We start from the raw sequence: 57,671 nt of genomic DNA on the forward strand, positions 1-57,671 counted from the left end.
GCTGTCCTTTCTCACGGAATACGTTCAATCCCCGCCGGAGCGGCGCGAACAGCTACAAAAGACCTGGGATATGATTCGCCAATTCCCGATATAGTACGCGCGGGGAAACGTCGGACAGGGCTTTCTGTCTACTCAGAGGGAACGCACCTTCCTTAGGCGCGGGGAACGGGACAGATCGGCCGGAGAGGGAAAGCGCACCTCGGGACATAAATCCACACCCACAAAACGATAGGCCTCACACCACAGAGTTGAGCAGATGCGCTTCCGAGGCGGTTCTTGAAATGGTAATATCAGATTAAAAAGATAGCGAATACCCTCCCACGCAATGAGCCAATAGTCGTAATCATAGCCATACTCACGCAGGACGTAGTCGCGGATGCCGGCGCGCTGATGGTCATCCAGCTCATCGCACGTGTACAAATCGGCCTTCCCCGCGTAGGTAGACATCGGCAGGTATCCCACGCGCCGCGACGCCCGCGCCTCCATTAACTGACCGGGAAACACCACACCGGCCACATGGCTGTACGGACTGTGCGTGACCCGTTCAATCACCCTATCGAATAGGTGCACTCCGCGTAAAAAAACAAGGTCCGCGATACGATAATCCAATCCGGCATTCCCCCTCAGCCCGTCCCGCCGGACGGGGATAGAGCTTTCCCTCCCATTTGAACCACTTCACGGACGGAAAGCCGCGCTCAAGGGTTTAGTTTTACCGGGATAAGACCATCCGCATGCAGACCTAGAAGTTATCCGGACGCGACCCTTTTCGGACGCGCATTCTACGCGTGCGGCGTGTGCGCCCCAACGTGAACCGGCTCAATCAACGCGCGCGATTGCGATAAGGAATCGGGTCGGTATAGCCGGCCTCGGCAAAACCTTTCAGGCGCAGTCGACAGCTGTCACACTCCCCACACGCCTCCTCCTGGCCGTTGTAGCAGGAGGTCGTGAGGTGATAGGGAACACCCAGTTTCATGCCAGCCGTAATGATCTCTGCTTTGGTTAGGTGCAGGAGCGGCGTCTCGATACGAATCGGGTGACCTTCGACGCCCGCCTTGGTGCCCACCTTGAGCACCTGCTGAACCGCCTCAACGAACGCGGGACGGCAGTCTGGGTATCCGCTGTAATCCAGCGCATTGACGCCAATATAGATGGCTTTAGCACCCCGTGCCTCGGCGTAGGAGGCAGCGATGGAGAGAAAGAGCAGGTTGCGCCCCGGCACATACGTGACCGGGATTTCCTCCTCCGGCCCCACGCCTCCCGTCGGCACCGCCAGCGAGAGATCGGTCAGAGCGCTGCCGCCAAATTGGCCCAAAAAGTCGAGCCGAATCACGCGATGCTCCACCACACCGTAATAGGCTGCCACCGCCTTGGCCTTTTCCAGTTCAATCCGGTGGCGTTGACCGTAGTCAAACGTGATGGGAAGCAGCTCATAACCGGCCGCTTGCGCCATCCCCATACACGTGGTGCTGTCCAATCCGCCGCTGAGGATGACTACTGCCTGTGCGATGACGAATCCCCCCTTTAAGGTTCTCCGGACTCCCCTTTTCGGACACGCACGTTCAACCCGTCCTCGTTATCCCTGCGCCGAGTTGGTGGTCGAGGTTGTTTCGTTTGCCCCCGCGCTTGTATTCCCCGAAGCGGAGTGGCCGGGGCTGTTTTTCTCGGATTGCCCGGCCGTTCCGCCCTTCACCTGGGGAGACGATCCGCCGGTGGCACCGCCGCCTCCTTCGGTATTCCCCGTCCCCGCCGGTCCGGTCGGGACGGTCTGGTTACCCGTGGCGTTCGTGGGCGGGGCGGTGTTTGTTGTCCCGTTGTTGGCCGGGGTGTTTCCCGTTGTGTTGTTCATGCCATTGTTTGGCGTCCCCGGGGTGACGGGGGGCGTGGAGTTTCCCTGACCAGCCCCGTTCCCCACCGAGTTGTCCGGGTTAGCCGGCGCCGCCACCTGGACCGTCAACGAAGCCGGGGCCCCCACTTTCGATCCGCTCGTCGGATCGACCGCCTGCACGGTATAGGTGTAGGTTTGGCCCGCGCTGACATTGGCGTCGTAGAAGTTTAGGCTCGCGGTTTCGCCAATCTGGGCCGGACTAGGACTGCCGCCGCCTTGGCGCGTGATGACGAAGTTCACCTGCCCGGTGAGGTCGGACTGCCACGCAAGTTCGACACTGCCGCGGTTCGCGTCCCAAGACGCGTGCAGTCCCTTGACGGCCGTCTTGGTCTGAGTTTGTGCGTGCGTTTGCGTCTGGGTCTGAGAACTCGTCTGGGACAGATGGAACTGTTCTGGCGCTCGCCCTTGTTCCGCCAGACGAATCACGTCGCCAAAGATCTCCGAGCACATATATGACGGCTGATCCACACTCAACATGTGGTACTCCGGCCCTTGGCCATCATAGTTCCAACCCATGTAGATGCTACCGACCATATTTGGCGTGTAGCCGTCAAACCAGGCCAAGCGGACCCAGTCTTTGTGCGATCCGTTAAGGGATGTGTCGTACTGTACGGTCCCCGTCTTGCCCGCGACACCCCAGCCCGGAAGCCTGGCGCCTGTGCCGGTACCATAGGCGACCACGTCCGTCATCAGGTCGGTCATCACCTGGGCTGTCTGCGTGCTCATCACCCGCTTGGCCGCCGGAGCAAAATCGTAAATCTCGTCCCCCGACTGGTTGACAATCCGTGTGATGAGGTGCGCTTGTTCCTCCACACCGTCGTTGTCGAAAGCCGTATAAGCCTGCGCCATCTGCAGCGGCGTAACCCCTTTTTGCATACCTCCGATGGCGATGCCAAGATGGGTATGGTCCGTCTTTGTAAACTGCAGCCCCATGTTCTCGGCAAACTCAATGCCGTTGTCGATGCCAATCATCTGCAGCACCGTACAGGCAGCCACGTTGGCCGAGTGTGCCAGCGCCCATCGCACCGTCACCCGCGCCGGCATCGGTTCGTCGTTCTGCGGGTAGAAGCCATTTCCGAAATCGTGCGGCTGGTTATCGAGCACGGTGTTCGGGGTAATCTTGCCTTCCTCGATGGCCGGCGCATAGTCGAGAACCGGCTTGATGGACGAACCCGGCTGACCGTACTCGTAGACGCGGTCGTAACTGTAGATGGAATTCTTCCCGTGCCCCGTGGCCACGCCCAGGATGCCGCCGGTCTTCGGATCGACAAACACGGCTGCCGCCGGAACCGGCTGACCGTTTACCGCTGGTTCAAAGTGGTTGTTGTAGTTAGCGCTCTCGTAGAATACCTGATTGAGAGCCGACTGCACCTGTGGATCGACAGTCGTATAGACCTTTAGTCCCCCTTGCGACAGCAGGTCTTTATCGATGCCGTTTTTGTCGGCATAGTCAAACAGAAACTTGGCCAACATCGGGTTCTGATCCCAAATATCGCCCGGCAAGTTATGGAAGCTGGCCGGAATCTTCTCGGCCTCCACCTGCTTCGCGGTCGCCTCGCTGATATACCCGTACTTGACCATGTTCTCCAGCACCTGATTGCGCCGCTTTACCGCCGCATCCATGTGCAAAATCGGGTCGTAGGCGCTGGGTGCCTGGAGAAGACCAGCTAAGGTCGCCGCTTCGTTAAGGGTTAACTCATTTGGGTGTTTGGCCAGGTCCACCCCGAAGTAGCGGATGGCTGCCTCGCGAATCCCGGTCGCCCCCTCGCCGAAGTACGCCCGGTTTAAGTACATCGCGAGAATTTCCTGCTTGGTGAAGTGCCGGTCTATCTGAACGCCCAAGACAATCTGCTGAAACTTGCGGGAAAACGTCTTTTTATCGGTCAAGTATACAATTTTCGCCAATTGTTCTTCAATCGTACTGCCGCCTTGGGCCATGCTGCCCGACCACAAGTCGACGAACGCAGCACGGAGCAGCCCCTTCACATCGATACTGCCGCTCTTCCAAAAATTATGGTCTTCCGTCGCCACCACCGCGTTCTGCAGGTTTTTTGGGATGTCCTGATAGGAGACATCGTTGCTACCTGGGGCATTGATGGTTGCGATTCGATGACCGTCTCTGTCATAAACCACCGTCGGCCTCGAATTGAGCTCCAACTTCGACGTGTCGAATGGCATCAATTCAAGTAAAGCCACGAACACGCCAGCAAAGATGACAACGACCGCCACGAAGGCGATCAGGCTGCGTGCGATATACTTTCCTTTCACCCGTCCTCCGTCTCCTTCCCAGCCAGGTTTATTCCCCGTGGCGAAGACTCCCTTTCCGAGGTGATCCGAAATCCCACAATCTTACCTAACCCCTTGTCGGACACCCGCTTTCCCTGTCGGACGGCCTAGGGACTCTATGATAGAGTAACGTGGACCGAGAAGAAAAGTCGAGGGTCGCCCACCGGAAAAAGCGACCGTTTATCGACATTTCCGTCTCACCCCCTTGGGCGGATCGCCATCCAATACAACCAGACGGCCAAGAGCAGGTAGAGGACAAAGGCCACCCAGGGGCCAAAATGAGTGGTTTGCGGGAGGGGTACCTTGGCCGTGACCAGCCCGGCAATCAAGATGCCGACCAGGGACTCGCCGGCAATCAGGCCGGACGCGATGAGGATGCCCCGCTCTCCGGCCTCGTCTTGGCCGTTTGCGGTGGCGGCGCGCTGACGATGGCGGGCACTTAGCCAACGCAGGAGCCCGCCGAGGAAAATCGGTATCGAGGTGTGTATCGGCAAGTACACGCCGACCGCAAACGGCAGGGATTCCACCCCCAACAATTCCACAGCCACCGCGGTTGCGGCGCCGATGAACACCAGGTCCCAGGGCATGTTGGCATTCATGATGCCTTCGACAATCAGCTTCATCAAGACCGCCTTGGGGGCAGGCAGGTCTTTCGAGCCAAACCCGTACGCGTTATTGAGGAGTAAAAGCACCCAGCCGATGCACACCCCGGACGCAAGCACGCCGAGCAGCATCGCCAGCTGCTGTTTGCGCGGGGTGGCGCCGACCAGGAAGCCGGTCTTTAGGTCCTGTGAGATGTCTCCGGCAATCGCCAGGGCCGTGCAGATGATGGCGCCGACCACCAAGGAGAGGACCATCCCACCGAGCCCCGTGTGCCCGGTGAGGCGGTACACGGTCGCCACAATCAGAAGCGTCGCAATCGTCATTCCGGAGACCGGATCGGACGATGAACCCACAATGCCGACGATGCGTGACGATACTGTGACAAACAGGAACCCGATGACAAGAATGCCAATGGCGCCGATGAGGGTCACCTGTAGCCCGGGCAGGAACGCGATAACGAGCAGAATCACAATCGCGGCTGGGATGGTCCAATGGCTGGGGAGGTCCTGTTCCGTGCGCAAGCTGCGGTCGACTTCCGCCTCGCCCATTTCGTAGCTCTGCGCGCTCGCCCACATCCCGACGAGTGACCGCCATAAGGTTGGCAGGGTGCGGATTAGGCTGATGATGCCACCGGCCGCCACCGCGCCCGCGCCGATGTAGCGAATGTAGTTGTCCCAAATCGCGAAGGCGTCCATGGTCCCGGGCGAACTACTCGCCGGCGCGATGGCCCCTGCCCCTTGGCCGAAGTAGGCAATCATTGGGATGAAGACCAACCAGCCGAGCACCCCACCCGCCACCATCAGGCCGCCGATGCGCGGCCCGACGATAAAGCCGACCCCGAGCAAGGACGGCAGGGTATCCATCCCGACCAGACCCTGCCGGAGCCCGGCCACAGCCGTCGAGATTTCCGACGGAAACAGTTTGAGGGCGTCCATGACCGCCTTGAACACCCCACCTACGAAGAGGCCCAAGAAGACCAACTTCGCGCGCGATCCGCCCTCTTCCCCGGCCATCAGCACGCGGGCGCACGCGGTGCCTTCCGGGTACGGCAGATTCCCGTGCTCTTTCACGACCAAGATTCGCCGCAACGGAATCATGAACAACACACCCAAGAAACCGCCCGTGAGCACAATCAGGGTGATTTTGTACAGGCTTGGGTTCGCCTTCCACAAAAACAGAGCCGGTAAGGTGAAGATGGCGCCTGACGCCAGCGCCTCGCCGGCGGTTGTCATCGTCTGTACGATGTTGTTTTCGAGAATGGAGTTGCGGCGGAGGATGCCGCGGATGATAGCCATGGAGATGACCGCCGCAGGAATTGAAGCGCTGATGGTCATGCCGATAATCAAACCGAGATACGCATTGGCGGCGCCGAACACAATCGCGAGGATAATCCCGATGACGGCGGCCGTGAAGGTGAACTCAGGCGGCCGCTCGTCCGGGGAAACAAACGGTTTCAAGGAATTCGACGGACGCTCTTGACCCATACACTTCCACTCCTGCCAGTTCATATCTCGAGTTAGCCTACCCGAGTTGAAGGGTGGGTATCCGACAAGAGTGTCCGTCCTTTTTCACAATCCACAGAGGCCCACGTATAGTGGCTCCTTGCAGCGAGTGAAGCAAACCGGTACGAGTCAGGCGGCCGGCGCCTGACGACGCAGACTTTTGTCGCTCGGCAGGAGCGCAAACAGGACCGCTGCCAGGGCGGGCAAAATAACGTACAGGTGGATGATAAACTGCACCCCGTAGCGATCCGCCAGGTTTCCCATCAGAGCTGCCCCGATGCCCGCTGCGCCGATGCCCAGACCGATGATGAGCCCCGACGCTAGACCGATGCGCCCTGGCAGCAGCATCTGTCCGTAGACGACGGTGACCGCGAAGGTTGCCAGCATGCAGAAACCGAGGAGGATGAGGTCAATGGCAGCCCAGATGCCGCGCGTATGCGGCAGCAGCCAGGCAAACGGGACAGCCAACAGCGTCGTTCCGACCATCAGCCACTTGCGGCCAAACCGGTCGGATAACGGACCGCCGAGCAAGGTGGCGACCGCCCCGGCTCCGAGGAACAAGAAGCTGTAGACCTCCCCCTGCTGCAGCGACATGTGCTGTTCCACATAGAAAAACGGTAAAAACGCCGGAATACCGACCTGGGCAAAGCCGCGTGCAATTATCGCGATGGTCAAAAGTCCCATGGCCCACGGCCGATTGCGACCTTCTCGAACCTGGCTTTTCCCCGCCTTGCCGCGAGCGTTTGCCTTGTACCAGGGCACCAGGCGAACGGTTAACAGGAAGGCAATCACGCCCACCAGCAGGAACCACAGCAAACCGTGAATCCCGGTGTGCGAGAGCAAGAGCGGAATCGCTAAGGGGCCAAGCGCCTGCCCGGTGTTGCCGCCAACCTGAAAAATGGACTGGGCGGTCCCTTTCGCGCCGCCGGCAGCCATGTGCGCGCCGCGCGAGGCTTCGGGATGAAATACCCCAGAACCAAGGCCCGATAATGCGACAGCGACCAGCAACCAAGGATACGAGGGGACAATACCGGACAGGGACAGGCCCACGCCGACCAAAAGGAGTCCAAACGGCAAAAGCCACGCCTGCGGCCGACGATCCGATAGGATCCCAAACAACGGCTGCGAAACGGAAGACGTCAGATACGACACCAGAACGACCAGCCCGGCCTGTGTGTACGACAGATGAAAGGCCGATTTATACAAGGGCATCAGGGCCGGCACGATACCGCTCGTCATCAGGTCGTTCAACATATGCGCACCGCTCAGCGTCCATACCCGCCGCTTTTGCAGCGAGCTGGATGACAGCGCGGCCGACGACATCGACATATCAATCCCCCCTCCCGGCCAATGGCTCGTTTGACCTTCCCAAGGCCACTTTTTTGGTATACTTTGATGCAGGTCTCCAGTACGAAACCTATTCTAAGGGGTCTATTCGAGTTGCGAAAGGTTTTCGCGGTAATTTTGGCGTCTGGTACCGGGCAGCGCATGGGTTCCGATGTCCCGAAACAGTTTCTCCGTTTGGGTGGGCGGACGATTCTTGAACACACCTTGCGTGCGTTCGACGACAGTGCCTATGTAGACCACCTGATTCTGGTGGTACACCCGGCAACAAGGCCGCGAGTTCTGGATATATTGGAGGATGGCGGATACCATAAGCCGCTCATCGTGGTCGACGGTGGGGCCACGCGTCAAGAGAGCGCCAAAGCAGGCATTGAGGCCATCCAGGTCAACCCCGAACAAGAACAAGAAACCTGGGTCCTGATTCACGATGCTGCGCGGCCGCTGGTCAGCGAGGCGGTGATTGCCCGCTGCGTTGAAGCGCTGGCTTCCTATAAAGCCGTATCGGCCGCCGTCCCGGCGACCGATACCGTCTTCCAAGTAGATGACGTCGGCCAGATTGAAACGATTCCGAACCGCGCAAAATTGTGGCAGGCGCAAACCCCGCAAGGGTTTCACCTCGAGATTCTGCGCCAGGCTCATCACCTGGCCGAAGCTGCTGCCGACCCTTCCGGTCCAGCGACCGATGATTGCGGACTCGTTCTGCGTTATGGGCTGGCCCCCGTTCACGTGGTGAAAGGGGACGTGTGCAACCTAAAAATCACCTATCCAACCGACCTGGCCATCGCCGAACAGCTGCTCAAGCTGCAGAAAGCCCTGGCCGCTCCGAAACCGGAGACCTGAACCCTCTCGCTGTTGAGCGTCGTCCGTGATGCGGGTCAGGAGGCCATGGCCTCCGACTGGTCCTCATCCGTCGAAGCGGGTGCAATAGCCACACCAATTTTCGAGTCGGCCATACCGTAATAGAGAAACCAGAACCCGTTGTGTTGAACCAGGCCTTCCACAAAGACGACATTGTCAACCTGGCCGATGCACTCCTCCTTCGTGCCCGGCGTCAAGAACGGCGCGTCTGTCCGCTTTAGCACCTGTGTCGGGTCGTCCTTCGCCAAGAGAACCTGTCCACACGAATAATACAACCTGCCGTGGTTGGGACTGGACGGATCGACAGTCCGTCGTGCCGCGTTATAGAGGAGCAAAATTCCCTCGTCGGTCAGCAGCGGCTGTGGGCCCGGTTCAATCAAGGCGCTGTCAAAGGCGCTTGGGTTGGCAGATGGACGGACCACCGGCTCGGGTACGGGCGTCCAGTGAATCAGGTCCTCCGAATAGGCCGCCCAGATGCAGGTATCGCCAAAATACATGACGTAGCGCCCCTGAATCGGCGTCGCCAAGATGGCGCCCGATTTCGACCAGACCTTATCCGAGCCTTCCCGCCAATCCGGGAACAGGATGCCGTGCTTTTCCCAGTTATAAAGGTCCTTCGATGTGGCCAGACACAAATACGCGCTGTTCCCGTCAAAGGCGGTGTAAGTCATATAATACGTATCACCAATCTGAGTCACGCGCGGGTCCTCGCAGCCACCAGGCAGCTCATAGCTCTCTGTTGGCACGAACACCGGCTCCGGATGTCGTTGAAAACGGATACCATCCTCACTGAAAGCAAGACCGATGCGCGAGGTTCCGTTCCAGCTCCCGCTGCCGGTGTGGTCCTCGGCGCGATAGAGAAGATAGACTTTCCCGTCCTTCACGACCGCGGTTGGGTTGAACAGGTCCTTGGCCTCCCATCCATCCCCTTGCGGTCCCAGAATCGGGTTGAGTTCATATTTTATAAACGGTCCCATCGGGAACGTGATTGGCTTGGAAGTCAAGTGATTCAACCTCCCACCACAATGGTGCTTGGTGCTGTCATTGTACTGTGCGGATTTCCGGCGTGCCAGCCCAATTTATGCCGCAACTGGCGAATGAAGCTTTGCTGTAGCATCGATTTATGCTACAATTACGCGTGAATTTCCGGCGTAGCGCGCCGGATAGCCGAATCGCAAAGACGGATGAACAAAGACCGATGAAAAGGATGAGTAACCAGTATTTGGATTCCACAGAGAGTGGGAGACGGTGGGAACCCACGAATCCAGCCTGGCGAATATCCCCTTTGAGGTGCCAGCTGAACTTCACCTGCGCATAGTCGTCCAGCGCGTGAGACCGCGGGGTGAACAGTAAGCTGAGCCGGGTTTCTCCCGTTATCGAGACCAGATGGAGCGGCAGGCTCTGTACACATACGTTTTGTGCAGACCATAAACCGGACAGGCATGTGCATGAAACCAAGCCGCTAACTTGGGTGGTACAGCGGGACAATCTCTCGCCCCAAAAGGGGGCGGGAGTTTTTTGTTATCTGGATCTGGCTAGGAGGTTGAATGATGTATCGCAAGGTAGATGCGAAAGAACCGGCGAAAGCCCGCGAGGAACGGGTGCTCTCCTTTTGGAAGGAAAACGACGTGTTTCTGGAAAGCGAGCGGCAGCGCGAGGGGGGCCCGGAGTTTGTCTTCTATGAGGGGCCGCCGACCGCCAACGGCCGGCCCCACCCTGGGCATGTGCTGACGCGCGTGATGAAAGACGTCTACCCCCGCTACCGGACGATGAAAGGGTACCACGTCACGCGCAAGGCGGGTTGGGACACACACGGACTGCCGGTGGAAATTGAGGTGGAAAAGAAGTTCGGCATCAGCGGTAAAAAGCAGATTCAGGAATTTGGCGTGGAGCGGTTCATCCAGGAGTGTAAGAACAGCGTCTTCACGTATGAACAGACATGGCGCGAACTGTCTGAACGCCTGGGCTACTGGGTAGACCTTGATCACCCATATATGACGCTCAGCGACGACTATATCGAGTCGGTGTGGTACCTACTCCAAACCATCTATAAGAAAGGACTGCTTTATCAGGGCCACCGTGTCAGTCCGTACTGCCCGCACTGCGAAACCACCCTCTCCAGCCACGAGGTGGCCCAGGGCTACAAGGACGTCAAAGACCTGTCGGTGACCGCCAAGTTCCGGCTTATCGACACTTTCGTCTCCACCGACGAACTGGCACAGGCGGGCGTCCCTATCGATACGCCCACGTTCATCCTGGCCTGGACGACCACACCCTGGACGCTGCCGAGTAACGTGGCGCTGGCGGTCAATCCAGACTTCACCTATGTCTTACTGCATGACGAAGCAGCGCGGGAGAACTACTGGGTGGCCGAGGGACTGAAAGACCGCTTCCTGACGGAACAGCGGCGAGTCGTCGCCCGCAAAACCGGTCACGAGCTGGCCGGGTTGCGCTATGAACCGGTGTTCCCCTACGTCACCGTAGAAGGAAAAAAGCACATCGTCGTCACCTCCCAGCACGTAACCGACGAATCGGGTACCGGCATCGTCCACATGGCCCCCGCCTTCGGTGAGGACGACTACCGCGTCTGCCAGGAAAACGGCGTGGTATTCGTGAACTTTGTCGATCTCGGTGGCCACTTTACCGACGCGGTCACGGATTTCGCCGGCCGCTTTGTCAAAGATGAACAGACGAACGTAGACATCGTTAAGAACCTCGCCGCGCGCGGCCTCGTCTTCGACAAAGGCAAACACGAGCACGCCTACCCGCACTGCTGGCGCTGCGATACGCCACTGTTGTACTACGCGATTGACAGCTGGTTCATCCGCATGACCGCCATCAAGGACGAGGTTATCGCCAATTCGCAAGGGGTGAACTGGATTCCGGAACACATCCGTGATGGACGGATGGGCAACTTCCTGGAAAACCTGGTTGATTGGAACCTTTCGCGTAGCCGCTATTGGGGCACCCCCTTGCCCGTCTGGGTTTGCGATGCCTGCGGGGAAACGGAGTGCATCGGATCGAAAGCCGAGCTGTTGGAACGGGCCGGTCGGCTCCCCCAGGAGCTGCACAAACCGTACATCGACGACATCACCTGGACGTGTTCGTGCGGCGGCCGGAAACGGCGGGTTCCCGAGGTCATTGACGTCTGGTTTGACTCGGGCAGCATGCCGTTTGCGCAATGGCACTATCCGTTCGAGAACCAGGAGGTGTTCCATCGGCTCTATCCGGCCGATTACATCTGCGAAGCGATTGACCAGACGCGCGGCTGGTTCTACAGCCTGCTCGCCATCTCGTCGGCCGTCAAGGGCATGGCGCCGTATAAAAACGTGCTCGTGCTCGGCCACGTGGTCGACGAAGACGGGAAGAAGATGTCTAAGTCCAAAGGGAACGTGATCGATCCGTTCGAGGCGTTCGACATGCACGGGGCGGACGCGTTGCGCTTCTACTTTTTGGTCAACACGCAGCCGTGGAACTCGCAGCGATTCTATCACCGGGCGGTGGCCGAGGCAAAGGCGAAGTTTATCGACCTCCTGCAGAACGTGCACGCGTTTTACGCCCTCTACGCAGGCATCGACCAGTTCCGGCCGGATGAGCACCACGTGCCGGTGGCAGAGCGGCCGCTCTTGGACCGCTGGATTTTGGCCCGCCTGCATGACACCATCCGCAAGGTGGACAAGGCGCTCGACGGGTATGACGCGACCACGGCCGCGCGACAGCTGCAAAGTCTCATTACCGACGTCTCGACCTGGTACGTGCGCCGCAATCGCGATCGCTTTTGGGCAGGCGGCATGGAGCAGGACAAGGCGGCCGCCTTCCTCACCCTGTACGAGGTGCTGTCGACGTTTGCCCGCCTGATTGCGCCACTCACGCCGTTTATCGCGGAGGAACTGTACCAAAACGTGGTCCGTACCTGGGATGAGACTGCGCCCGTCAGCGTCCACCTGTGCGATTTTCCGACGGCGGATGAAAGCCTGATTGACGAAGGCCTCCTGCGGGAGATGGATTTGGTGCTCTGGGCTGTGGAGACCGCACGCCACCTGCGCAACGAGAGCAAACGCAAGACGCGCCAGCCCCTCTCCACCCTCTACCTGCCGCGAGCACTGGAGGACGTGCTGGGCAAGTTCACCGATGTGCTGGCAGATGAGTTGAACGTCAAGGAGATTGTCTTCACGGAGCTGGCCGACATTGCGCGCCCGGAACTGTTCCTTAACCTCAAGGAGGTCGGCAAGGCGTACGGCAAGCAGGTGCCCGCCATTAACCAGGCGGCCAAGGCGGCAACCCAGGAGCAGATTTCCACCTTTGCAGAAGCAGGTCAAGTCGAACTGGCTGGAGCGACCATCACCCGTGAGATGGCGGAGATTCGCTATCACGCCAGCTTTCCTGGGCTCATCGAGGTGTCGGCGCAAGGATTCGTGGGACTGAACACCGAGCTGACCCCCGAACTGATTGAGGAAGGGCTGGTCCGCGAAATCATCTCCAAGATGCAGATGATGCGCAAGGAAGTGGACTACGGGGTCACAGAGAAGGTCACGTTTGCAGCCAGCGGCGACGATGAAGTCTTACGCGTGCTGCGAGACCATCAAGCGCGCATCGCCGACACGGTGCTCATCCGAGAACTGCACTTTGGCTCGATGGAAGGCGACCTGACGAAGGATTGGGACATCAACGGAAAGCCGCTCACGCTCACGGTGAAAGGCTGAAAGACCCCGATTGTGTTTCCCCGTCTGGCTTCACCGGGCGGGGTTTTTTGTTTTCCCCCTGCACACAGAGCGTCAGGCATGATACAATCAACCTTATCGAATTCTTCGACAGAAGCAGACAGAGATCAACTCGGTTCGATACGTTGGCTTCCATCCACCAATCTGGGCTGATTATGTCGGAAACCAAGTGGCCCCGCGTGGTAGAGCGTTGGCAAACTGCTTACTTGGGGGGATAGGCATGTTTTGTTCAAGGTGTGGGACAGCGAACGCAGAAGATGCAAAGTTTTGTGCATCGTGCGGATCGGCTTTGGGGGGATTCGCAGCCTAAACGGGTCACTCGAGCTGGAACACGGATGTAAACAAAGCGCAAACAAGCCCTGCATGACTTCATTGCCTCGACTTTCGTCGTCCGGCGCACTTCTTGCGTTTCCGCACTGCTGGAGCGACCGCGCTTCTTGAATGTATGAGTAAGAATCCGTCTTGGCAGAATATAGGAAGAACAACCTGTCGACAAGGTCGTGACCATGAAGCCAAAACGGATTCCCAAGCCGCTTAAACCACTCCATTCTCCTGCCCATCAGGAGTCGGATTTGCAGCCCGCATCCCAAATCTCAAACGAGCAACCGAAAAACGAGCAAGCTTTACGTCGCAGTTTATCCGAAAATGAGGACGCGTTGCGAAAGGTGTTTACCCATTGTTCCGATGTTGTCTTTCGCTCAGTGTCTATGGACCAAACTCGCCACGTGCTCATCGTTTATGTGGACGGATTGGTGGACACGCGCTTAGTGGACGACGCAGTGCTGCAGCCCTTATTGTTCGAACAGCCAGCCGGCGAAGCGCCTGCAAACTCGCTTAAGACGCTTGAGGATAAGCTATTGCCAGTGGCGCAACTAGAGACGATTTCATCGCTGGACGGGGTCATCGCCTGTATCCTGCGCGCACAGTTGGCCATTTTGGTGGACGGTGAGGACAAGGCACTGATGGCCGACCTGAAGCAGTGGGAAAAACGGTCCGTCTCGGAACCGAGTGCGGAAATTGTGGTTCGCGGTCCACGCGAAGGGTTTACAGAGACGCTACGTGTCAACACCGCCATGATTCGCCGCCGGATTCGTAGCCCCCAGCTCAAAATCGAAGCCCTGACGATTGGCCAGTTTACGCAGACGGATGTCGCCATCGTCTATCTTTCTGAAGTGGCATCCGAACGTGTCTTGGAGGAGGTTCGCCAGCGCATCCGCCGGATTCATATCGATGGGGTCTTGGAATCCGGCTATATCGAAGAGTTTATTGAAGATAGCCCTTGGTCCCCTTTCCCTCAAATTCAAAACACCGAACGCCCGGATGTGGTTGCCGCCAGCCTGTTGGAAGGCAAGGTCGCCATTTTCGTCGACAATACCCCGTTTGTCCTCGTTGTGCCGATGACCTTTTGGACGGGTTTACAGGCGGCCGAAGACTATTATGAGCGGTCACTATACACAACCGCAGTCCGCTTCGTTCGTTACGGGTTATTCATTATCTCCCTGCTGCTGCCATCCTTATATGTCGCAGCGACAACCTATCATCCACAGCTGATTCCGACCAACCTGCTCATCAGCATTATGGCGGCAAGAGAAGCGATTCCATTTCCAACGGCGGTCGAGGTATTGATTATGGAAGTCATGTTTGAGGCGTTGCGGGAAGCAGGTATACGGTTGCCACAGCCAATCGGATCGGCTGTGAGTATCGTGGGCGCGCTCGTGATTGGCGAAGCGGCGGTACAAGCCGGCATCGTGTCCGCACCGACGGTCATTGTGGTGGCGGCCACCGGCATTTCATCCTTTGCGATTCCGAGGTACAACCTCGGAATCGCTCATCGGTTACTACGCTTTCCATTGCTGCTTTTAGCGGCTACCTTAGGTTTGTACGGCGTCATGTTCGGAGTGGTGGCGATTATCATTCATCTGGTCAACCTTCGGTCTTTCGGGGTCCCTTATTTCTCTCCGGTTGCGCCGCAGCTTCCGGCCGACCTTAAAGATGTCCTGATTCGTGCCCCAAGGTGGGCCCTGCATGGCAGGCCCAAGTTCCTCTTTGGACACAACAGGCGGTGTCTAGACCTCCGACGGGCGGAGGGAGGACAGGAAGGATGAATCGATTCGTCTTCGTCACGCTCCTCTTGGGCTTATCCAGCGGATTTTTGACGGGCTGCTGGGACCGAGTGGAATTAAATGACCGAGCGATGGTTATGGCCTGGGGAATGGACGTTGTGAAAAACCAAGGATATACCGCCAGCGCCCAGATTGCCGTCCCTTCGAAATTAGGGATCTCAGCGCAAGGCGGCGGCGGCAAAGGTGACGGATTCCTGGTGGTGACAGCCACCGGAAAGAGTGTTACTGACGCAGCGCAAAACATGCAAGCCAAACTGTCGCGCCAAGTCCTCCTAAGCCACCGCCGTGTCCTTGTTGTAGGTGAACGATTAGCCCTTCAAGGGCTTGGCCCAATTTTAGACGAATACAGCCGCAACCCGGACGTCCGTCTTAGAACGGATATGTTTATCGTCAAGGGTGAGGAGGCGCAGAATCTGCTGAGGCAATCTTATCCTCTCGAAAACCTCCCTGCCCTCGCGGCGCTAAAGACACATCAACAGGTGGGTGGCATGGGGAATGCGGCGCTCCTAGATTTTCTCATGGCGGCGAACACACGCGGTAGAACCCCAACCCTGCCGGCCATTGCGTTCAACCCGGAGACGTCGACGCCCGCCCCCGAGTCCGAAAATGGTACGAAACTCGGCTTTGAAATGGTCGGCACGGCCCTGTTTGACCACCACCTTCGCTTGCTTGGGTATCTTGACATGGAGGACGCCAGAAACCTTCAGTGGGTGCGTGGAACCCTGCAAAAGCTCACGCTGACTGCCACCATTCCAGGCACTGGCGGTAAGGTCAGCCTCGATTGTACAAAGCTCACAAGTTCCATTCGCCCCACGATGCAGGGTCAAAACATTCGCATCGATGTAACCCTCAGAGCCTGGGGCATCGTTCGCGAGAACAGTACGCGCTTGGATCTTTCGCAAACAGCAATTCTGGCGCGCATTCAACGTGACTTGGCGCAGGCTGCCGCAAACAACGTGAGCCAGACGATACACAAGGTGCAGAGCCAATATCGGTGCGACGCATTTGGGTTTGGCGAAGCGGTTCATCGTGCGTACCCGTATCGATGGAAATCACTTCAATCCGATTGGGCACAGCGATTCCCAGATGTCCGTGTTCGTGTCCGTGCCACGGTGAAGGTGCAGCGAGTTGGCTTTACCGGTCGACCCCTGCAATTTGCAGAAAGTGAGAGTGCGTCGTGAAGGTTTCAGGAATACAGATTTTTTGGATGATGTTTACCATGGAAATCGGTATGACGATTCTCACGACCCTGACCGCCCCCGCTCAGGTGGCAAAACAGGATGCGTGGATGTCCTGTATCCTCGCATCACTAATTGGGCTCTTCGTCACGTTTCTGGCTGTGAAACTGAGCCTCCTCTACCCCAACCAGTCGATGATAGAGTATAGTCAGGCGATTCTCGGGCGATGGCTGGGGAAAATCGTCGTCTTGCCGTACTTTGTCATGTGGTTATCCGTGTTACCTATCATCTTGCGGCAATCGGCCGAGTTTGTGCACCTGGTGCTGTTCAACAGAACCCCGCTCGTTGTTCTCGTCGTCTTAATGCTCATACTCGTGGTCTATAACACATATCTCGGTGGAATTGAGTCCATCGCCCGCTGCAGTGAAATTTTTGGCCCGCTCGTCTTTGTGGCCGTCGCAGGCACACTTTTTCTCAGCCTGTTCCATGCGCACGTCATCAACCTGCTGCCGGTGTACGCTGACTCCGGTTCATTCGCCATTATCAAAGCGGCCGCCCAACCCGCGTCATTTCTCGGCGAGTCCATCATGCTGACGATGTTAACCTGGTTGACCCGGGAACCCCGATGGACGCTCGCACCCGCCCTCTGGGGCGTCGGATTGGCAGCCTTCCTGGTTACCAGCGCGATGGGGTTGACCTTGGCCACCTTTGGACCGGCCATTACCGCCAATTTTCCCTTTCCCTATTTCGGTCCGCTTCATCTCCGTTATGGCGTTCATACAGAATATCGACGCCTTCGTCGTGATGATTTGGACCTTGAGCATCTTCATCAAATTGTGTCTCTACCTGTTCATCTCCTGCTATGGCATCTCGCAGTGGTTGGGGCTAAAACATTGGCGCCGCCCAATCTGGGTGATTGTGCCCACGAGCCTCGTGGGGGCCATGTTCCCCCCGAATTTTGATGTCTCCTTGGTCGATTACCCGGAAAAAGTATGGATTCCTTATCTGGCGCCAACGACCATGCTGGCGATTCCGCTTTTATTGTGGTTCATTGGGGCAATCCGTAAGGCCAGTAAGGCCAAGTCGTGAATTGCAAAACATGGATGCCAGGGTGATTGGAAACGATATGAAGGAGAACCACAGGATATATGGGAGGCAGGACAATGGCTCAAACCACATCATTCCCAAAGGTGTTCCCGGCCCAGCATCAGGACCGGCAGCCGGGGCTTGAATCGATGATGAATCCCCTTCCGGTGGCGGAAGACCCTAACTACAAGGCGGCCGGAAAACTGACCGGGCGGGTGGCGTTAATAACCGGGGGCGACAGTGGTATTGGTCGCGCGGTCGCCATTGCGTTTGCCAAAGAAGGGGCGGACGTGGGCATTGTCTATTTGGATGAACAAGAGGACGCGCAGGCGACAAAGGCGCGCATCGAACAGCTTGGACGCCGCTGCGTCCTGGAGGCTGGCGACGTGGGGCAGGAATCGTTTTGCCAGAATGCGGTCAATCGCATCGTCAAGGCACTGGGTCGTTTGGATGTGTTGGTCAACAACGCGGCCGAACAACACCCCCAGGATGGCATTGAAAAGATTTCTGCGGAGCAGCTGGAGCGCACGTTTCGCACCAACATCTTCTCGTACTTTTATATGACGAAGGCCTCCCTGCCCTATCTAGGGGCGGGCAGCTCCATCATCAACACGACCTCGGTGACCGCTTATGAAGGCAACGCGGGGTTGATAGATTACTCATCCACCAAGGGTGCCATTGTCACCTTCACTCGGTCTTTGTCCCTATCCCTTGCGGGACGCGGCATCCGTGTCAACGGCGTGGCCCCCGGCCCCATCTGGACGCCGCTCATCCCGTCTACCAGCCCGACGGAGCAGGTTCCGCATTTTGGCAGCAACACCCCCATGCAGCGGGCCGGGCAGCCGTGTGAGCTGGCGCCGGCATACGTCTACCTGGCCTCTAACGACTCGTCCTACGTCTCTGGTCAGGTCCTGCACGTAAACGGGGGCACCGTGGTCAATGGATGACACACAGCTCGTTTATCTGCCTGGACTCAACGGTGTAAGGCCGAGTCTGCCACCGTCGCCGCACAGCTGAGGCGGAGTACTGACGCTCCCACTTCACCGCCTTTCACCGCTCGTATCCAGCCGGGTGCGCACTGTGCCAGCGCCAAGCCGAAGCGACAATCTCGCGCAGGTCCGTATACTCAGGACGCCAGCCCAGGACCTGCCGCGCCTTGTCCGAGGAAGCAACAAGGACAGCCGGATCGCCCCCGCGGCGCGGTCCCACCACCGCTGGGATGGGGTGGCCGGTCACCTCTCGGGCCACGTCAATCACCTGTTTCACCGAAAAACCAGCGCCGTTCCCGAGGTTGAACGCCTCAGTCACCGCCTGCCCCGCCTCGGCCAACAGGCGCAGGCGCGACACCGCCAGACGGTGGGCGGACGCCAGATCCATCACGTGAATGTAGTCGCGGATGCAGGTTCCGTCTGCCGTCGGGTAGTCGTCCCCGAAAATCGACACCTCGGCACGCTGCCCGAGGGCGACCTGCAGGATGATGGGAATCAGGTGCGTTTCCGGGTTATGATGCTCCCCAATCGGCAGCGTCGGGTGCGCGCCCGCGGCATTGAAGTAGCGCAGGCTGATGGAGGACAACCCATACGCCTGCCGGCACCAGTGAAACATCCGCTCAATGGCCAGCTTCGTCTCGCCGTACGGATTGGTCGGGACGGTGGCGTCGTCCTCGTGAATCGGGGTGCGCTCCGGCTCCCCGTAGACCGCCGCCGTCGAAGAGAAGACAATCCGCTTGACATCCGCGTCCAGCATCGCGCGCAGCAGCTGACCGGTAGCCGCGACGTTGTTCTCGTAATACTTCAGCGGGTTCTGCACACTCTCGCCGACCAGTGAATTAGCGGCAAAGTGGACGACGGTGTCCACCTCGTGCTCGCGCAGGATTTTGACGATTTGGTCGTAATCGCGAATATCGGTTTCATACAGGGGGGCATCCAGCACCGATGCGGCGTGGCCGGTGCCCAGGTTGTCCACCACGACAACCTGTTCGCCATGCGCCAACAGTTCCGCCACCGTGTGGCTGCCGATGTATCCAGCGCCTCCCGTTACCAAGATGGACATTCTGCCTTGACCTCCTCGGTGACCTCGCGCGCCCCTGGGCCGATGTCGGTGACATAGAACGAAGGGGCAATCCCGGTCGCTTGTTGGTAATGTGCCTGAACGTGTGCTTGGAACGCGGATACCTGGTCTTCTTGTACCAGACTGACGGTGCAGCCGCCAAAGCCGGCCCCCGTCATGCGTGAACCCAGGCAACCGGGCGCCGACCAGGCGGCTTCCGCCAGCGCGTCGAGGGCAAACCCGGTGACCTCATAATCGTCGCGTAGGGACTGGTGGGACTCGTTGAGGAGTCGACCAAACTCCTGCAACTTACCCGCGCGCAGAGCCGCGATGGCGGCGTTGACACGACCGTTTTCGGTCACCACGTGGCGCGCGCGGCGCTTAAGTGTCGCATCCGGGATGAGCGGTGCAAATTCCTGCCAACGTTCGGCTGGAATGTCCGCCAGGTGCCGAATCTCCGGGTGCACCGCCTGCACCTGCGCCAGCGCCTGTTCACATTCGGATCGACGCTCATTGTATTTGGAGTCCGCCAGGCCGCGGCGCTGATTCGTGTTGGTGATGACCAACCTGCAGCCGCTCATACGGGCCGGGACCAACTCGAAGTCTAGGGTGGCACAGTTGAGGGCAATCGCGGCGTCCGCCGCCCCGGCCGCCACCGCGAACTGATCCATGATGCCGCAATTGACACCGACAAACTGGTTTTCCGCCCGCTGTGTCAACTGGGCAATTTCGACCGCGGAGAGGTCCGCCTGCAGGATGCGCGAGACGGCCACTGCGGTCGCCACCTCGACCGAGGCGGAGCTGGACAGACCGGCCCCGTACGGCAGGTTGCCATGGAAGTAGAAGTCCCCGCCCGAAAGAGCCAGCCCACGCTCGGCCAAGACCCACAACACGCCCTTCGGGTAGTTGGCAAAGTCATCCTCCGGGCGGTAGGTAAACGCCTGTGGCGGACCGTGGACCTCCACGGTCTTCGCAAAGGAGCTGGACGCAAAGCGAAACACACCGTCGGTACGCGGGCGGACAAAAAGCCAGGTGCCCAAGGTCAGGGCTGCGGGAAAGACCCGCCCGCCGTTGTAATCGATGTGTTCCCCAATCAGATTCACGCGGCCAGGAGCAAAAAACACGCGCACCGAATCGTTCGTCGCCTCTCCAGCGACCGGAGAGAACCGCAAAAACGCAGCATAAGCTTGGCGCACATCCGTCATCCTCGACGCCCCTTTCTCGCCTGTGCGATGGCCGCCCGAAGTCTTGGCGCCGTCTCCTCGACCGCCGTCGGATTGCAGGGCGCCCAGGCACCGGTTTCCGAGGAGGCGAGGTACTTGATTTTATCGCGATCACGTAAGGGCGGATAAAACTCGATGTGAAAGTGGTAGTACACCCCCGTCTCCAGGGCATGGACCGGCCGCTGGTGCAGGACCATCATGTATGGAAACTCGCGGTCGAACAGGGCGTCCATGCCGGCGGTCACCGATTTGAGGATGTCCGCCAAATCATCCCGCTCCGTATCGTCGAAGTCGGTGATGGCGGACTTATGCCGGCGACTGGCGATAAAGACGCCGTACGGATAATCCGTAAAGAACGGAATATAGGCGACAAACGAATCGTTTTCGGCGACAATGCGGCGCTCAATGCGCAGCTCCTCGTTCGTGATGTCGCAAATCAGGCAATGACCGGTGGCGCCATGATGGTTGCGGCACGACTCCAACTCCACGCGAATCTTTTGCGGCACGTAGGGATAGGCGTAGATCTGGCCGTGTGGGTGCGGCATCGTCACCCCGACTTCCGGACCGCGATTTTCAAAAATGAGAACGTATTGGTGGCGCGGGTCAGACCCTAAGGCCGAATACCGGTCTGCCCACAGGTCGACCAGTTTACGAATGTGCGCTACGGGCAGTTGCGGCAACGTGGTCGTGTGCTCCGGCGAATACAACACCACCTCGCACTTGCCATACGCCTCGGCCACCCGATACAACGGAGTCGCCACGTCGTCCGGCTGCGGCGGATTCGGTGAGAGAGCCGGAAAATCGTTGTCATAGATGAGGACATCATACGTATCCGGAACCTTGCCCGACCCCGGACAAAACGGGCAATAATCCTTGGGCATATTCGGCCGCTTTTGGCGGTTGGACGCAACCATCGTCCAATCCCCCAGCAGCGGGTTATAGCGGAGTTCAGCCAATTCTTTCACCTCGGTGACTTCTCAGACCTTGCTTCGCAAACCGTCCTTGGTCGAAAGCCGACGCGGTTATTGTTCGTTCAATTCTGCCATATGGTCTCGAGTTCCTATGGGGCAAAAGTGTTTTGTTATCCCTTTGTCGCCCCTTAGGCGGCGTGAGTCGAACGTGTCCTGTACCAGTATAACAAATCCGCCCCCGGGGAGACGACTCCCGAGAGCGGTTCTCCAATCAAAAAACGCGTCAGTTGGCCGCACTGGCCAATTTCTCGGCCGTGGTGGCAATGTGCGCAAAGGCCGAATTCAATTCCTCAATGTTAGCCGCATGCTCCTGGGTCACGCTGCTCATGGACTGAGTTGCCTGGCTCATGCGACTCACCGCCTCGACGATGGCTTCCAGCTGCTGCTGGATATCCTGCACCGCGTTTTTGCTCTTTTCGGCCATCTTGCGAATCTCGCCCGCAACAACAGAAAACCCACGTCCCGCCTCACCGGCGCGCGCCGCCTCAATGGCTGCGTTGAGCCCAAGCATATGCGATTGGGTCGCCACCCCTTTGACAAAGTCGAGCACGGAGTAAATCTTCGTGATGTTTTCGGAAACTGTATGGGACTCTCCTGCCAGGCCCTGTATAGTCTCTGCCATCTGTGCTGACGCCTGGGCAATTTCGTCGGCGCTGGCCGACATTTCTTCAACCAACGCAGACAACTCGTTTGCCCCGTCCCGGAGCGTCCCTAACCGCTCCTGAGTCAGGAGTGTGGTCACGCAACCGACCACCTCGCCGTCCTCAAAGAGTGGGACAGCAATAGCCATGTACGGGAACCCCAACACGGACGCATCGCGCTCCTCGCGCAAGACTTTGCCTGACTGCATCGCACCCCACGTGACAGTACCCTGCATCTCCGTCAAGGGCGTTCCAATCGCAAACGCCGGTTTTACCTTTTCACCGGAAATCTGAGCAATGACCTTCTCCGTGTCCAATACGACGATGCTGGCGTCTTCAGAATGCGACTGCTGAATCACATCAAGACACGCAACAATCGCGTCCAGTTTTTTTGACATCCGTTGCCCTCCCGAGGCCAAATCTACCAACTATATGTAGTTTAATCCGAGAAGGGAAGGATAGCAATCCGATTTCGACAAAGTTCGATCCCGCCCGCCGAACATGGACAGGCGGTGTCCGTTTCCGCCCCGCTCGCTTTCGGTCTCCGTTTGCTCCTCAGGCCGTTCCCTACCGCTGTCTTCCGTCTTGACCTAGTCCCTCAGGCTACGGGTTAAATTGGCCATCTCGATGGCCGACATGGCCGCGTCCCAGCCTTTGTTGCCCGCCTTCGTGCCGGCTCGCTCAATCGCCTGTTCAATCGTATCCGTGGTGAGCACCCCGAAGATCACCGGGCAATTGGACTGCAGTGACACCTGGGCCACCCCTTTGGCCACTTCGCCCGCCACATAGTCAAAGTGCGGAGTGGCGCCGCGAATCACCGCGCCCAGGGCGACGACCGCGTCATACCGCCCTGACTGCGCCAGCTGCTTGGCGATAAACGGAATTTCAAACGCGCCGGGCACCCAGGCCACGTCAATGTTCGATTCGTCGACGCCGTGGCGTTTCCAGGCGTCGATGGCTCCTCCCAGCAAGCGCTGCGTGATGAATTCGTTAAAGCGGCTAATAACTACTGCAAACTTCAGGCCTTGTCCGGTCAGGTGTCCTTCAAAGGTACGAACGTTCATGCTGTCTCCTCCTGCCTTATAGGTGCAACAGGTGCCCCAATTTTTCGCGCTTCGTGTACAAATAGCGCTCATTGTACGGATTGCGATCGACTTCGAGCGGGACCCGCTCCACCACCGTCAATCCGTGTCCCTCAATGCCGCGGATTTTCCGTGGGTTATTCGTCAACAGGCGCATCTTGCGTACGCCCAGGTCGTATAAAATCTGCGCTCCGATGCCATAGTCCCGTAGGTCGTCGGGAAAGCCCAGGCGGTGGTTGGCCTCTACCGTGTCCGCCCCCTGGTCTTGCAGGGCGTAGGCGCGGATTTTGTTCAACAGGCCGATTCCCCGGCCTTCTTGACGCAGGTATAACAAGACGCCCTTACCAGCCTCGGCAATCTGCTGCATCGCCGCGTGCAGCTGGGGACCGCAATCACACCGCAGCGATCCAAACGCGTCCCCCGTCAGGCACTCCGAATGGACACGCACCAACGTCGGTTCGCCGTCCATCTCGCCCATGACCAAGGCGATGTGTTCCTTATCATCCAACTGATTCGTATAGACGATGGCCTGAAACTCGCCATAGGTGGTCGGCAGCTTGGCGCTGGCGCGGCGCTCCACCAACCTTTCCGAACGCTTGCGGTAAGCGATTAAATCCGCGATGGAGATAATCTTCAGGCCGTGGTGAGCAGCCAGCTCCTCGAGTTGCGGCAGGCGCGCCATCGTCCCGTCCTTGTTGAGGATTTCGCAGATGACTCCCACCGGGGCCGCGCCGGCGAGACGGGCGAGATCGACCGCAGCCTCGGTGTGACCCGCCCGACGTAGAACCCCACCTTCTTTAGCAATCAGTGGGAAAATGTGACCCGGCTTGCGAAAATCCTCTGGCCGAGCGTCCTCGCGCACGAGAGCCGCCACCGTCTGCGCGCGTTCAAAGGCAGAGATACCGGTGTGCGTGTGCGCCTCATCGACCGAGACCGTGAACGCCGTCCCGTAGGCATCCGTGTTCTGTTCGACCATCGCGCGAAAGCCTAGGCGCAAGGCCCGGTCTTGCGTGATTGGCACGCAGACGAGCCCCCGGCCGTGCGTAATCATGAAGTTGATGATCTCGGGAGTCGCCTTTACACCCAGGGCAACGAAATCACCCTCGTTTTCCCGGTCTTCATCGTCGACCACAATCACCACGCGACCTTCCCGCAGATCCGCAATGGCCTCTTCAATCCGGTTGAGCATCCGGCTCGCCTTCCTTCTCTATCCTTCCTCTGAGTCCGTTCGCAAGCACCTGTCGATAAGTAACACCCACACCCGTGATTTAGGCATATCCATGCTGACGCAAGAAATCCAAGCTTAGCCCCGGATCTCCAGCGACTCCCGGTGGCCCCGCCGTTTCCTCCGCGGAGGCTGGAGACCGCTGGAGATGAGGTAAAGCCAGCTTTTCCAGGTACTTGGCTAACACATCCACTTCGAGATTGACCACCTGGCCCAGCTTGGCGTCCAGCAGCGTCGTGTGCGCCCCGGTATGTGGAATGATGGACACCCGGAATCCGGCATCGTCCACATCCATCACCGTCAAGCTGACACCGTCCACGCAGATAGACCCTTTTTCCACCACGTAGCGCAATACGGAGGGAGGAGCGGAGATGGTGAGCACCGTGGCCACCCCTTCCTGCGTACGGGCCGTCAATGTGCCCACGGCATCGACATGGCCCGCGACAATATGGCCACCGAGCCGGTCGCCCAGGCGAAGCGCCCGTTCCACGTTGACGCGGCTGCCCGGTCGCAGCCGACCGAGGTTGGAGCGGCGCAGCGTTTCTTTGACCGCATCGGCGGTAAACGTGTGTTCGTCAAACGCCACCACCGTCAGGCAGACCCCATTGACCGCGATGCTGTCGCCCAAGCGGACCCCTTCCAACACCCGTTTTGCCGCGAGTCGAATCCGTACACTCTCCGCTCGCGGTTCCAGGGCGACGACCCGCGCCACCTCTTCAACCAATCCGGTGAACATGCTCCCCCTCCTCCTGTTGTTCTGGATAGACGATGCGCCCCTCGACCCGAACATCGGGCCCGACTTGGCTCACCTGGACATCCGTCAGGGTCAGTGCCTCATCCATCCGCGCCGGAGAGAGGCCGGCTAGGGCCGGCAGCCCGCCGCCCAAGAGCTTCGGTGCCAGGTAGTAGACCACTTTATCCAGCAGCCGCTCTCTCGCCAAGGCGGACACCAGCTGTGCGCCGCCCTCGACCAGGACACTGTTACAGCCGCGGCGGGCGAGATCCACAAGAGCCTCCCGCAACGGTACGCGCCCATCCGCCTGGCTCGACAGGACCACCACATCCAGCGGGCTGGCCGCCGCCTCCTGCAGCACCTTTACCCGCTCCTGGGGCGCTCGCTCCGTGGTATAGACAACGGTGCGACCGGATTCGTGAAGCAGCCGGGCAGACGGAGGCAAGCGCAGCATCGAATCGAACACCACCCGCAGCGGCTGTCTGATGGCCCCGTCTGGAGCAATCCGCACGGTCAATTGCGGATCGTCCGCGAGTGCGGTGCCCACCCCCACCGCGATGGCGGGATGCAGGCGGCGCAGCCACTGGACCTGCTGCCGCGCCTCTCTACTGGTCACATAGCGGCTGTGGCCGGTCGTGGCGGCAATGTAGCCGTCGAGGGTGGCGGCGGTCTTCCAAACCACCAGGGGCCGACCGTGGGTCATGGTGTGGAAGAACGCCTCGTGCAGCCGCTTCGCCGCCGCCGCTTCCACCCCGACCACCACCTCGATGCCGGCTTCGCGCAGGCGGGCGATGCCCCGCCCTGCCACCTGCGGATTCACATCGGGACACGCGATGACCACCCGGCGGACACCGGCGGCAATCAGCGCATCTGCACACGGGGGAGTGCGGCCATGGTGGCTGCATGGCTCCAACGTCACATAAACGGTCGATCCGTTCGCCGCCTCGCCTGCCATTCGCAGTGCGTGCACTTCTGCGTGCGGCCCGCCCGCCTTCAGGTGGGCCCCCTGACCGACCACCTCGCCGTCGCGGACGATGACCGCACCGACCGACGGGTTTGGGCTCGACTGCGCCAGGCCGAGTTCCCCCAAGGAAATAGCCAGGCGCATAAAGTGCGCGTCCCAATCCGGTTCGAACTCGCCGATTGTCCCCGTTGCCACAATGACTCCTCCCCGCGACCACTGCCTTCTGGGGCCAAACGAAGGAAAGCCCCCTGGCATCCTTCCAGGGGGCGGATCGATAGATTGATGGACCGGTTGTCGGCATCTTTTCCGAGGCGCTGGTGCGCGCATGCCCCGCGGGTCAAAGAACCCGTGGGGCGTTTTGGCCAAGCCAGGACGATGCCCTGCGTTCAAGCCTCGGATACAATGCATCCACCGGCATCCTTCTTTCATCCGGACTATACCGTCGGTACTGGACTTTCACCAGTTCGTGCGCTACCGGCCTTGGCAGCCATCAGCTGCAGAACCGTCGCGCTCGTGGACTTCGCGTACGCGTCACCACCGATCGGGAATTGGCGCGGCCCAAGGCCATCGCCTCACCCTGCCCCGAAGGATTACCGTATATCCAGTTGTCGCAAACCCATCATACCTTTAACAGAGCTGCGGAGCAAATCCACACATGAACAGTACCATGTGGATACTCCGGTTGAGGATCATCATAGAACAAGCGTCCAGAAATCGCAACCAAAGCCGCAATTTGGTGCGTAATTTTTCGATTCCGTTCGCGCGTCCCCGCGCGTTTCGAAAAAAACCGTAAAGCGCGTCATTGAATCCGTTTTCATGCGCTGTTTTCCGGTTTGCAGATAGGTCATCACATCTAGTAGAGTCGTTGCGACAAGCCGTACTTAATGACTATGAATGGGTGCAAAAAGAACCCGAATTTTTTCCGCGACGACGGGAGAAGTGAACCATGGTTGCGACTTTGAAGCGCCTGCTTGTCGGGCGACCACTGAAAACCCGAGAGAGTCAGCAAGCCCGCATCGGTGTCTTGCAAGGCATGGCCTTGCTCACACCGGATGCGCTGTCCAGTGTGGCCTACGCGACCGACCAGATGGAATCGGTGCTGGCCGTGTTGATTGCGGCTGGGGCAAGCCAGCAATACGTATCGAACGTCCTCGGGTTTTCCATGCTTGGCACTGGTTTAATTATTATCCTGGCATTCCTGCTGTATTTGGCATACCGAAACATCATACGTCACTATCCCTTGGGGGGTGGCGCGTACGCCATCGGGCTCAATGACCTGGGCCGCTACTGGGGCCTGTCCGCGGCCGCCACGCTGATTATCGGTTACACGTTGACGGTCGCCGTCTCGATTGCGGCTGGAGTCGATGCCATCGGCCCTGAAATCCCGTGGGTCAGCCAGCACAAGCTGCTGTGCAACATCCTTTTGACACTGTTCATCATGCTGCTCAACCTGCGCGGGGTCGGGGAGTCGGCCACCGTCTTGGTGCCCTTTACGTATGCGTTCATCGCCTGTATCGCCTTGGTCGGTGGCGCGGCCGTCGTGGAGGCAATTCGACACCCGGCCTCAGTGACGTTGCCGACCACCGCCGGCATGCACGCGGTTACCGGAATGAGTCTGTTCCTGTTTCTGCGTATGTTCGCCAGCGGCTGCAGCGCCTTGACGGGGGTGGAGGCAGTTTCCAACTCGGTCCCGGTGTTTCGTAATCCGTCCACCAAGCGGGCCACGTTGACACTGTTATCCCTGATTGTCACGCTCTCGATACTGTTTCTCATCGTCTCCGGTGTGGCCACCCTGCACGGCCTACAGTACAACCCGAACGTTCCACTGATTAACCAGGAAGCACACGTGGTGTTCGGGGAGTCCCCGGCCGGGAAGGTCATGACCATCGTGGTCTCCCTTGCGACGATGTGTATCCTGGTCATCGCGGCCAACACCGCCTTCGCTGGCTGTCCAGCGCTGTGGTCCTCCATGGCGCGGGACGGGTTTATGCCAAGGTGGATGCAGCATAAAGGAGACCGGTTGGTCTACAGCAACGGCATTGTCTTTCTGACCATCATCTCGCTCGCCTTGACCATCGTCTTCAAAGCGCGTGTCGAGCGGCTTATTCCACTGTACGCGGTGAGCGTGTTCTACACGTTTTCCGTCTCGCAGCTGGGCATGCTCGTGCGACAAGTTCGCTATAGGCAAAAGAATTGGCTGTGGCCGACGATTGGCACAGGCTTTGGCTTCATCATGACAGCGGCCGCCTGCCTGGTGTTCTGTATCACCCGGTTTCTGGACGGAGCCTGGCTGGTCTTGGTCTGTGTGCCGCTGTTGGTGATGATGTTTTCCAAGATTAAGGCGCACTACGACCAAGTGAAGTGTGAGCTGCGCTACGACTTCTCCCAGCCGTTCACGTCCAAAGGGGACAGCATTACCATCGTCCCCATTGCGTCCGTGAACAAGGCATCCGTGCAGGCATTGCGCTACGCGGTCGATAATTTCAAGCATGTCATTGCCGTAACCGTCATCGCCAACGACTCCGAGGAAGAGATGCGGCGGGCGACCGAAAAGATACAGGCGGACTGGGATCGCCTCCAGAGCGGGGTGCCACTGGTGGTCATCCATTCCCAGTACCGGAACGTCGCCAAACGCCTGCAGCGTTTTGTCGAGTTTGAACTGCACAAGTACAACCCGGACAACATCACTGTGGTCATCCCGCAGTTCATCACCAACCGCTGGTGGCACAAACTGCTGCACAACAAGACCGGTGGGTTGTTGATGGCCTGGCTGGTCTTGGGCAAGTCCGTCAAGGTGGTATCCGTCCCCTATCGGCTGTCGCGTTAATTCCCGTTCGGCCAGCTTTCTATTCGGCCAGCGTCGACCATGCGGCGCTGGCCGAATTTCGTTTATCGGCAAAAAAAAGCGGCGCATCCGAACGGTTGCGCCTTCCTAGGGGAAAAGGGTTGTCTACAATATAACATCGCCAACCCGGCAATTCATCGGACTTTTGCCCAATGGTTTGTCGAACTTTTGTCCTATGTCGATTTTTGTAGAAACCCCACCTTATCCCTCGCGCCGCAGCACACGCACCCCGTATGCTGGCAGGTCCAGACACGTGTTGACCGTCTCGCCGGACAGGACATCCACAAGGCCATTTCCAATCGGGCTCAGATCCACCTTTTGTTCCTCTGCCCGGTGGTTGAGCACGAACAAGAAGGCCGCGCCATTCGCCTGCTTACGCCAGACGGCCTCAATGCCAGCCGGGGCCGTCAGGGCGGGACGGACTCCTGCGGTCTCGGCCAACGCGGTGACCAATTGGGCCAAAGCGGACTCGCTCGGACGGGTGCCTACGTAGACGGCCAGACCCTCGTCGAAAGCGTGAGCGGTCACGGCCGGTTGGCCGGCGTAAAAGTCGGCCCCATACGTGGCCAGCGGCACGGCACCCTCAAGGTGAATCACATCGGCCCACAAATCCGCCGTGAACTCAGCCGGCAGGACAGGGGTCGCCAGGCTCGCTGGACTTCTGGGCGCTGCGCCCTGCGCAGAACCCGTCAAGGCAGCACTCGCCTTCAAAGAAGCCCTCGCCAATGAAGCCCCCGTCCACCGGCAGGGCACCGTTTGACCGGGGAGGAACGGATCGAACTCTTCCACGTACATTCCCAGCACATCCCGCAGGGGGGCCGGGTAACCGCCTAGGTGAACGCGATCGTTTTCATCCACGATGCCCGAGAAAAACGTGGTGATAAAGACACCACCTTGGCGCACGTAGCGACGAATGTTTTCCGCGGCCCGCTCGGTCAACATGTAGAGGTTGGGCGCGAGAACGAGCTTGTACCGTGACAGGTCCCCTTCCGGCTGGATAAAGTCGACGGCGATGTTGTGTTCAAACAGCGGCCGGTACCAACGCAGCAACTCGTCAAGGTAGCGGATGTCCCGGCTTGGCTTAGAGTCCAGTTCCAACGCCCACCAGTTCGCCCAGTCAAACAGGATAGCCACCTCAGCCTCCACGCGGCTGTCCACCACAGCCGACAGCGCCCTGAGCTCTTGGCCGAGCTCGGTCACCTCGCGAAAGACGCGGGTGTTCGCACCGGCGTGAGGCACCATGGCGCCGTGGAACTTTTCCGCCCCGGCTCGCGACGCCCGCCACTGGAAGAACATGACCCCGTCGCCCCCATGAGCCACCGTCTGATAACTCCACAGCCGCATGACGCCCGGCCGCTTGAGGGGATTTTGGGGCCGCCAGTTGACCTGACTGGTGGTCTGCTCCATGAGGACGAAGGGCTGCCCCTGCTTCAAACTGCGCATCAGGTCGTGGGACATGGCCGCCAAGAGGGGGACGCCAGCCGTAGGCTCTGGGTAGCTGTCCCAGGTGACCAGGTCCATGTGGCTGGCCAGTTTGAAATAGTCAATCGGCTTAAAAAAGCCCATCAGGTTGGTCATCACCGGAACGTCCGGGGTAACCTCCTTCAGGATATCCCGTTCCGCTACGAAAAGGTTAATCAGACTATCGGACATGAAGCGCGCATAGTCCAGCTGCTGACCCGGATTGGCAAAGGTCGGGGTCTTGCCCGGGAGTGGTACCTCATCCCAGTCACTGTAGGTCTGACTCCAAAAGGCGGTACCCCAACGGTCGTTCAACTCGTCCAGCGTCCCGTAGCGGGCCTTCAACCAGTTTCGGAATGCGGCCTCACAGCGAGGGCAATAACAGCGGGAGACGTGACAGCCATACTCGTTGTTGACGTGCCACATCGCCAAAGCCGGATGATCCCGATAATGTTCTGCTAGCCGACGTACCAAACGCTGGCTGAACTCGCGGTACTCTGGGCTGTTTGGGCAATAGTGTTGGCGCGATCCGTGCGAATACCGCGCCCCGTTCTCGTCCACCGGCAGGACCTCAGGATGGCGCTTGACCAACCACGCGGGCGGAGACGCCGTGGCTGTAGCTAGGTCTACGGCAATGCCATTCTGCCAGAGGAGATTGACGATTTCGTCCAGCCAAGAGAAGTCGTACCGTCCCGGTGTAGGTTCCAGTTTGGCCCAGCTAAAGATGCCGAGGCTGACCATGTTCACGCCCGCCTCGCGCATCAAGCGGACATCTTCATGCCAAACCTCTTTGGGCCACTGCTCGGGGTTGTAGTCGCCGCCGTAAAAGATCTGCGTACCGTGGGAAATGGCCAATGTATTCCGCATCCTTTCACTCTAAGCTGTCATAGCTTTATCGTCATTGCTTCATCGAAGCATCCCGCATCGCAATAATGGGATTCGCAAAAATATTGATAGATGGCAGGGCATGTCCCTGAAAATCAAACAAAGTCATATTGTCATTGGGTGTGCCAGACCCGGGCTCCCAACCAACACCCGGGAGCCATTCGGGTTCCCAATAAAACACGCCAGCTCCATGGTGGTCAGGAACCCTTGCTAAAATCGAGACCAAGTCGTTGACAAACGATAACTGTCCAACGGGTGAAGCAGGATAGCCTGGGGAGAGTTGACTTGTTGACCAGACGAAATTGTCAGTATCGTCCCCATTTTGTAGTGTCCAAGGATACTGAGTTTCGGTGACGATGATATCCTTGTGATAGCGCTGAGCCAGGTTATCGAGGTTGTTCCGCAAGTCCGACAAGGAGCCATGCCAAAAGGGATAATACGAGAGACCAATGACATCAAACGGAACCCCTTCTTGGACCATATGATCAAAAAACTGTTGACATACCAGAGAGTTGCCGCCTTGGTCAACGTGTAGCATGATACGGGGGCGGAAACCGAGGGGAGAGCCCTCGTAAACACCGCGAATTCCTGCCTTCAGTAGAGCCGTAAAGTTGTCCCACCCCTGATCACCGTTTACTTTGCCATACGGCCACAACATCCCATTTGTAACCTCGTTGCCGATAGCGACCATGTCGACTGGGGTGCCCTGCCGGGCAAACGCAGCCACTACGCTCGTTGTGTAGTTTTCGACCGTCTCCTCAAGCTGTGATAAATCCTCCCCCTGCCAGGCGGCCGGGATCGCCTGCGTTCCGGGATCTGCCCAAAAATCCGAGTAATGGATGTCCAGGAGAATCTTCATCCCGTCTCGTTTAATGCGTTTGGCCATTTCCAAGTCGCTGGCGAGGTCATCGTATCCGCCCGGCGGATTAACCCAAAGCCGCAGCCGGACGTAATTAGTGCCATGACGACGGACGATTTGGTCGGCCGACAGAACTTGTCCGTCCAAATCCGTAAATGAGTGTCCCGTTTGCTCCTCTGCCAGTTCAAACGAGAGGTCGTCCCCCAACGCCATGCTGCGAGTCGCAGGGTCCTTACCATATAACCTCAGCTCCCCAATCGCAGGGGCCTGGTCCCCACTCCCCTGAATAAGCACCCGAACGAAACGGATATTTGTATAGCGGGCCGGGAGTGACCACGCAACCGGCTGACCAGGCGTCAAAGGTTTGTTCTGCAAAGTGGGCACAGTCTCCCAGTGTCCAGGGATATCAGCGACCTGAAAGGAGACGGTGGCAGGTACACTACTTTGGCCCACGGTGATGCCGACACCGCCGAGGTGTCGAACACGGTGTAGATCAGCCACCAGCTGTCCCTTCTCTCCCACCGGCATCCAGGTGGTGGCCGCATCCCCATCCGCAGCATTTACACCTGAATGCCCGGTTTGAGAGCTGGAAACCGAAATTGTCCCGGTGGGCGTGAGATTGACGAGTAGATCCTGCCGGTCCGCCTGCGCGTGCGCTGACGTCGTTGCGCGGTCCTGAGCCCAGACCGACATCGGGGTGAGACCCGCAGTGACCGCAAGGGCAGCCATCCCGACAGCCACCTTGCGTACACCCCCCGACTTTCTGGGAACAGGCGAGATATCACTCATCCTTTTACCGCACCTCCATAAATGCCAGAGATAAAATATTTTTGAAAAACCAAGAACAGGATGAGAATCGGCAGAATCCCTATCGCGGCCCCCGTTAACACTTGTCCGTAGTGCACCACCTGACCTGGGGTGACCAGTAGGGATAGGAATACAGGGAGTGTAGTGCTCGTCTGGCTCTGAAGAATGACCAATGGCCACAAGAAGTTGCCCCACTGTTGAATAAAGCTAAGGATGGTCAATGCGGACAGGGCCGGATAAACCGTCGGCAGAATGATGCGGTGAAAGATGCCAATCTCCGTGCAGCCGTCGATACGCGCTGCCTCCATCAGATCCGTGGGTACAGAAAGCATATTCTGACGCATGAAAAACACGCCAAACGCGTTCGCCAACGCAGGGAGAATGACTGCTTGAGGCTGATTCATCCAGCCGAACCCGGTCAACATCTTGAACAACGGGATAAGAGTCGCTTGCTGCGGAATCATCATCGTTAAGAGAACAATCGCAAACAGTACGTTTTTCCCGCGAAACTCAAACTTCGCAAATGCGTACCCGGCAACAGCCGACAGATAGACTGTAGCAAGGGTGAATACCACAGAAATAAAGAATGTGTTCCATAAGATGTGCCAGAAGGGCCCACTGGACTCAAGTCCCTGAAGATTTTCTGCGAAATGGGTACTCGGAACTAACCACGGCGGTTGGTGAAAGATTTGCGTATCATCCAGCGTCGAGGAGATGAACATCCAGTAGAATGGGTAAATGGAAACAATCGCAGCCACCACTAAAAAAGCGTACGTGACCAGTTTTACACGCAGGTTGTTGGCCGTCATCCAATCTCACCTCCCTTGGATACACGAAATTGCAAGAAACTGAGAACCGCCACGATGACCGTAAGCACATACGCAGCCGCACAGGCATAACCAAAGTGAAAGCTCTGGAAGGCAAACTGGTAGATATACATGACCGGTGTCTCGGTGGCATTGGCTGGACCACCATTGGTCAACAGGTATGGTTCGGTAAACAGCTGTAGCGTACCGTTGGTCGAGAGAATAGCGCAAAATAGCAGTACCGGCTTGAGCATTGGCAGCGTGATGCGGAAAAACTGTGCCACGCGCCCCGCGCCATCCATAGTGGCCGCCTCAGCAATACTCTCCGGGATGGCCTGAAGGCCGGCGAGCAAAATGATGGCGTTATACCCAGTCCAGCGCCACGTCAGAGCGATAATGATGGCTATACGGGCCCAGACGGGCGTATTCAGCCAGTCAATGGGTGCCACCCCGACTAACCCCAGGAGGTAGTTCAAGATTCCATAATGACTGTTGAAAATGTTGGAAAAGACAATGGAATAGGTCACTGTGTCAATCAGAACCGGCAGGAAAACCGCTAATCGGAAGAACGCTCTACCGCGAATCAGTTTCGAGTTCAAAGCGGCAGCCAACAGCGTACCGAGGAACAGCATGACCGGCACCTGCACGACAAGGATTACAGCCGTGTTCAACAGAGACTTCCAAAACGACGTATCGGTCAGCAATTTTCTATAATTATCCAGGCCTATCCACTGCGACGTACTACCCTGAGCGGACGTAAATGATAGGTACAGCGAATCGAGAATCGGGTAGATAAGAAAGATCGCAAAGATGACCAGGAAGGGAGACAAAAACAGATACGGCACCGCTTGTCGGGACACGCGCACACGCGAGATGGATGCGAGACTTGTAGCACTGGATGTGATTGTCTTCGCCATGTTTCCTCACCTGCTTTGCAGCAGGGGGAATTTTCCCTGCTGCCGGGTTTACTCGCCGTAAACTACTTGACCTGCAATCCAGTCGACTTGGCAATTGCGTCTGCGGCCGCCTTCGTCGCCTGAGCCGGAGTGCTGTTTCCAGAGAGGACCGCCTGTTCCATGTCTTTTAACGGCTTGGTAGCATCAAGCATGATAGGGCCGTGGTTCATCGGAGGGATGTCCTTGGCCTGTTCAGCGAAGAACGGATAAATCGCCATACCGAAATACGGGAAGTTTTGCTTGAACTGCTGTGTCTTATAGAACGGTACGTAGGACGGGAACAAGCCATACTTGAGCATGACGCTCTCCCCTTCGTCGGTGGCCAAGCAGTAGTCGAGGAATTTCCAGGCTGCGTCCACGTTCTTGCTCTGTTTGGTAATAGCCAGTACGGATCCACCCAGGTTGGCCTCATGATTGCCATTTGAACTGAACGCCGGCAGAGGAATCAGTCCCCACTTGCCTGACTGGTTCTTGACCGAGTTCATCAACGTGCCCGCATACCAGACCGGATACACCACGGCCGCCATTTTGCCGTTGTTCAGAGCCGTAATTTCCCCATTCCAGTCTTTGAAGTCCATCAATATTCCGGCATCCTTCATCTTTTTCAACGTCGCAAGGGCCTGTTGGGCCTGCTGAGACGTCAGGTCAATTTTCCCGTCTGAGGTGACATAGTTACCACCCAGTTCATTGAACAGCATTTCGAACGGATCGAAATCGTCATCGCCGTAGCCCCACATGGCCACCCCAGGAAACTTCTGCTTCAGCTTCTTTCCTGCTTGAATAAAATCGTCCCAGGTTTTGATGGAATTCGGATCAATACCCGCCTGCTTGTACAGGTCTTTACGGTAATAAACCGCTGCCGGGCCGATGTCCCATGGCATGGCGTATACCTTGCCGTCCTGCGTCACCGGCTCCCAAGCAGAAGACACGAAGTCCGACTTGATTCCCTGCACCCGGTCTGTGATATCGACAAACTCACCCGGAAACTTTTTGAGGAAGGCCGGAAAATCGCGGTTTTGTGTTTGAACGATATCGGGCACATTCGATCCGGATGCCAGTTCGGGCATGATTTTGGTGTATCCGGTATCGACGTACTCGACGTTCACCTTGATGTTTGGATACTTTTTCTCGAACCCCGGAATCTCTGCCTTCAGGGCATCAGCCGCATCGTTCCACGCCGCTACCGTGATGGTCGCAGACCCAGAGCCTCCTTGCCCCTGGCTGTTTGAACTGCCACCTGTCGACGATCCACATGCCGTTGCCAATCCCGCCACGGTCACGATAACCCCTGCCGTGGCCATGAATTTTTTCTTCAATCGTATTTCCCCCTTATTTGTGGTTTCGAGTCCACACCGTATACGGAAGCCCTTACACGGATTTGCTAGTCCTTTAATTTTTACAGCTTCACCCCCCTTGTTTTATGGTTTCGTGACCACATTCACCCCAAAAACCTGAAAACGGTTACGCGTCATAACTATGTTACGTCTATGAAAACCAAGTTGTCAATAGACTGTTCATCCCATAGGTTATTCATCTAGATTTTTCATCCGATTGTCCGTCCTTGATGGTGAACTTTTGGGGCTCCGACCGACTCTCTCAGCACCAATGTCGTTCCCACCTCCGTCGTACGGGGAACGCCGCCATCGCCGTGAATCTGGGACAGCATCTGCTCCATGAGCAGATTGCCAATCTGGCGTTTGGGAATCTGAATCGTAGACAGAGTGGGCGTCACCAGGCTGGCGATTTCCAAATCGTCCACGCCGGTCAGGGATACGTCATCTGGCACCTTGCGGCCGTGTTCCACCAAGGCCCGCATGGCGCCTACGGCAATCAGGTCATTTGTGGCACAAATGGCTGTGAAGTTCAGTCCGCTTTCCAGCAGGTCACAGACTGTCTGGTAGCCACACGTCAGCGTGTCCTGATAGTCGGGGAAAAACCGTGTCAGGGACTCGTCCAATTCAATCCCATGCACCTTAAGGGCGTCCCGATACCCGAGGTAACGCGGGTTTTGCGCCGGCCGGGAAAACTGGTAGCCCATGAAGACGATGCGCCGATGGCCAAGGGAAATCAAGTGATTCACACACTCGCGCATGGCGGATCGCAGGTCAACGTAAACATGCGGTAACTCCAAGTGGCGTTCCCGGTCACAATAGAGACTGACTGGAAGGCGTTCAGCCAGTTCCTTGAGTGGGATAATCTTTTCCATTTCGTAGGGTGCGAGCAAAATCATCCCGTCGTAAAACCCAGACAAGACGACCTCCAGGTACTCCCGCTTTTCGTACGTCAGGCTATAGAGCGAGAAGGTGTAATCGTGGGCGAGCGCTGTCTCCTCGATGCCCGCCACGATTTCCAGATAAAACGAGTTGCTAATGGAGGGAGTGATGCAGGCGACCTGCCGGGACTGTTGCATGCGTAGACTTCGCGCGAGCCGGTTGGGGACATAGTTCAGCTCCTTGATGGCCGCGTGCACCCGTTTGCGCACGTCTTCAGCCACGTACCCGTTGTCGTTGAGGACACGCGAGACCGTCGACGGTGAAACACCGGCCAAACGTGCCACATCCCGGCGCGTAGCCATGCCAACATTCCCTCCTCCGTCTCGGACGATAAACCTTCGCGGCTCTGCACCGCCCACCGTACACCCACACGAGTTCAGAGTAGGCGAGCCCGAAGCCTAATACGCCTGTACTCACCCCTGGTGCATATGAACGACGTTCTCGGCGTGATAGAACACCTTGGAATACGGCGGAACGCTCTCCGTTACCCAGGCATTGCTGCCAATTACCGCGTGGTGCCCAATGACCGTCTCGCCGCCGAGCACCGTGGCGTTGGCGTAGAGGACTACGCCGTCTTCAATGGTCGGATGACGTTTCGTCCGCCGCACCATCGCCCCCGTCTCATCGCGGGGAAAATGCAGGGCACCAATGGTAACCCCTTGATAGATCTTGACGTTATCTCCCACCACAGCAGTCTCACCGATGACAATGCCTGTCGCGTGGTCAATCATCACGCCGCGGCCAATGGTGGCCCCGGGATGAATATCCACCCCCGTGAGGAAATGAGCGTACTCGGTCATCATCCGCGGCAAAAGTGGGACTTCCAAGCGATACAATACGTTCGCTATGCGATAGATGAGCAGCGCCTGAATCCCCGGGTAGGTGAGGATGATCTCGTCGTAACCCGCCGCCGCCGGATCGTTCTCATACGTCGCTAGCACATCATCGTGTAGGATTGTCTGCAACTCAGGCAGCCCAGCAATCACGAAATCCGCCTTTTCTTCCGCCTCAGCCCTGGACTCAGATGTGGCATCACGGTCATAACAGCTTTGGAATAATGCGCGGTGAATCTGACCGGCCAAAGCCCGGTGCAGCTCATCGACGACATCGTCGAGGCTCCGTCCCTCTTCAGGCGGAAAATAATTACACGCCATCAACTGTTTAACCAATTGGATAATCCGCCGAATACCTGCCGATTGGGGGTGGCAGGTGCGTCCAGCAAACCATTCGCAGCACTGTTTTTTCAGTTGACGGGCGATGTCGTGTCGCGAACTCACCGAAAAACCTCCTTCATCGTACTCTCGAGTTTGAAGGTATCATTTTGGAAACGAACAGGTGCGTATTGACAGATGCACGCCCCCGGGTTACATTTCCTATGCAAAACGATTTTCGAGAAACCTGTGAGAGTGGGAAATTGTGGATAAAGAGCGACTACGAGCGCTTTTGCATGAACAAAACTTTCGCCTGACGCGGGAACGGGACACGCTGCTCGAACTGTTTGTACAGTCGGGTCGCATGCTTACCCCTGCCCAATTGCACGAACTCGCACAAACGAGTGGTGCGCGCGTCGGATTAACCACAGTATACAGACTCCTTGAGGTCCTGACAAAGGTCGGAGCAGCGATGCCGTTTTTGGTCGAGGGAAACATCTACTACGCGTTTTGCAGCGACCACCATCATCACCACTTCGTCTGCCTGTCCTGCCACCGCGTGCATGAACTGGCCGAATGTCCTTCGTTCCAAGAAGTCCCGAGTGAGTTTCAGGTGCAATCCCACCGCGCGGACCTGTTCGGCACCTGTCCCAATTGCCAACGCAGAAACCGGCCCCAATAAGATTCCGTTGGGCCTTTCGCCATAGTTTGTGCCAAACAGCCAGGACTTGCCACGGCGATCCGCCCGCCAAACCGGCCACGGCGGCCGAGATGGAGCGTCCGTTCCGGTTTTCTCACCAGGGAAACAACCGCACGTCTTCGTCCAGACAAAGCAGCACTGCGTCGCCCGTATCTAAAAATCGGCGCAGCGTAGGATTATCCCATGCTTGCGCCGGTTATGGTCAGATATAGCAACACCACATTCAAACCAATCACCACCGCCGCAATCCCGCTAACCAATGCGGTCAACCAACGTGGGTTGACCAGATGTCCCATCAGGTCACGGCGGCGGGTAAAACCAATCAATGAGATGAGCGGTGCTGGCAGGGCAAAGCTGAGCACAACCTGGCTGATGACCAAGGCCCGGGTCGGGTTCGTTCCCAGCGCGACCAGGATGATCGTCGGCAGCATGGTCACCAGCCGCCGCAGCCAAACGGGAATGGTAAAGCCGACAAAACCCTGCATAATCATTTGACCGGCCATGGTGCCAACGACGGAACTGGAAAGACCCGATGCCAGCAGTGAGGCTAAAAACACACCCGCTGCAGCCGGTCCCAAAATCGGAGTCAACGTGTGGAACGCTTGACCGATATCGATGTTGCCCTGGACACGCCCGTAAAACGCAGTGGCCGCCGTGAACATCATGGCCAGGTTCACCAGGCCCGCCAAGGACATCGCCACAACGACATCCACACGTTCGAAGCGTTGAATGCGCACCGCCTCGTTGGCACTCTGCGGGACGATTCGACTTTGCGTCAACCCAGAATGTAGATAGACCGCGTGCGGCATGACTGTAGCGCCGATAATGCCAGCGGCCAACAGGACACTCCCAGAATCCCCAAGCCAAGGTGTCACGGCATGACGGACAATCTGCCCCCAAGCCGGGCCCGAGAAGATGGTCTCCAGGACGTAGCAAAGAGCAATCGCGCCAAGCAGGGCGCCGACGAACACTTCCAATGGGCGAAAACCAAACCGCTCCAACGTTAACACCAAGTACGTGATGATCCCGGTCAACACCGCTGCCGCGAACAGGGGCAGCCCAAACAGCAGGTTGAGCGCCAAGCTCGCCCCAAGAAATTCCGCCACGTCGGTGGCCATGGCAGCAACCTCTGCAACGCCCCATAACGCCCAGTTGAGCGGGCGCGGATAATACGCACGGCATAGTTCGGGCAGACTGCGCCCCGTCGCGATGCCCAGCTTCGCCGACAGGGTTTGAATCACCATCGCCATCAGGTTGGCGAAGACGACCACCCATAACATGCGGTATCCGTACGTCGCGCCCGCCTGAATGTTAGTCGCGTAGTTCCCCGGATCCACGTAGGCGACGGCGGCAATCAATGCCGGGCCGAGGAAGGGAAAAATCCGCCGCAGCCCGTTTCCGTTGCCGCGGAGCGCCTGCTCGGCTGTCCGTACCGTCTTCTCCGACAACGACCCGGGCTTGTAGGGACCGTTGCCCGCTTTCATCGTGCCCGGTGCCCTTCTATCCCTTGAAACCACATAGTCGCTCACGGTTCGAGTCTCCTTTTTCACCTTAGGACACAAAGTTTCTCCCAGGACAATATTTTTCCCTAAGGAAACTTTTCTCGAGATCATTATATGACATCCGTCTATAGATGTGAATCCCCTTCATGGTCTTGCCACGCCCGCCTTTAACAAAGTGGAACATATTCTGCCAAAAAATCGCTTGTCATGACCGTGCGACTGACGTATGATACCGTCGAGAACCGCGATTTTACACGAATTTACACGAACTTTACACGAACGAGGAGAAAAACATGAACCCGTTTGACGACAAAGTCTTTCACGCCATTAACCAATACGCAGGACATACCCCCGGCCTGGACCAGTTTATGTACTTCATCGCCCAGTATTCCTTAGAAGTCTACGCGATATTGTTCATCATCGCCTGGTTTACCCTGCCCCGCCGCGAAGAGGCGCAGCGGCACGCACTCGTCGTGTCGGTCGCCGGTGGCGTCATCGCGCTCATTATTAACCTCATCATCGGTTCCATCTGGTACCGACCGCGCCCATTCGTCGCCATGCCCCACCAGGTCAACCACATCGCCCCGCACGCGGACGATGCGTCTTTCCCGAGCGACCACGCCTCTGGTGCGTTCGGGTTCACCAGCGGATCGTTCGGCCGCGCCGCCCGCTGGGTCGGTTGGACCTTCCTGGTTCTGGCCATCCTTGTCATGATTGCTCGCGTCTATGTGGGTGATCACTGGCCGACCGATGTCTTGGCGGGATTGGTCGTTGGTACCTTCTCTGGTCGCATTGCGTGGTTGTTTGATAAGCCTCTGGGGGTTATCACCCGCATTCTGATGCGCATTTTTCACCAGGGACGGTACTCCCGTCAAGGCCGATACGCGCACCGCTATTGATGGGATAAAACATGGTTCTTTCATGGAAAGTCCGGTTTATATGGCCACGGCGAACGCGCCCAAGCGGCGCGTTTTTCTTTTCGCCGGGGAGTTCTGACCCCTTTCCGGAAAACCTCTATAATGGGAGTGACCACACTTGTGAAGGGGCGGATCGTAGACATGAGCGCAACTTTCCCTACATACCTCCGTACGCACCACGAAGAACACTTGGCACAACTTCAAGAATTCCTGCGCTTCCCGAGCGTCAGCACCCAGCCCGAACATGCGCAGGACGTACGGGCCTGCGCCGAATTCTTGGCGAATATGATGCGAAGCATTGGCTTGGATAAGGTAGAAGTGATGGATACCCCCGGGCATCCCGTGGTCTACGGGGAACGGCTGCGCGCGGGCGACAAGCCGACCGTCCTCATTTACGGACACTACGACGTCCAGCCGGTAGACCCAATCGAATTATGGGACACTCCGCCGTTTGAACCGACCATCCGGGATGGGCGGGTCTATGCCCGCGGCGCTAGCGACGACAAGGGGCAAGTCTTCATGCATCTTAAGGCCCTGGAGGCGCTGCTTCAGACCGAAGGCGAGCTCCCCGTCAACGTCAAGCTGCTGATTGAAGGGGAAGAGGAAATTGGCAGCCGTCACCTGGAGTCGTTTGTCGCGGCGCATCGGGACCTGCTCAAGGCGGATGTCATCGTGATTTCCGACACCACCATGCTCGCCCCAGACCAACCGTCGGTGTGCTACGGTCTGCGTGGCTTGGCCGCCTTACAGGTGGATGTGCGCGGAGCCAAAGGCGACCTACATTCCGGACTCTACGGGGGTGCGGTGCAAAACCCCATCCACGCCCTGGTACACCTTCTCGATACCATGCATGATGAGCAAGGACGAATTGCGGTCGAAGGATTTTACGACGACGTCATCGAACCCAGCGCAGAGGAAAGAGCGTCGATTGCCGAGTTGCCGTTTGACGACGCGCAGCTGGCGCATGATTTGAACGTCCCGGAGCTGTTTGGCGAAACGGGATACTCTACGTTGGAACGGCTGTGGGTACGGCCGACGCTTGAAATCAACGGCATCTACGGCGGCTACCAAGGGGCGGGGACAAAGACGGTCATCCCGAATGAGGCGCACGCGAAAATCACCTGCCGCCTCGTTCCAGACCAGGACCCGGAGCGGGTCTTTGCGGCCATTGAGGCGCACATCCAGCGTCATACCCCACCCGGAGTGACCGTGCGCGTCCAGCGCTTTGACGCGGGTCGCGCGTACGTGACCCCGTTTGATCACCCAGCCATCCAACAGGCGGCTCGCGCTTACGAAAAGGCGTACGGCAAGCCGGCCGCCTTCACGCGGATGGGCGGATCGATTGGGGTTGTGGAGACATTCGCACGCCTGTTGGAGGTACCGATTGTCATGATGGGCTTTGCCTCAAGTGACGAAAACTTCCACGCACCGAACGAGTTTTTCCGCATTGACAACTTCAACAAGGGTCTGGAGACCCTGGGCTGGTATTGGTTAGGCCTTGAAGAAGCACTGAAAGGTTAACTCCCTGCAGACAAATAGGAGTGGGATTGGATGATGGAAATGGCGTTCGAATCGACAACCCGGACGCCATTTCCCACAAGTTGATGGGGCCAGTCCAAATCAGCGGGTAAACTTACAACCACCACGCCCACGGCCAAAGCCATAAAAGCGCAAAGAACGGGAAGAAAAAGAATGGCCACCACGCCTCGTGAATATCCCCTTGCGACTGTGGCAGCTGATGTAACAGCTGGACGTCGTTTGACGCGCGAGCATCTAAGTAAATGACCAAGAGACGCAGAGTGTTGATTCCGCGTCCCTTGGTCAATTCCGGGGTCACGATGGGGGATGGCACTTCGAATCCTCAGCTGCGAAAACGCACTCGAAGCCCGTTTCCAGCTTCTCGGTCATTCCCCTTTAGCTATGTCGTTTGCGCCACAGCGCTGGGGGCGGATACCTACGGGTTAACGGTCAAACTGGCGGGCGATTTCCTCTTCCACGTACGGGTTTAAAATGCGCAGGTGTGTGCCTTTCATGCCGAGTGAACGGCTCTCCAGGGTGCCCGCACTTTCCAGCTTACGGATGCTGTTGACGATGACCGAGCGCGTCACGCCGTGTTCATCCGCAATCTGGCTGCTCACCACAATGCCGTCCGGCGACTCCTTCACGGCATCAATGAGGTATTTTGCCGCCTGGAGTTCCGAAAAGCTCAGCGAGTCGACGGCCAAACGAGCGAGCGAACGCTGGCGCCCTTCCTCTTCCTTGTGCTGCTGGCGAGAGTGTACCACTTCCAGGGCGACGACGGTTGCGCTGTACTCAATGAGAATCATGTCATCATCATCGAACGGTTGCTCCGAGCGAGCAAACACCAACGTCCCCTGACGCTCGCGGGCCCCGATGACCGGTGCGACAGCAATGTGCTTCGATTGAAAAGAGCGATTTTCCTCTTCCGTCGCGAACACGTAAAACGGTTCTTTGTTCTGTAAGTTCGGCGTCGCCGTTTCCACACGCAACAGGTGTTTGTTGAACTCCTCTGGGAAGCGGCCATCTTCCGTCATGATTTTTAGCCACTCTTCAGTGAGGGATTGATCAAAAACGCCATAACCCAAGATCTTCCCTTTACGACCGACAATGTATACGTTACAGGACATCACCCGACTAAGAAATTCGGCGACGTCACTGAAGTTGACCTGGTCACTGGATGACCGAAGTAACTGCCCAAGCTCCTGAACCTTTTCCAACAGTTTCAACGCTCATTCTCCTAACAATGGGAATATTTGTTCCGCCGTTCTGACCTGGTTTCTATCCGCCCGCCCTCGCTGTTCTACAGCTTGTCCAATTTTTAGCCCTGTGATGCCATTCGAGAGGCGGAACCTTGTCCCGAACGGCACCCTGCCAATACTTTACCACGTAACATTCAGATTTGTATTCGTCGGCGACAAGATTTTGGACACGTTTCGACAAATGTTCACATTTCGTCTACATCCGCGTCATATTTTGTCGACGACGCATATGGTTGTCCGACCAACACATACACATTCAATGTACGTCGAATCTCATGCGGCTGGAGGCGATACCGAGTGACCGACACCGTGCGCGCCTTTTTGGTGATATTGTGCACGTCGTTCGTATTCAGCATGCTGGTCAGCCGGGTCCCTTGGCTGCGGATTCCATCTGCCATCGGCTACCTCAGTTTTGGCATTCTCCTACACACGCACCTTGTGCACCTGACGACCGAAGAGGCCGTCTGGGTTCGGCAACTGGGAGAATTCGGACTGCTGTTTTTGATGTACCTCTCCGGCCTAGAAGTCGACATCACCCTACTGCGGCCCGGGCTGTGGCGAGGTCAAAAGGTCAACCCGTTGATGCTTAGTATATCCATGTTTTGTACAACCCTGCTTGTGAGCTTTGGCGTGGCCCTGGCACTTGTTGGATTTGCCTTTCCAAACGCCCATCCTTGGATGTTGACAATGCTGTTCGCGACGACCTCTATGGGCATTATTCTTCCCATTCTTGAGGAGTCTGGACAACTGGCCACTCTATATGGGCAGACGCTGCTGCTTTGCGCACTGATGGCCGACGTGGTCACTATGTTCTTGTTATCCCTGTTCATCAGCATGCATACGTCGGGGCAATTCGACGATTTCTTACTCACCTTGGCCATCTTTCCGTTTATCTTCATTCTGTACCGGGCGCTGGCATGGTGTCGCCAGGTGCCTAGACTACGCGCGTTGGCGGGAGACGCAGAGGCGCGCATGCGTGCCGTCGTGGCACTGATGGCCGGCTTCTGTGCCTTTGCGGAATTTACGGGCTCGGAGCCTATCCTAGGAAGTTTTCTCGTCGGTATCCTTGTGTCGGCCATACCGTTTGCGAATAAACAAAAGATAAAAGACTACAGTCATGGCATCGGCTATGGACTGCTCATCCCTGTCTTTTTTGTCTCCGTCGGAATGCAGTTTGACCTCTCGCAGTTTTATCAATCCGCGTCTTGGTTGGGAATTCTGGCGATGGTTTTGGCCGCATTTTTGGTGAAGCTGATACCCGCCTGGCAGCTACGCCAAAGTTTTGGCCGACGCGCCGCTACGGCGGGTGGCTTTTTGTTGTCCGCGCGGATGAGTCTCATCATCGCGGCGGCGGAAATTGGGGTTCGGTTGGGAGCCCTGCCGGAGGTGGTCAGTCAGTCAATCATCCTCGTGGCCATCGTCACCTGCGTCACGGCACCGATTGCGTTTCTCAGCCTACTAGGCACTAGCCCGGTCAATCGTTGGCATGCTTAAGACGCGCCAATACCAGCGAGTATCCGTCCGATCCGTAGTTCAGACACCGCTTGACGCGGCTGATGGTGGCGGTGCTGGCCCCCGTCTCGGCTTCAATCTGGTGATAGGTTTGCCCCGCCTCTAACATCCGCGCGACCTCCAGCCGCTGCGCCAACGACTTGATCTCGCCGATGGTACAGAGGTCGTCAAAAAAGCGATAGCACTCTTCGACCGATTCCAGCGTCAAAACCGCCTCAAACAAACGCGTCACCATCGGATCGCGAATCTTGTCGATGGGCATACCTTTGCTTTCACCCTTTACCGTATTGAATCATGTTCCTCCGCCTATGGTAGCACAGACGGCGCTTTCGTCCCACCCCTCGTTGGTAAAAAGGGTCTGCCCGTGCCGGGCAGACCCATGAAGAGGAATTACCGCAGCTCGAGCATCAGCTCTTCCGGGTGTTCAATGAGCCGCTTGAGGTGATTCATGAAGCGCACCGACATCGCGCCGTCAATGACGCGGTGATCGAACGACAGCGTCATGGTCATCATCTGCCGGATTTGAATCTCATCGCCAATCACGACAGGTTTCTTTTGAATCTGGTGGATGCCGAGAATCCCGACCTCCGGATAGTTGAGAATCGGGGTCGCAAACAACCCGCCAATGGGCCCCATGTTAGTGATGGTAAAGGTGCTGCCGCGCAAGTCTTGCGGGGTCAACGTCCGGTTTCGAGCACCGCTGGAGAGGCGATAGATTTCCTCGCCAATCTCGCGCACCGTCAGTTGATCCGCATCGCGAACCACGGGCACGAACAGGCCATCCGGCGTATCGACGGCAATTCCGATGTGGTACTCAGGCAAAAGCAGAATCTCCTCTGCTTCTTCGTCCAACCGCGCGTTGAAATACGGAAACGCGCGTAGGGCTGAGACCACGGCCTTAATGATAAACGGCAAATAGCTGATGCGCCGTCCTTCCGGCTCCAGGCGCTCGTTCCAACGTTGGCGCAGCGCCACCAGCGCCGTCGCGTCGCACTCGTCAAAGGCGGTCACATGAGGCGCCGTGAACACCGAGCGCTTGACGTGCTCCGCAGTGGCGCGACGAATCCCGCGAAACGGTACCCGCGTCGGTGTCCGAGGTTCGCTGGAGGCCGCGCGGGAGACGGCGCCGAGCGGCCGCCGTACCGCATCATCCGCCTCGGCCCGCGCCGTTGCGTCCCTGCTTTGACTGCGGACACGATACGGTCCGTCTTCGTCGGCCAGACCTTTGTGTAGACGCGCAGAAAGTGGAGAATAACCCGCTTCCCGGCGATCCCGCTCGCCTGTGCGGACTCCGGCCGGCCGCTGGGCGAGCGACCAAAGCAGGGAGGTGCCCTTTTCGCTGAGACTGCGGGCAGCCCCGCCAGACGCCGGCTTGACCGGCTGTTCGTCGCGGACGTGCTGTTTCGGTACGGTTTCGTCCTTGGCCTTGTCCCTGACCGCCCGTTCTTGCAGGTACCGCTCCACATCCGATTTACGGATGCGTCCGCCCGGACCGGAACCTGCGACATCCCATAGGGACACACCATGCGCACGCGCGAAGTGGCGCACCCCCGGTGTCGCCTTGGGGCGCCTAGGCGCTCCGGACTCGTCTACACCCCGGCCTGCGTCCGCGCCTGCGCTCCTATTCCGGTCTACCTCGCGGTCCCCGGCGGACGCCTGGTTTGAGTCTGCGCTTTGCGATCGCGACCGGCGCTCCGACGGGGTGGCATCGGCATCACGGACAGCCGGCTTCGCGTCCGCGTCATCCGCTGAACCCTTACGGCCAGGCACGCCCGGTCCGGGGCGGCGCCTATCCGCAGTCCGTCCATCCCGCGTCAACGGTGCCGGGTCCGGGGCGCGAATAACGACCGGATCGCCAATGATACTCTCGGGTTCAATCTCCACCAGCACGTCCCCGACATGGGCAATGCTCCCGGTCGAGACGTAAATCTGCTCCACCACGCCCGTCACGGGTGCTGGGAGTTCGACAATCGCCTTGTCGGTCTGCACCTCGACCATCGGATCAAACTCCTCGACCCGGTCACCCTCATGCACCAGCCAGCGCACAATCTCCGCCTCGTGGATGCCTTCTCCCACGTCCGGCAATCGAAACTCCACCGCCATTCGTCACCCCCCTTTCAGAATGTCATGACCTTATGAATTCCGTCGACAATGCGGCCGGCGTCCGGCGAATACCAGTCTTCCAGCTGGAAAAGCGGCGCCGGTACGTCATAGCTGGCGACACGGGCGACTGGCGCTTCCAGGTCGAGAATGCAGTCCTCGCTGATGCGCGCGGCTAATTCCGCGCCCAACCCGAGATGGCCCACGGCCTCATGCGCGATGACCGCCCGTCCGGTGCGGGTGACCGATTCGAACACGGTCTCCTCGTCCCAGGGCGACAGCGTGCGCAGGTCGATGACCTCCACGCTCCAGCCGTAATCCCGCTCTGCCTGCTCGGCCGCCTTTAAGGCGTCGCGCATCGTGCTTCCCCAGCTGATAAGCGTGACGTCATGGCCTTCCCGCACCACCTCCGCCCGGCCGAGGGGGACGGTGTAGTAGTCGTCCGGAACCTCCTCGCGAAAGGCGCGATAGAGCCGCATCGGTTCCAGGAAGATGACCGGATCGTCCGATTCGATGGACGCTAAGAGCAGGCCCTTGGCATCGTATGGGCGGGACGGGCTGACCACCACAAGCCCCGGGGTGTGGGCAAAGAACGTCTCCGTACTGTCCGAGTGCAGTTCCGGTGCCCGGTTGCGTCCGCCATACGGCACGCGGACCACCAACGGTGCGCTATAGCGGCCGCGAGAGCGCATGCGAATACGGGCGATGTGGGAGACGACCTGTTCGTACCCTGGGTAAATGAACGCCATAAACTGAATCTCTGGCACCGGCCGCATTCCATTAGCGGCCAGGCCCAGGGAAGTGCCAAGAATCCCGGCTTCCGCCAGGGGCGTATCGACGACCCGCGCTTCGCCAAACTCCTCAAGCAGCCCTTCGGTCGCGCGGAAGACGCCGCCGTTTTTGCCGATATCCTCGCCAAGCAGCATCACCCGTTCGTCGCGGCGCATGGCTGTACGCAATCCTTCGTTGATCGCCTGAATCAACGTCCGTGGCTGACTGCTCATGCGTTCGCCTCCTCGCGCTCCGCCAGCCGCCTGCGCAGTTCATCCCGTTGCCGGCGCAGCTGCGGGGTCAACTCTTTGTACACGTGCTCAAACAAATCATCCGGGTTGGGCGGCGGAGCTGCCTCCATCGCCCGGATGGCGCTGACAATCTCCTGATTGACACGTTCTTCTAGGGCCTTCTGTTGAGCATCATCCCAGAGACCCCAATTTTCCAGCCGGCGGCGGTGACGCACGATGGCATCACGCTCGCGCCAGGCCTCGGCCTCCTCTTGGGAGCGGTACTTGGACGGATCGTCCGAAGTGGTGTGCGGCCCATAGCGATAGGTGAGCGCCTCAATCAGGGTCGCACCCCCGCCCTGGCGCGCCTTCTCCAGCGCGTCCTTGACCGCCTTGTACACGGCAATCGCGTCGCCGCCGTCCACGCGGATGCCTTCCACCCCATACGCCTCGGCCTTTTGGGCAATCGTTTCGCTTGCCGTCTGGCGCGTGTACGGGACACTGATGGCATACTGATTGTTTTCACAGAGAAAGATGACGGGCAGCCGGAATACGCCGGCGAAATTCAGCGCTTCATGGAAATCGCCTTCTGAAGTGGCCCCGTCACCGAAAAAGGCCAGCGCCACCTCGTCTAAACCACGCAGCTGAGCCGCCCAGGCAACCCCGGCCGCGTGCGGGAGCTGAGTGGCAATCGGCACGCAGATGGGAAACACCTTCACCCCTTCCGGGATATACAGGCCCTCCGGGCGCCCGTTCCAATAAAGCAAAAGCTGCTCCATTGGCACCCCATGCACAAGCATGGCACCCGTGTCACGGTAGGTCGGAAACACCCAGTCCTGCTTTCGCAGCGCCAGGGTGCTGGCCACCTGACAGGCCTCATGGCCCTCCACCGGTGGATAGGTGCCAATTCGCCCGCTGCGCTGGAGTGCCACCAAGCGACGGTCAAACTGACGAACCCATACCATTTGCTCATACATGCGCACGAGCAGGGCGTCATCAATTCCGGTCGGTTTTGGCTCATCGGCCGCCGCGACCGGATGAATCACGTAGGACACATTCATCATCCCTTCCAGAGGTGGTCCAAAGCGGGCAGAGGCAGTCCGGACGCGCAATCGTCATCCGCTTTGGACAGATACAGAATCGATACTACGCGTAGATCGTTTTCAAATCGGCCACCGTCTTCAGCCGCGTCTCGACCCACTGATTGGCCGCCACGCTCGTCGGCAGGTCGTGCTCCTCCGCATACGCGTAAATCTGCAAAAGCGTATCGTACAACCCCATGGTTTTGCTCTGCACCCGGTCTGGGTTAGCACCTAACAGTTCGTCGGCGACCTGTATCAGGCCACCGGCGTTGACCAGGTAGTCTGGGGCGTAGAGAATCCCCCGTTCCTTGAGCATCCATCCGTGCCGGTCTTCATCAAGCAGCTGATTGTTGGCCGATCCGACGATTCCCCGGCACCGCAGTTTGGGAATGGTGACATCGTTGAACACGGCGCCCAGCGCGCACGGAACCAGGATGTCGCACTCGGCAAACAAGATCTCTTCTGGCGTCAGCGGCGCGGCCGACGGCACCTCTGTGCGCACGTGCTCTACATTGCCTGGGACTACATCGGCCACCAACAGCCGCGCTCCCTCTGCGGCCAGGGACTGCGCCACCTTGGCGCCGACCTTACCGAGCCCCTGAATCGCAAACGTCCGCCCAGCAAGTCCCGTACTCCCCCATAATTTCCACGCCGTGGCGCGAATTCCCTGCATGACGCCAAGCGCCGTCGGCACGGACGAATCCCCGCTGCCACCGTACTCCTTCGGTACCCCGACAATGTAGGGTGTCTCGCGCTTGGCATGGACGAAATCCTGCGGGTACGTGCCCACGTCCGTCCCGGTGTAAAAGCGCCCTTTCAGGCCGTCAACAAAACGCCCCAGAGCACGGAACATCTCGGGGGACTTGTCCGTATCCGGGTTGCCCCATAGAACACACTTGCCGCCGCCGTTGTCGACATCGGCAATCGCGCACTTGTAGGTCATCCCTCGCGAGAGGCGCAGGACATCCGTCAGCATCTCTTCCTCACTGGCATACGGACGCATTCGGCACCCCCCGAGTGCAGGGCCCACCGTGGTGTCGTGAATGGCAATGATGCCTTTCAGCCGAGTGGCCTTATGCTGAAAGAAAATCACCTGCTCATGACCATACTTTGCCATTTCTTCAAAGATGCCCACGTTCCAGTCTCCTCCAATTCACCGCCGGACAAACCTGCTCCGGCCGCGCCGACCCCCGCCGGTTTGCCTGGGGCGCTCCCTGGGCCATTCACCGGCGGCACATGTCTGATATGATGAACAACCGGAAGCCGGTTCGCAACGTAACAAGCGGTTGCTCGCCTCAGTCGGATGGCCTTTCGCCCTCGCCGCCTTGGCCTTTGTTTAGATTTGCAGGTTCTCCCAGACCGTAGCCACGCCTTGCCCAACGCCCACGCAAAGGGTCGTCAATCCGTAACGCCCCCCACTGCGCCCGAACTGATACATCAGCGTGGTCACCAAGCGCGCCCCACTCGCCCCCAGGGGGTGGCCGAGGGCGATGGCCCCGCCGTTCGGGTTGACCTTGGCCTCATCCAGGCCCAGCAGCTGGATGCATGCGAGCGACTGCGCGGCAAACGCCTCGTTGATCTCAATCACGTCCAAATCAGCCACCGACAGTCCCGCCCGCGCTAACGCCTTGTGCGTCGACGGAACCGGCCCCAGACCCATGTAGGCCGGATCGACCCCAGCCACGGCCGACGTCACATAGCGCAGGCGCGGCCGCAGGCCCAATTCCCGCGCGACGTCGGCGGACATGATGAGAACAGCGGCAGCACCGTCGTTAATCCCAGAACTATTGCCCGCGGTGACGGTTCCCCCGTCGCGAAAGGCCGGCCGCAGGCGCGCCAGTTGCTCAAGGGTACAGTCCGGGCGCGGGTGCTCGTCCATCTCGAAGAGGGTAACTTCCCCTTTGCGACCCGTCGGCACGAGAACCGGGACGATTTCTTCGGCAAACCATCCCTGCGCCTGGGCGCGCCCCGCCCGCTGTTGGCTGGTGAGGGCAAACTGGTCCTGCTGCTCCCGAGTAATCCCGTATTTCTCGGCCACATTCTCGGCCGTCTCGCCCATGCTGTAGGGGTAGTGCATAGCGGCCAGCTTCGGATTGACCATGCGCCAGCCGAGGGTGGTGTCGAACAGAGTCTGATTGCCGCGTGGATAGGCTTCGTCCGGTTTCGGGAGCACCAACGGCGCCCGCGTCATGCTCTCGACGCCGCCGGCGATAAACACATCGCCTTCCCCAAGCAAAATCGCCCGCGCCGCCTGATTGATGGCCTCCAGGCCGGAGGCGCACAGTCGATTGACGGTAACCCCCGGCACCTCCACCGGAAGTTCGGCTAAAAGGGCGGCCATCCGGGCCACGTTCCGGTTGTCCTCACCGGCCTGGTTGGCACAACCCAAATACACGTCTTCAATGCGTGCAGGGTCCAAGCCGTTTCGTTCCACCAGTGTCCGTATCACAAGCGCCGCCAGGTCATCCGGTCGCACCGACCGTAGCGCACCCCGTTGTCGCCCAAAGGGCGTCCGCACCGCGTCGACAATTACAGCCTCTCGCATGCTCTGTATGCCTCCTGTCTCTCATGATGCCTTGCCTTAGCGACCGCCGTCGTGGACTGTTGAGAGCAAACTGGCGCCTGTCCTAAGCCGCCTGATTTTTGCAAGCGTTTTCAAGACGATCCGCATGTTTTCTTGCCGCCTGAATTTGGCGGTGATTTTCATCCCGTTCGCGGGGCGGCGAGACCGCCGCCCACGCCTCGTTCACCTCTTGACCCCCAATCCCCGGTCTAATCGAAACCGAGGTTTCTCTCTATTCTCATCCTCCGACCGATGCTCCGATGTCCAGATGCACATTCGAGATACAATAAAAGTACATTCGACATTCAAGAGGGAATTCCTTGTTTTCAAAGAAAGCCTAGACGCCCGCGCGGTAGGGTCACTGACCGCGATACTGCGGACGGCGTTTCTCCAGGAACGCCTGCACCCCTTCACGAAAATCGTCGGTATGGCCGGCCTCATTCTGCAGCTCAGCCTCCCGTTCCAATGCCTCGGGAAGGGTTGCCGACGCGTTGGCAAACAGAGCCTGCTTGGTCAAACGATAAGCCACAGTCGGCCCCTCGGCCAGGTGACGGGCGAACGCCATGCTTTCTTCCAGCAGCTTCTCCGGTTCATAGACGTGGTTGACAATCCCCAATGAATAGGCGGTCTCGGCAGAAATGACTTCACCCGTCCAGGCCAGTTCTAAGGCCCGTCCGATGCCGACCAGGCGCGGCAAAAAGTAGCTCGCCCCGGAGTCGGGCACCAGCCCTATCTTGTTGAAGGCCAAAGTAAACTTGGCGTTGACGGCCGCAAAGCGTAGGTCACAGGCAAGCGCCAGAGAAAATCCGGCCCCCGCCGCCGTCCCGCTGATGGCCGCCAGCGACGGCACACGCAGCCCATGCAGACGAGTAATCAGCAGATTGTACCGCTCACGCACCGTGTCCCCGAGTGCCGCTCCAGATTGAATCGCGGCTCCTTCGGAAAGGTCCTGACCGCTGCAAAAGCCCCGCCCTTCCCCAGTCAATACCAGCGCCCGCACATTCAAATCCGCGTCAACCTGCTTGAGGGCGTCATACAGTTCCTCCCCCATCTGCTGATTGATGGCATTCATGACTTCTGGACGGTTGAGCGTAATCCGCGCGACACCGTCCTCCACCTGATAACGAATGGTCTCGTACAATTACAACACCTCGCTCTCGACATCAGCAAAAAAGACCTGTACCAAATCGCCCGCAAACGCTTTCAAGTCTTCCCCGCTCTTGCGCCCGGCCTCGGAATTCATGGCCGATAAGAGACTCTCGCGGCTTTCAAAGTACATCTCTGCCATAAGAAAGGGATTTACACTGCCGCCTTTCGGATGGAACATGCGGTTGACCTCCAGCTTGAGCAAGCCCGGCATCTGCCGGACCAACGGCAGGTGCACCTGTTCGTAATGGGCCATAAACGCCTCCACGTTCGCCGGACGGCGATACAACGCCACCATCTTGACCATGTGTTTCACCTCTCTTGCCAATCGGCGTGTTGCCCACGAGCTCCCGCCACCAACGAGTCCTTGTCAACGCCGATCGCCAGCCAGCCGCGCCAATGGCCGACCATCGGACGTAGGCTCGGCCGGCCAACAGTCCGGATAACGCCGATGCAGCATCTCCCTGTGCACAACCCGCTGTTCCACCACACCGTCTCCCAGCAAGGTATCTCCGCGCCAAACCTGTACAGCGCACACAACCCTGCTTCCCTCATACGTTGTGCAGACAGCGCGAGCGCGAATCGCGGCGCCGACCGGCGCCGGGTGCAGGTGCCGGACCTGTACCCCAGCGCCGATGCCCTCTTCATCCGCCTCTAAGTAAGGCAAAATCACGCGGCGGGCAGCCCATTCCATGTGGTACACCATAGCGGCCGTACCGTATACTTCGTGGATGACGTGTGAACCAAAACGCGCCCGCATGGATTCTGCCACGGTGTCCTCGACAACCGCCTCCACACCAACACCAAACCCTTCCCGCATCGAACGACCTCCTTCAACCACAGGCTCCGTTTATGACTGCAGCTGCCGTTTGTCAATCACGCGCACAGCCTTGCCTTCGCTGCGCGGGAGCTCGCCCGGCGCATGGATGCGCACGTCCGCCGACAAGCCGGTTCGCTGACGCAGCCGTGCCGTAATGTGGCCGCCCAAGTTGGCGATCCGCTCCTCACTTCCCGCCAGTTCCGAAGCTGCCTTCTGGCTCAATTCAACGTGGACTTCCATGACGTCAAGAGCCCCTCTGCGGCTTAGGACAATCTGGTAGTGGGGGGCCAACTCCACAACCTCCAACAATTCCGCTTCAATCTCCTGCGGGAATACGTTGACTCCACGGACGATGAGCATATCGTCGACCCGGCCCTTGATGCGCGTCATCCGGCGGTGCGTCCGTCCGCAGCTGCACGGTTCGGCGATGATGGCCGCTAAATCACCCGTGCGGTAGCGGACAATCGGAAAAGCTTCCTTACTCAGGGATGTAAAAGTCAACTCGCCCAATTCGCCGTCCGGCACCGGTTCATGGGTGGTCGGATCGAGCACTTCCACCAGGAAGTGATCCTCCCAAATGTGCAGGCCGTGCTTCTCTTCCCGGCATTCCATGGCCACGCCCGGACCCATGACCTCGCTCAGTCCGTAGATGTCGACGGCATCAATGCCCAACATCTCCTCCAACTGCCTGCGCATGCCTTCACTCCACGGCTCGGCTCCGAAAATCCCATAGCGCAGAGAGAGCGCCGACTTGTCAATGCCTTTGCGCTGCATGACTTCGGCGATGTGCAATGCGTACGACGGCGTACAGCTGAGGCCGTTGGCGGCAAAGTCAATCAACAGTTCCACTTGCCTATCGGTCATTCCTCCAGACGCGGGCACAACGGTGACGCCCAGCCGCTCGGCCCCGCCGTGCAGCCCCAATCCGCCCGTGAACAGTCCATACCCGTACGCGTTGTGCAGAACATCCCCTGGCCGACCACCCGCACAGGCGATGGAGCGAGCCACGACTTCCGCCCACACCTCGAGGTCATTGCGGGTGTACCCGACCACCGTCGCTTTCCCCTTGGTACCGGACGACGCATGCAGGCGCGCCAGTTTTTCCCGCGGCACTGCGAACATGCCGAACGGGTACGTTTCGCGCAGGTCTCGCTTGTATGTAAACGGAAACTTCGTCAAATCCGTCAGCCGCTGCAGGTCTTCGGGCTTCACGCCCGCCTCGTCAAACCGTTGTTGATACAACGGAACCCGCTCATAGACGCGATAGAGCGTGCGTTTCAGCCGTTCCAACTGTAGCCGCTCCAACTCGTCGCGGCGCATAGTCTCGAGCGCTTCGTTGAACATCAAACGACATCCTCTCCCCCTAAGGTCCAGCCCGGATTCCCCCGACGGCCGCCTCCCATTCTACCGCAAACTGAATCCCTTGCCGAAAAACGCTTGTCCGGTCACCCTCTCCAAGAGGTATTGTAGCCCCCTAAATCTGCTCTTCTTGCCCGTCCGTATCCCTTAGCGATGGAGCGACTCGACGACCTGTTCCAAATGCCGTACCTCATCGAGACGGGCCCTCAGCTGCAGCCGCGTTTTTTCGTCCGCCCGTTCCAATTCCTCGGTCAGCACCTTACGACGCCGCTCCAGACTGCGCAGAATTTGCCGCACGGCGTCTTTGTAACCGATTTCTTCCTCTGTCGACACCGCATTTGTCCCCCTTGCTTGGCGTTCACAGTGGTCGATCCGATTGTATCACACCTTGTTGGTGCCCAGACGGATGAAGCGCTGCAACTCGCGCACGCATCCGCCGCTGCCATTCTAAGGCGGCCCCGATGCGACCGCAGGCCAAGGCGGCGAGAAAGTGCACCCGAGCCTCGCTGACAAGGACCCGGGCTACAGCCCGTTTGGTCAAACCGGTCTCCTGCAGACCATATTTCCACGCTTCCGTCAGGAGGCGCTCTGCCTGCCCCGGCTGGCCCGCTAAGGCGTGCACCAGGGCCTCGTAAACGCGCGTTTCAAACGGCCCGAGCAACCCTTGACCGCGCTTTAAAGCCGCCGCAATCTGTGTCCGCTGCATGCGCACCGCCGCCCTGTACAGGTCTCGCCGCAAACGCTCTGCCTGGCGCAACCGCGCATACGCGTTTAAGACTTCCTCGGCATCCACTCCGTAACGTGCGCACAGCCAACGAATGGTACGGGGACCGGGCATGACGCGCCCGTTTTCGATTTGGCTCAGTTCACTCGTCGTCAGCCGCCCCGCCGCGGCCTCCGCCTGCGTCCATCCAGCCTGTCTGCGCAGCTGCCGCAGTAGAGTCCCGGGCTGCACCGTTAATCCCGTCCTTCGTCCCATAACGCCGTAAGCGGAACCTCCAAAGCCTGCGCAATCCGTTCCAATTTGCTAAGATTACTCCCGCGCTTGCCCGACTCTACCGCGTACACGTAGCTCACCGACACACCCGCCCGTTTAGCTAACTGACGTACCGTTAATTGCCGTTCCAGGCGCAGCTTTTTTACCTGGGTTCCGATGCCCAACATGGAAATCCCCCCACCATCGTTTCTCTATTGTGGAAATTATACCGGATTCGACACCGATTTTGGGAGCAAATTTCACGATCGTAGAACCACAAAGGAGGAATCGAGGCTGCTAGACCTGCACTTTGCTTCCAGACGGAAGTTTAGATAAGTTAAAGGGGACTTGGCAGGGTACTCAGGAAACCAGGAGGTGACCAGCATGCACGATGTGGAGTTTCGCCCCTGGCGTTCAACCGATACAAAAACCATCTGGCAATCCGCATGCGAGGACGCGGACTGGCCGATATCACCACAGACGCACTCAGCGTTTGTCCGTTGGCTGGAAGGCATGGAGGCATCCTGTACGCTTGGAGAAGGCCACTTAGAGGCGATTATGCATGCGCAGCGCCTGGCCGGTTTTTGGCTCCTGCACGCGGTACCACCTCATCACTTGGGTACGTTGGCGGACGTCAGCCGAGTGGTTGAAGGCGGCACATACCTGGTACCCGCAAGTCGCGGCCTGGGACTGAAC

The 57,671-nt window shown here is 58.5% G+C and carries 50 protein-coding genes, 1 pseudogene, 1 riboswitch and 1 other annotated feature (2 of these 53 cut by a window edge); of the genes and pseudogenes, 14 read left to right on the forward strand and 37 right to left on the reverse strand.

The annotated features are described in order from the left end of the window. On the forward strand, nt 1–94 hold the end of the coding sequence (locus H522_RS17430) for a helix-turn-helix domain-containing protein (RefSeq protein WP_035452488.1). It extends 458 nt beyond the left edge of the window; only the last 94 of its 552 coding nucleotides appear in the window; its start codon lies beyond the left edge, outside the window; its stop codon occupies nt 92–94. A 38-nt stretch (nt 95–132) separates the two neighbouring features. On the opposite strand, the gene H522_RS0103845 is transcribed toward H522_RS17430, so the two are convergent. The 5 genes from H522_RS0103845 to H522_RS0103865 all read right to left on the reverse strand — a co-directional run bounded on the left by H522_RS0103845 (nt 133) and on the right by H522_RS0103865 (nt 7,605). Then, on the reverse strand, nt 133–609 hold the full coding sequence (locus tag H522_RS0103845) for a hypothetical protein (RefSeq protein ID WP_026961290.1): 477 nt from the start codon (nt 607–609) through the stop codon (nt 133–135). Nucleotides 610–820: 211 nt separating this feature from the next. Then, nucleotides 821–1,507, reverse strand: coding sequence for a 7-cyano-7-deazaguanine synthase QueC (gene queC / locus H522_RS0103850; protein ID WP_026961291.1), 687 nt, complete (start codon nt 1,505–1,507; stop codon nt 821–823). Between the two features lie 66 nt (nt 1,508–1,573). Beyond that, entirely contained in the window at nt 1,574–4,153 is a 2,580-nt protein-coding gene (locus H522_RS17435) for a transglycosylase domain-containing protein (RefSeq protein ID WP_051343827.1), read from the reverse strand. Nucleotides 4,154–4,368: 215 nt separating this feature from the next. Further along, nucleotides 4,369–6,258 (reverse strand): OPT family oligopeptide transporter, encoded by a 1,890-nt coding sequence (locus H522_RS0103860; RefSeq protein WP_026961292.1) that lies wholly within the window; start codon nt 6,256–6,258, stop codon nt 4,369–4,371. A gap of 147 nt (nt 6,259–6,405) precedes the next feature. Next, nucleotides 6,406–7,605 (reverse strand): MFS transporter, encoded by a 1,200-nt coding sequence (locus H522_RS0103865; RefSeq protein WP_026961293.1) that lies wholly within the window; start codon nt 7,603–7,605, stop codon nt 6,406–6,408. 111 nt (nt 7,606–7,716) lie between these two features. On the opposite strand from H522_RS0103865, the gene ispD reads away from it, so the two are divergent. Continuing rightward, nucleotides 7,717–8,460, forward strand: coding sequence for a 2-C-methyl-D-erythritol 4-phosphate cytidylyltransferase (ispD, locus tag H522_RS17440; RefSeq protein ID WP_035452490.1), 744 nt, complete (start codon nt 7,717–7,719; stop codon nt 8,458–8,460). 35 nt (nt 8,461–8,495) lie between these two features. Here the strand turns inward: ispD and H522_RS0103875 are convergent, their stop codons facing one another. After that, the gene (locus tag H522_RS0103875) at nt 8,496–9,482 is read right to left on the reverse strand and encodes a glycoside hydrolase family 130 protein (RefSeq protein ID WP_245578007.1); all 987 of its coding nucleotides are present in this window, start codon (nt 9,480–9,482) and stop codon (nt 8,496–8,498) included. A 185-nt stretch (nt 9,483–9,667) separates the two neighbouring features. Beyond that, nucleotides 9,668–9,981: a binding site (T-box leader), on the forward strand. A gap of 44 nt (nt 9,982–10,025) precedes the next feature. Between H522_RS0103875 and ileS the strand changes: the two genes are divergently transcribed. From ileS to H522_RS0103900, 6 genes and pseudogenes are all read left to right on the forward strand, one after another. Beyond that, complete coding sequence (gene ileS, locus H522_RS0103880) at nt 10,026–13,181, forward strand: isoleucine--tRNA ligase (protein WP_155836162.1); 3,156 nt, start codon at nt 10,026–10,028, stop codon at nt 13,179–13,181. A gap of 238 nt (nt 13,182–13,419) precedes the next feature. After that, the gene (locus H522_RS22470; RefSeq protein WP_081411850.1) at nt 13,420–13,509 is read left to right on the forward strand and encodes a zinc-ribbon domain-containing protein; all 90 of its coding nucleotides are present in this window, start codon (nt 13,420–13,422) and stop codon (nt 13,507–13,509) included. Between the two features lie 196 nt (nt 13,510–13,705). Further along, nucleotides 13,706–15,304 carry a spore germination protein gene (locus H522_RS17445; RefSeq protein WP_081411851.1) on the forward strand — a complete coding sequence of 533 codons (1,599 nt, stop codon included), beginning with the start codon at nt 13,706–13,708 and terminating at the stop codon, nt 15,302–15,304. Further along, complete coding sequence (locus H522_RS0103890) at nt 15,301–16,503, forward strand: Ger(x)C family spore germination protein (protein ID WP_026961296.1); 1,203 nt, start codon at nt 15,301–15,303, stop codon at nt 16,501–16,503. The genes H522_RS17445 and H522_RS0103890 overlap by 4 nt, the downstream gene beginning before the upstream one ends. Nucleotides 16,504–16,553: 50 nt before the next feature. Further along, nucleotides 16,554–17,589 (forward strand): annotated as a pseudogene (locus tag H522_RS17450) (GerAB/ArcD/ProY family transporter). Between the two features lie 74 nt (nt 17,590–17,663). Continuing rightward, the gene (locus H522_RS0103900) at nt 17,664–18,533 is read left to right on the forward strand and encodes an SDR family oxidoreductase (RefSeq protein ID WP_026961297.1); all 870 of its coding nucleotides are present in this window, start codon (nt 17,664–17,666) and stop codon (nt 18,531–18,533) included. A gap of 103 nt (nt 18,534–18,636) precedes the next feature. Here the strand turns inward: H522_RS0103900 and galE are convergent, their stop codons facing one another. The 8 genes from galE to ribD form a co-directional block, all read right to left on the reverse strand. Beyond that, nucleotides 18,637–19,638 carry a UDP-glucose 4-epimerase GalE gene (galE, locus tag H522_RS0103905; protein ID WP_026961298.1) on the reverse strand — a complete coding sequence of 334 codons (1,002 nt, stop codon included), beginning with the start codon at nt 19,636–19,638 and terminating at the stop codon, nt 18,637–18,639. Continuing rightward, nucleotides 19,623–20,840: a galactokinase gene (locus H522_RS0103910; RefSeq protein ID WP_081411852.1), complete on the reverse strand. Its 1,218-nt coding sequence runs from the start codon at nt 20,838–20,840 to the stop codon at nt 19,623–19,625. The genes galE and H522_RS0103910 overlap by 16 nt, the downstream gene beginning before the upstream one ends. Beyond that, complete coding sequence (gene galT, locus H522_RS0103915) at nt 20,837–21,823, reverse strand: galactose-1-phosphate uridylyltransferase (protein ID WP_245578008.1); 987 nt, start codon at nt 21,821–21,823, stop codon at nt 20,837–20,839. Before galT ends, H522_RS0103910 begins: the two co-directional genes overlap by 4 nt. Before the next feature lie 229 nt (nt 21,824–22,052). Next, nucleotides 22,053–22,868, reverse strand: a complete 816-nt coding sequence (locus tag H522_RS0103920; protein WP_026961301.1) for a methyl-accepting chemotaxis protein — start codon at nt 22,866–22,868, stop codon at nt 22,053–22,055. A 192-nt stretch (nt 22,869–23,060) separates the two neighbouring features. Further along, nucleotides 23,061–23,534 carry a 6,7-dimethyl-8-ribityllumazine synthase gene (gene ribH, locus H522_RS0103925; protein WP_026961302.1) on the reverse strand — a complete coding sequence of 158 codons (474 nt, stop codon included), beginning with the start codon at nt 23,532–23,534 and terminating at the stop codon, nt 23,061–23,063. 16 nt (nt 23,535–23,550) lie between these two features. Next, nucleotides 23,551–24,741 carry a bifunctional 3,4-dihydroxy-2-butanone-4-phosphate synthase/GTP cyclohydrolase II gene (locus tag H522_RS0103930; RefSeq protein WP_026961303.1) on the reverse strand — a complete coding sequence of 397 codons (1,191 nt, stop codon included), beginning with the start codon at nt 24,739–24,741 and terminating at the stop codon, nt 23,551–23,553. 79 nt (nt 24,742–24,820) lie between these two features. Further along, nucleotides 24,821–25,513: a riboflavin synthase gene (locus H522_RS0103935; protein WP_026961304.1), complete on the reverse strand. Its 693-nt coding sequence runs from the start codon at nt 25,511–25,513 to the stop codon at nt 24,821–24,823. Then, nucleotides 25,494–26,669 (reverse strand): bifunctional diaminohydroxyphosphoribosylaminopyrimidine deaminase/5-amino-6-(5-phosphoribosylamino)uracil reductase RibD, encoded by a 1,176-nt coding sequence (gene ribD / locus H522_RS0103940; protein ID WP_281173067.1) that lies wholly within the window; start codon nt 26,667–26,669, stop codon nt 25,494–25,496. Before ribD ends, H522_RS0103935 begins: the two co-directional genes overlap by 20 nt. A 218-nt stretch (nt 26,670–26,887) precedes the next feature. Continuing rightward, nucleotides 26,888–27,068, reverse strand: a riboswitch (FMN riboswitch). A gap of 352 nt (nt 27,069–27,420) precedes the next feature. Here ribD and H522_RS0103945 point away from each other — a divergent pair. Further along, complete coding sequence (locus tag H522_RS0103945) at nt 27,421–29,301, forward strand: APC family permease (protein ID WP_026961306.1); 1,881 nt, start codon at nt 27,421–27,423, stop codon at nt 29,299–29,301. A 219-nt stretch (nt 29,302–29,520) separates the two neighbouring features. On the opposite strand, the gene H522_RS0103950 is transcribed toward H522_RS0103945, so the two are convergent. The 7 genes from H522_RS0103950 to epsC all read right to left on the reverse strand — a co-directional run bounded on the left by H522_RS0103950 (nt 29,521) and on the right by epsC (nt 38,643). Further along, nucleotides 29,521–31,635, reverse strand: a complete 2,115-nt coding sequence (locus H522_RS0103950) for a beta-galactosidase (protein WP_245578009.1) — start codon at nt 31,633–31,635, stop codon at nt 29,521–29,523. Nucleotides 31,636–31,678: 43 nt separating this feature from the next. Continuing rightward, the gene (locus tag H522_RS20310; protein ID WP_081411854.1) at nt 31,679–33,313 is read right to left on the reverse strand and encodes a glycosyl hydrolase 53 family protein; all 1,635 of its coding nucleotides are present in this window, start codon (nt 33,311–33,313) and stop codon (nt 31,679–31,681) included. Then, a complete protein-coding gene (locus H522_RS0103960; protein ID WP_026961308.1) occupies nt 33,310–34,140 on the reverse strand; it encodes a carbohydrate ABC transporter permease in 831 nt (276 codons plus the stop codon). The genes H522_RS20310 and H522_RS0103960 overlap by 4 nt, the downstream gene beginning before the upstream one ends. Continuing rightward, nucleotides 34,137–35,054 (reverse strand): carbohydrate ABC transporter permease, encoded by a 918-nt coding sequence (locus tag H522_RS0103965; RefSeq protein ID WP_051343832.1) that lies wholly within the window; start codon nt 35,052–35,054, stop codon nt 34,137–34,139. Before H522_RS0103965 ends, H522_RS0103960 begins: the two co-directional genes overlap by 4 nt. A gap of 62 nt (nt 35,055–35,116) precedes the next feature. Next, a complete protein-coding gene (locus H522_RS17460) occupies nt 35,117–36,409 on the reverse strand; it encodes an ABC transporter substrate-binding protein (RefSeq protein ID WP_155836164.1) in 1,293 nt (430 codons plus the stop codon). A 227-nt stretch (nt 36,410–36,636) separates the two neighbouring features. Beyond that, complete coding sequence (locus H522_RS0103975) at nt 36,637–37,668, reverse strand: LacI family DNA-binding transcriptional regulator (protein WP_026961310.1); 1,032 nt, start codon at nt 37,666–37,668, stop codon at nt 36,637–36,639. Between the two features lie 111 nt (nt 37,669–37,779). Beyond that, nucleotides 37,780–38,643 (reverse strand): serine O-acetyltransferase EpsC, encoded by an 864-nt coding sequence (gene epsC, locus H522_RS0103980; RefSeq protein ID WP_026961311.1) that lies wholly within the window; start codon nt 38,641–38,643, stop codon nt 37,780–37,782. A 139-nt stretch (nt 38,644–38,782) separates the two neighbouring features. On the opposite strand from epsC, the gene H522_RS20315 reads away from it, so the two are divergent. Further along, the gene (locus H522_RS20315) at nt 38,783–39,199 is read left to right on the forward strand and encodes a Fur family transcriptional regulator (RefSeq protein ID WP_051343834.1); all 417 of its coding nucleotides are present in this window, start codon (nt 38,783–38,785) and stop codon (nt 39,197–39,199) included. A 194-nt stretch (nt 39,200–39,393) separates the two neighbouring features. On the opposite strand, the gene H522_RS0103990 is transcribed toward H522_RS20315, so the two are convergent. Further along, nucleotides 39,394–40,746, reverse strand: a complete 1,353-nt coding sequence (locus H522_RS0103990) for an Nramp family divalent metal transporter (RefSeq protein ID WP_026961312.1) — start codon at nt 40,744–40,746, stop codon at nt 39,394–39,396. 266 nt (nt 40,747–41,012) lie between these two features. Between H522_RS0103990 and H522_RS0103995 the strand changes: the two genes are divergently transcribed. Then, nucleotides 41,013–41,618 carry an undecaprenyl-diphosphatase gene (locus H522_RS0103995; RefSeq protein ID WP_026961313.1) on the forward strand — a complete coding sequence of 202 codons (606 nt, stop codon included), beginning with the start codon at nt 41,013–41,015 and terminating at the stop codon, nt 41,616–41,618. A 159-nt stretch (nt 41,619–41,777) separates the two neighbouring features. Next, nucleotides 41,778–43,157, forward strand: coding sequence for a dipeptidase (locus tag H522_RS0104000; protein WP_026961314.1), 1,380 nt, complete (start codon nt 41,778–41,780; stop codon nt 43,155–43,157). Between the two features lie 112 nt (nt 43,158–43,269). Here H522_RS0104000 and H522_RS0104005 read toward each other — a convergent pair whose 3' ends face one another. Together H522_RS0104005 and codY are read right to left on the reverse strand one after the other, a co-directional pair. Next, a complete protein-coding gene (locus tag H522_RS0104005) occupies nt 43,270–43,488 on the reverse strand; it encodes a hypothetical protein (RefSeq protein ID WP_026961315.1) in 219 nt (72 codons plus the stop codon). Between the two features lie 109 nt (nt 43,489–43,597). Then, a complete protein-coding gene (gene codY / locus H522_RS0104010; RefSeq protein ID WP_026961316.1) occupies nt 43,598–44,383 on the reverse strand; it encodes a GTP-sensing pleiotropic transcriptional regulator CodY in 786 nt (261 codons plus the stop codon). 330 nt (nt 44,384–44,713) lie between these two features. Between codY and H522_RS0104015 the strand changes: the two genes are divergently transcribed. Then, nucleotides 44,714–45,910, forward strand: coding sequence for a cation:proton antiporter (locus H522_RS0104015; protein WP_026961317.1), 1,197 nt, complete (start codon nt 44,714–44,716; stop codon nt 45,908–45,910). Here the strand turns inward: H522_RS0104015 and H522_RS0104020 are convergent. The 13 genes from H522_RS0104020 to H522_RS17480 all read right to left on the reverse strand — a co-directional run bounded on the left by H522_RS0104020 (nt 45,891) and on the right by H522_RS17480 (nt 57,163). Further along, nucleotides 45,891–46,190: a YerC/YecD family TrpR-related protein gene (locus H522_RS0104020; RefSeq protein ID WP_026961318.1), complete on the reverse strand. Its 300-nt coding sequence runs from the start codon at nt 46,188–46,190 to the stop codon at nt 45,891–45,893. The two genes, H522_RS0104015 and H522_RS0104020, sit on opposite strands and share 20 nt — an antisense overlap. A 128-nt stretch (nt 46,191–46,318) precedes the next feature. After that, nucleotides 46,319–48,031, reverse strand: a complete 1,713-nt coding sequence (locus tag H522_RS0104025) for a dihydrolipoamide acetyltransferase family protein (RefSeq protein WP_026961319.1) — start codon at nt 48,029–48,031, stop codon at nt 46,319–46,321. Nucleotides 48,032–48,045: 14 nt separating this feature from the next. Further along, nucleotides 48,046–49,032, reverse strand: coding sequence for an alpha-ketoacid dehydrogenase subunit beta (locus H522_RS0104030; RefSeq protein ID WP_026961320.1), 987 nt, complete (start codon nt 49,030–49,032; stop codon nt 48,046–48,048). Further along, nucleotides 49,029–50,141 (reverse strand): pyruvate dehydrogenase (acetyl-transferring) E1 component subunit alpha, encoded by a 1,113-nt coding sequence (pdhA, locus tag H522_RS17470; protein ID WP_155836166.1) that lies wholly within the window; start codon nt 50,139–50,141, stop codon nt 49,029–49,031. The genes H522_RS0104030 and pdhA overlap by 4 nt, the downstream gene beginning before the upstream one ends. A 34-nt stretch (nt 50,142–50,175) precedes the next feature. After that, nucleotides 50,176–51,228 carry a Leu/Phe/Val dehydrogenase gene (locus H522_RS0104040; RefSeq protein WP_051343879.1) on the reverse strand — a complete coding sequence of 351 codons (1,053 nt, stop codon included), beginning with the start codon at nt 51,226–51,228 and terminating at the stop codon, nt 50,176–50,178. 219 nt (nt 51,229–51,447) lie between these two features. Further along, nucleotides 51,448–52,656, reverse strand: coding sequence for a thiolase family protein (locus H522_RS0104045; protein WP_026961322.1), 1,209 nt, complete (start codon nt 52,654–52,656; stop codon nt 51,448–51,450). Between the two features lie 376 nt (nt 52,657–53,032). Further along, nucleotides 53,033–53,815, reverse strand: coding sequence for an enoyl-CoA hydratase-related protein (locus H522_RS0104055; protein WP_026961323.1), 783 nt, complete (start codon nt 53,813–53,815; stop codon nt 53,033–53,035). After that, nucleotides 53,816–54,127 (reverse strand): EthD family reductase, encoded by a 312-nt coding sequence (locus tag H522_RS0104060; RefSeq protein ID WP_026961324.1) that lies wholly within the window; start codon nt 54,125–54,127, stop codon nt 53,816–53,818. Between the two features lie 63 nt (nt 54,128–54,190). Continuing rightward, a complete protein-coding gene (locus H522_RS17475) occupies nt 54,191–54,640 on the reverse strand; it encodes a thioesterase family protein (protein WP_051343840.1) in 450 nt (149 codons plus the stop codon). A 30-nt stretch (nt 54,641–54,670) separates the two neighbouring features. After that, a complete protein-coding gene (locus tag H522_RS0104070; RefSeq protein WP_035452497.1) occupies nt 54,671–55,984 on the reverse strand; it encodes a phenylacetate--CoA ligase family protein in 1,314 nt (437 codons plus the stop codon). Between the two features lie 162 nt (nt 55,985–56,146). Beyond that, nucleotides 56,147–56,332 (reverse strand): hypothetical protein, encoded by a 186-nt coding sequence (locus tag H522_RS0104075; RefSeq protein ID WP_026961326.1) that lies wholly within the window; start codon nt 56,330–56,332, stop codon nt 56,147–56,149. Between the two features lie 25 nt (nt 56,333–56,357). After that, the gene (locus H522_RS0104080) at nt 56,358–56,954 is read right to left on the reverse strand and encodes a helix-turn-helix domain-containing protein (RefSeq protein ID WP_026961327.1); all 597 of its coding nucleotides are present in this window, start codon (nt 56,952–56,954) and stop codon (nt 56,358–56,360) included. A gap of 2 nt (nt 56,955–56,956) precedes the next feature. Then, a complete protein-coding gene (locus H522_RS17480) occupies nt 56,957–57,163 on the reverse strand; it encodes a helix-turn-helix domain-containing protein (protein ID WP_035452501.1) in 207 nt (68 codons plus the stop codon). 196 nt (nt 57,164–57,359) lie between these two features. Here H522_RS17480 and H522_RS20320 point away from each other — a divergent pair, with 196 nt between their 5' ends. Continuing rightward, on the forward strand, nt 57,360–57,671 hold the 5' portion of the coding sequence (locus tag H522_RS20320) for a GNAT family N-acetyltransferase (RefSeq protein WP_026961328.1). 255 nt of this gene lie beyond the right edge of the window; the window shows 312 of its 567 coding nt (coding positions 1–312); the start codon lies at nt 57,360–57,362; its stop codon lies beyond the right edge, outside the window.

Origin of the sequence: Alicyclobacillus herbarius DSM 13609 (genome assembly GCF_000430585.1) — a bacterium.
GTDB classification, from domain to species: Bacteria; Bacillota; Bacilli; order Alicyclobacillales; family Alicyclobacillaceae; genus Alicyclobacillus_G; species Alicyclobacillus_G herbarius.

Bases quoted from the DNA above. Each gene is read 5' to 3' on its own strand.
- H522_RS0103860 (WP_026961292.1), bottom strand. From the start codon at position 6,258: ATGGGTCAAGAGCGTCCGTCGAATTCCTTGAAACCGTTTGTTTCCCCG.
- H522_RS0103865 (WP_026961293.1), bottom strand. From the start codon at position 7,605: ATGTCGATGTCGTCGGCCGCGCTGTCATCCAGCTCGCTGCAAAAGCGG.
- ileS (WP_155836162.1), top strand. From the start codon at position 10,026: ATGATGTATCGCAAGGTAGATGCGAAAGAACCGGCGAAAGCCCGCGAG.
- H522_RS22470 (WP_081411850.1), top strand. From the start codon at position 13,420: ATGTTTTGTTCAAGGTGTGGGACAGCGAACGCAGAAGATGCAAAGTTT.
- H522_RS17445 (WP_081411851.1), top strand. From the start codon at position 13,706: ATGAAGCCAAAACGGATTCCCAAGCCGCTTAAACCACTCCATTCTCCT.
- H522_RS0103890 (WP_026961296.1), top strand. From the start codon at position 15,301: ATGAATCGATTCGTCTTCGTCACGCTCCTCTTGGGCTTATCCAGCGGA.
- H522_RS0103900 (WP_026961297.1), top strand. From the start codon at position 17,664: ATGGCTCAAACCACATCATTCCCAAAGGTGTTCCCGGCCCAGCATCAG.
- galE (WP_026961298.1), bottom strand. From the start codon at position 19,638: ATGTCCATCTTGGTAACGGGAGGCGCTGGATACATCGGCAGCCACACG.
- H522_RS0103910 (WP_081411852.1), bottom strand. From the start codon at position 20,840: ATGACGGATGTGCGCCAAGCTTATGCTGCGTTTTTGCGGTTCTCTCCG.
- H522_RS0103920 (WP_026961301.1), bottom strand. From the start codon at position 22,868: ATGTCAAAAAAACTGGACGCGATTGTTGCGTGTCTTGATGTGATTCAG.
- ribH (WP_026961302.1), bottom strand. From the start codon at position 23,534: ATGAACGTTCGTACCTTTGAAGGACACCTGACCGGACAAGGCCTGAAG.
- H522_RS0103930 (WP_026961303.1), bottom strand. From the start codon at position 24,741: ATGCTCAACCGGATTGAAGAGGCCATTGCGGATCTGCGGGAAGGTCGC.
- H522_RS0103935 (WP_026961304.1), bottom strand. From the start codon at position 25,513: ATGTTCACCGGATTGGTTGAAGAGGTGGCGCGGGTCGTCGCCCTGGAA.
- H522_RS0103945 (WP_026961306.1), top strand. From the start codon at position 27,421: ATGGTTGCGACTTTGAAGCGCCTGCTTGTCGGGCGACCACTGAAAACC.
- H522_RS20310 (WP_081411854.1), bottom strand. From the start codon at position 33,313: ATGAGTGATATCTCGCCTGTTCCCAGAAAGTCGGGGGGTGTACGCAAG.
- H522_RS0103960 (WP_026961308.1), bottom strand. From the start codon at position 34,140: ATGACGGCCAACAACCTGCGTGTAAAACTGGTCACGTACGCTTTTTTA.
- H522_RS0103965 (WP_051343832.1), bottom strand. From the start codon at position 35,054: ATGGCGAAGACAATCACATCCAGTGCTACAAGTCTCGCATCCATCTCG.
- H522_RS0103975 (WP_026961310.1), bottom strand. From the start codon at position 37,668: ATGGCTACGCGCCGGGATGTGGCACGTTTGGCCGGTGTTTCACCGTCG.
- H522_RS0103995 (WP_026961313.1), top strand. From the start codon at position 41,013: ATGAACCCGTTTGACGACAAAGTCTTTCACGCCATTAACCAATACGCA.
- H522_RS0104000 (WP_026961314.1), top strand. From the start codon at position 41,778: ATGAGCGCAACTTTCCCTACATACCTCCGTACGCACCACGAAGAACAC.
- H522_RS0104020 (WP_026961318.1), bottom strand. From the start codon at position 46,190: ATGCCCATCGACAAGATTCGCGATCCGATGGTGACGCGTTTGTTTGAG.
- H522_RS0104025 (WP_026961319.1), bottom strand. From the start codon at position 48,031: ATGGCGGTGGAGTTTCGATTGCCGGACGTGGGAGAAGGCATCCACGAG.
- H522_RS0104030 (WP_026961320.1), bottom strand. From the start codon at position 49,032: ATGAGCAGTCAGCCACGGACGTTGATTCAGGCGATCAACGAAGGATTG.
- H522_RS0104040 (WP_051343879.1), bottom strand. From the start codon at position 51,228: ATGGCAAAGTATGGTCATGAGCAGGTGATTTTCTTTCAGCATAAGGCC.
- H522_RS0104045 (WP_026961322.1), bottom strand. From the start codon at position 52,656: ATGCGAGAGGCTGTAATTGTCGACGCGGTGCGGACGCCCTTTGGGCGA.
- H522_RS0104060 (WP_026961324.1), bottom strand. From the start codon at position 54,127: ATGGTCAAGATGGTGGCGTTGTATCGCCGTCCGGCGAACGTGGAGGCG.
- H522_RS17475 (WP_051343840.1), bottom strand. From the start codon at position 54,640: ATGCGGGAAGGGTTTGGTGTTGGTGTGGAGGCGGTTGTCGAGGACACC.
- H522_RS0104070 (WP_035452497.1), bottom strand. From the start codon at position 55,984: ATGTTCAACGAAGCGCTCGAGACTATGCGCCGCGACGAGTTGGAGCGG.
- H522_RS17480 (WP_035452501.1), bottom strand. From the start codon at position 57,163: ATGTTGGGCATCGGAACCCAGGTAAAAAAGCTGCGCCTGGAACGGCAA.